The 57,671-nt window shown below is 58.0% G+C and carries 52 protein-coding genes, 1 tRNA gene and 1 pseudogene (1 of these 54 running past the window's edge); 34 read left to right on the top strand and 20 right to left on the bottom strand.

Annotated features, from left to right (window positions below; translation table 11 throughout):
* A protein-coding gene (locus DXY10_RS12600; protein WP_115019795.1) for a methionine gamma-lyase family protein crosses the window boundary here: on the bottom strand, positions 1-493 show its 5' end (the start). It extends 812 nt beyond the left edge of the window; 493 of the gene's 1,305 nt are visible here — the first part of the coding sequence; its start codon is at positions 491-493; the stop codon falls past the left edge of the window.
* A 191-nt stretch (positions 494-684) separates the two neighbouring features.
* Between DXY10_RS12600 and DXY10_RS12595 the strand changes: the two genes are divergently transcribed.
* A complete protein-coding gene (locus tag DXY10_RS12595) occupies positions 685-1,533 on the top strand; it encodes an acyl-CoA desaturase (protein ID WP_371411160.1) in 849 nt (282 codons plus the stop codon).
* Between the two features lie 34 nt (positions 1,534-1,567).
* Here DXY10_RS12595 and DXY10_RS12590 read toward each other — a convergent pair whose 3' ends face one another.
* On the bottom strand, positions 1,568-2,299 hold the full coding sequence (locus DXY10_RS12590) for a hypothetical protein (protein WP_115019794.1): 732 nt from the start codon (positions 2,297-2,299) through the stop codon (positions 1,568-1,570).
* A gap of 81 nt (positions 2,300-2,380) precedes the next feature.
* Between DXY10_RS12590 and DXY10_RS12585 the strand changes: the two genes are divergently transcribed.
* From DXY10_RS12585 to DXY10_RS12540, 11 genes are all read left to right on the top strand, one after another.
* Positions 2,381-3,313 carry a fatty acid desaturase gene (locus DXY10_RS12585; protein WP_115019793.1) on the top strand — a complete coding sequence of 311 codons (933 nt, stop codon included), beginning with the start codon at positions 2,381-2,383 and terminating at the stop codon, positions 3,311-3,313.
* Positions 3,314-3,354: 41 nt separating this feature from the next.
* The gene (gene rplI / locus DXY10_RS12580) at positions 3,355-3,813 is read left to right on the top strand and encodes a 50S ribosomal protein L9 (RefSeq protein WP_115019792.1); all 459 of its coding nucleotides are present in this window, start codon (positions 3,355-3,357) and stop codon (positions 3,811-3,813) included.
* Between the two features lie 101 nt (positions 3,814-3,914).
* Positions 3,915-5,333: a replicative DNA helicase gene (dnaB, locus tag DXY10_RS12575; protein ID WP_115019825.1), complete on the top strand. Its 1,419-nt coding sequence runs from the start codon at positions 3,915-3,917 to the stop codon at positions 5,331-5,333.
* A 15-nt stretch (positions 5,334-5,348) separates the two neighbouring features.
* Positions 5,349-5,573, top strand: coding sequence for a hypothetical protein (locus DXY10_RS12570; protein ID WP_115019791.1), 225 nt, complete (start codon positions 5,349-5,351; stop codon positions 5,571-5,573).
* Positions 5,574-5,653: 80 nt separating this feature from the next.
* Positions 5,654-6,622: a helix-turn-helix transcriptional regulator gene (locus DXY10_RS12565; RefSeq protein WP_115019790.1), complete on the top strand. Its 969-nt coding sequence runs from the start codon at positions 5,654-5,656 to the stop codon at positions 6,620-6,622.
* A gap of 144 nt (positions 6,623-6,766) precedes the next feature.
* On the top strand, positions 6,767-15,364 hold the full coding sequence (locus tag DXY10_RS12560; RefSeq protein WP_136989212.1) for a VCBS domain-containing protein: 8,598 nt from the start codon (positions 6,767-6,769) through the stop codon (positions 15,362-15,364).
* Positions 15,361-15,507: a hypothetical protein gene (locus DXY10_RS14675; RefSeq protein WP_170955842.1), complete on the top strand. Its 147-nt coding sequence runs from the start codon at positions 15,361-15,363 to the stop codon at positions 15,505-15,507. The genes DXY10_RS12560 and DXY10_RS14675 overlap by 4 nt, the downstream gene beginning before the upstream one ends.
* Before the next feature lie 7 nt (positions 15,508-15,514).
* Positions 15,515-17,494 carry a tRNA uridine-5-carboxymethylaminomethyl(34) synthesis enzyme MnmG gene (mnmG, locus tag DXY10_RS12555; RefSeq protein ID WP_115019788.1) on the top strand — a complete coding sequence of 660 codons (1,980 nt, stop codon included), beginning with the start codon at positions 15,515-15,517 and terminating at the stop codon, positions 17,492-17,494.
* A gap of 24 nt (positions 17,495-17,518) precedes the next feature.
* Complete coding sequence (locus tag DXY10_RS12550; RefSeq protein WP_115019787.1) at positions 17,519-18,250, top strand: hypothetical protein; 732 nt, start codon at positions 17,519-17,521, stop codon at positions 18,248-18,250.
* 35 nt (positions 18,251-18,285) lie between these two features.
* A complete protein-coding gene (locus tag DXY10_RS12545; RefSeq protein WP_170955846.1) occupies positions 18,286-18,858 on the top strand; it encodes a chorismate lyase in 573 nt (190 codons plus the stop codon).
* 90 nt (positions 18,859-18,948) lie between these two features.
* Positions 18,949-19,374, top strand: a complete 426-nt coding sequence (locus DXY10_RS12540; protein WP_115019785.1) for a hypothetical protein — start codon at positions 18,949-18,951, stop codon at positions 19,372-19,374.
* Between the two features lie 6 nt (positions 19,375-19,380).
* Here DXY10_RS12540 and DXY10_RS12535 read toward each other — a convergent pair whose 3' ends face one another.
* Together DXY10_RS12535 and DXY10_RS12530 are read right to left on the bottom strand one after the other, a co-directional pair.
* Complete coding sequence (locus tag DXY10_RS12535) at positions 19,381-20,034, bottom strand: RNA helicase (protein WP_115019784.1); 654 nt, start codon at positions 20,032-20,034, stop codon at positions 19,381-19,383.
* 107 nt (positions 20,035-20,141) lie between these two features.
* The gene (locus tag DXY10_RS12530; RefSeq protein ID WP_115019783.1) at positions 20,142-20,705 is read right to left on the bottom strand and encodes a SprT family zinc-dependent metalloprotease; all 564 of its coding nucleotides are present in this window, start codon (positions 20,703-20,705) and stop codon (positions 20,142-20,144) included.
* A 98-nt stretch (positions 20,706-20,803) separates the two neighbouring features.
* Here DXY10_RS12530 and DXY10_RS12525 point away from each other — a divergent pair, with 98 nt between their 5' ends.
* Genes DXY10_RS12525 through DXY10_RS14670 form a run of 4 tightly spaced genes read left to right on the top strand, consistent with a single transcriptional unit; the run spans position 20,804 to position 24,602 of the window.
* Entirely contained in the window at positions 20,804-21,223 is a 420-nt protein-coding gene (locus tag DXY10_RS12525) for a hypothetical protein (protein WP_115019782.1), read from the top strand.
* Positions 21,224-21,245: 22 nt separating this feature from the next.
* Positions 21,246-23,330 carry an NAD-dependent DNA ligase LigA gene (ligA, locus tag DXY10_RS12520; RefSeq protein ID WP_115019781.1) on the top strand — a complete coding sequence of 695 codons (2,085 nt, stop codon included), beginning with the start codon at positions 21,246-21,248 and terminating at the stop codon, positions 23,328-23,330.
* 4 nt (positions 23,331-23,334) lie between these two features.
* Complete coding sequence (locus tag DXY10_RS12515) at positions 23,335-24,450, top strand: TIGR00341 family protein (RefSeq protein WP_115019780.1); 1,116 nt, start codon at positions 23,335-23,337, stop codon at positions 24,448-24,450.
* On the top strand, positions 24,447-24,602 hold the full coding sequence (locus DXY10_RS14670; protein WP_170955841.1) for a hypothetical protein: 156 nt from the start codon (positions 24,447-24,449) through the stop codon (positions 24,600-24,602). Before DXY10_RS12515 ends, DXY10_RS14670 begins: the two co-directional genes overlap by 4 nt.
* Here the strand turns inward: DXY10_RS14670 and DXY10_RS12510 are convergent.
* Positions 24,599-25,201: a TVP38/TMEM64 family protein gene (locus DXY10_RS12510; protein ID WP_115019824.1), complete on the bottom strand. Its 603-nt coding sequence runs from the start codon at positions 25,199-25,201 to the stop codon at positions 24,599-24,601. The genes DXY10_RS14670 and DXY10_RS12510 overlap by 4 nt on opposite strands.
* 158 nt (positions 25,202-25,359) lie before the next feature.
* Here DXY10_RS12510 and DXY10_RS12505 point away from each other — a divergent pair, with 158 nt between their 5' ends.
* The 3 genes from DXY10_RS12505 (at position 25,360) to DXY10_RS12495 (ending at position 29,119) form a co-directional block, all read left to right on the top strand.
* Entirely contained in the window at positions 25,360-26,634 is a 1,275-nt protein-coding gene (locus DXY10_RS12505) for an extracellular solute-binding protein (protein WP_115019779.1), read from the top strand.
* Complete coding sequence (locus tag DXY10_RS12500; protein WP_115019778.1) at positions 26,631-27,968, top strand: mechanosensitive ion channel family protein; 1,338 nt, start codon at positions 26,631-26,633, stop codon at positions 27,966-27,968. Before DXY10_RS12505 ends, DXY10_RS12500 begins: the two co-directional genes overlap by 4 nt.
* Positions 27,969-28,306: 338 nt before the next feature.
* Entirely contained in the window at positions 28,307-29,119 is an 813-nt protein-coding gene (locus tag DXY10_RS12495) for a mechanosensitive ion channel family protein (RefSeq protein ID WP_371411159.1), read from the top strand.
* A gap of 64 nt (positions 29,120-29,183) precedes the next feature.
* Here DXY10_RS12495 and DXY10_RS12490 read toward each other — a convergent pair whose 3' ends face one another.
* From DXY10_RS12490 to DXY10_RS12465, 6 genes are all read right to left on the bottom strand, one after another.
* Positions 29,184-29,972: an ABC transporter permease gene (locus DXY10_RS12490; protein ID WP_115019777.1), complete on the bottom strand. Its 789-nt coding sequence runs from the start codon at positions 29,970-29,972 to the stop codon at positions 29,184-29,186.
* 1 nt (position 29,973) lies between these two features.
* The gene (locus tag DXY10_RS12485; protein WP_115019776.1) at positions 29,974-30,771 is read right to left on the bottom strand and encodes an ABC-2 family transporter protein; all 798 of its coding nucleotides are present in this window, start codon (positions 30,769-30,771) and stop codon (positions 29,974-29,976) included.
* Positions 30,771-31,745, bottom strand: a complete 975-nt coding sequence (locus tag DXY10_RS12480; RefSeq protein WP_115019775.1) for an ATP-binding cassette domain-containing protein — start codon at positions 31,743-31,745, stop codon at positions 30,771-30,773. Before DXY10_RS12480 ends, DXY10_RS12485 begins: the two co-directional genes overlap by 1 nt.
* Positions 31,746-31,809: 64 nt before the next feature.
* Positions 31,810-34,554, bottom strand: a complete 2,745-nt coding sequence (locus DXY10_RS12475; RefSeq protein ID WP_115019774.1) for a valine--tRNA ligase — start codon at positions 34,552-34,554, stop codon at positions 31,810-31,812.
* A 72-nt stretch (positions 34,555-34,626) separates the two neighbouring features.
* Positions 34,627-35,253 (bottom strand): 2OG-Fe(II) oxygenase, encoded by a 627-nt coding sequence (locus DXY10_RS12470; RefSeq protein WP_115019773.1) that lies wholly within the window; start codon positions 35,251-35,253, stop codon positions 34,627-34,629.
* Entirely contained in the window at positions 35,250-35,750 is a 501-nt protein-coding gene (locus DXY10_RS12465) for a protein phosphatase (protein WP_115019822.1), read from the bottom strand. The genes DXY10_RS12470 and DXY10_RS12465 overlap by 4 nt, the downstream gene beginning before the upstream one ends.
* A 96-nt stretch (positions 35,751-35,846) precedes the next feature.
* Here DXY10_RS12465 and DXY10_RS12460 point away from each other — a divergent pair, with 96 nt between their 5' ends.
* Together DXY10_RS12460 and DXY10_RS12455 are read left to right on the top strand one after the other, a co-directional pair.
* Entirely contained in the window at positions 35,847-36,104 is a 258-nt protein-coding gene (locus tag DXY10_RS12460) for a hypothetical protein (protein WP_115019772.1), read from the top strand.
* A gap of 60 nt (positions 36,105-36,164) precedes the next feature.
* Entirely contained in the window at positions 36,165-37,121 is a 957-nt protein-coding gene (locus DXY10_RS12455; protein ID WP_115019771.1) for an oxidoreductase, read from the top strand.
* Here DXY10_RS12455 and DXY10_RS12450 read toward each other — a convergent pair.
* The 3 genes from DXY10_RS12450 to DXY10_RS12440 form a co-directional block, all read right to left on the bottom strand.
* Positions 37,048-37,818 (bottom strand): metal ABC transporter permease, encoded by a 771-nt coding sequence (locus DXY10_RS12450; RefSeq protein WP_115019821.1) that lies wholly within the window; start codon positions 37,816-37,818, stop codon positions 37,048-37,050. The two genes, DXY10_RS12455 and DXY10_RS12450, sit on opposite strands and share 74 nt — an antisense overlap.
* A 4-nt stretch (positions 37,819-37,822) precedes the next feature.
* Complete coding sequence (locus DXY10_RS12445; protein ID WP_244282303.1) at positions 37,823-38,548, bottom strand: metal ABC transporter ATP-binding protein; 726 nt, start codon at positions 38,546-38,548, stop codon at positions 37,823-37,825.
* Positions 38,549-38,602: 54 nt separating this feature from the next.
* Positions 38,603-38,674: transfer RNA gene (locus DXY10_RS12440), tRNA-Val, on the bottom strand.
* Positions 38,675-38,699: 25 nt separating this feature from the next.
* Here DXY10_RS12440 and DXY10_RS12435 point away from each other — a divergent pair.
* Together DXY10_RS12435 and mazG are read left to right on the top strand one after the other, a co-directional pair.
* Positions 38,700-39,212 (top strand): metal-binding protein, encoded by a 513-nt coding sequence (locus DXY10_RS12435; RefSeq protein ID WP_115019769.1) that lies wholly within the window; start codon positions 38,700-38,702, stop codon positions 39,210-39,212.
* A 34-nt stretch (positions 39,213-39,246) separates the two neighbouring features.
* Complete coding sequence (gene mazG / locus DXY10_RS12430) at positions 39,247-40,098, top strand: nucleoside triphosphate pyrophosphohydrolase (RefSeq protein WP_115019768.1); 852 nt, start codon at positions 39,247-39,249, stop codon at positions 40,096-40,098.
* Positions 40,099-40,952: 854 nt separating this feature from the next.
* Here mazG and DXY10_RS12425 read toward each other — a convergent pair.
* From DXY10_RS12425 to DXY10_RS12415, 3 genes are all read right to left on the bottom strand, one after another.
* Entirely contained in the window at positions 40,953-41,216 is a 264-nt protein-coding gene (locus DXY10_RS12425) for a hypothetical protein (protein WP_115019767.1), read from the bottom strand.
* Between the two features lie 469 nt (positions 41,217-41,685).
* Entirely contained in the window at positions 41,686-42,123 is a 438-nt protein-coding gene (gene arfB, locus DXY10_RS12420; RefSeq protein WP_115019766.1) for an alternative ribosome rescue aminoacyl-tRNA hydrolase ArfB, read from the bottom strand.
* A 336-nt stretch (positions 42,124-42,459) separates the two neighbouring features.
* On the bottom strand, positions 42,460-43,215 hold the full coding sequence (locus DXY10_RS12415; RefSeq protein ID WP_115019765.1) for a hypothetical protein: 756 nt from the start codon (positions 43,213-43,215) through the stop codon (positions 42,460-42,462).
* Positions 43,216-43,875: 660 nt separating this feature from the next.
* On the opposite strand from DXY10_RS12415, the gene DXY10_RS15035 reads away from it, so the two are divergent.
* Positions 43,876-44,004 carry a hypothetical protein gene (locus DXY10_RS15035; protein ID WP_256359484.1) on the top strand — a complete coding sequence of 43 codons (129 nt, stop codon included), beginning with the start codon at positions 43,876-43,878 and terminating at the stop codon, positions 44,002-44,004.
* Between the two features lie 23 nt (positions 44,005-44,027).
* On the opposite strand, the gene DXY10_RS12410 is transcribed toward DXY10_RS15035, so the two are convergent.
* A complete protein-coding gene (locus DXY10_RS12410; RefSeq protein ID WP_244282301.1) occupies positions 44,028-44,852 on the bottom strand; it encodes a hypothetical protein in 825 nt (274 codons plus the stop codon).
* Between the two features lie 13 nt (positions 44,853-44,865).
* On the opposite strand from DXY10_RS12410, the gene speE reads away from it, so the two are divergent.
* Positions 44,866-45,729 carry a polyamine aminopropyltransferase gene (gene speE / locus DXY10_RS12405; protein WP_115019764.1) on the top strand — a complete coding sequence of 288 codons (864 nt, stop codon included), beginning with the start codon at positions 44,866-44,868 and terminating at the stop codon, positions 45,727-45,729.
* Positions 45,726-46,637 (top strand): agmatinase, encoded by a 912-nt coding sequence (speB, locus tag DXY10_RS12400; protein WP_244282300.1) that lies wholly within the window; start codon positions 45,726-45,728, stop codon positions 46,635-46,637. Before speE ends, speB begins: the two co-directional genes overlap by 4 nt.
* A gap of 12 nt (positions 46,638-46,649) precedes the next feature.
* Here speB and DXY10_RS12395 read toward each other — a convergent pair whose 3' ends face one another.
* A complete protein-coding gene (locus DXY10_RS12395) occupies positions 46,650-47,015 on the bottom strand; it encodes a cyclic nucleotide-binding domain-containing protein (protein WP_244282299.1) in 366 nt (121 codons plus the stop codon).
* 164 nt (positions 47,016-47,179) lie between these two features.
* Positions 47,180-47,428, bottom strand: coding sequence for a hypothetical protein (locus DXY10_RS12390; protein ID WP_115019763.1), 249 nt, complete (start codon positions 47,426-47,428; stop codon positions 47,180-47,182).
* Between the two features lie 144 nt (positions 47,429-47,572).
* On the opposite strand from DXY10_RS12390, the gene gcvT reads away from it, so the two are divergent.
* The 8 genes and pseudogenes from gcvT to DXY10_RS12345 all read left to right on the top strand — a co-directional run.
* Entirely contained in the window at positions 47,573-48,667 is a 1,095-nt protein-coding gene (gene gcvT, locus DXY10_RS12385) for a glycine cleavage system aminomethyltransferase GcvT (protein ID WP_115019762.1), read from the top strand.
* Between the two features lie 60 nt (positions 48,668-48,727).
* Entirely contained in the window at positions 48,728-50,563 is a 1,836-nt protein-coding gene (gene aspS, locus DXY10_RS12380) for an aspartate--tRNA ligase (protein ID WP_115019761.1), read from the top strand.
* Between the two features lie 79 nt (positions 50,564-50,642).
* Positions 50,643-51,785 carry an RNA polymerase sigma factor, RpoD/SigA family gene (locus DXY10_RS12375; protein WP_371411158.1) on the top strand — a complete coding sequence of 381 codons (1,143 nt, stop codon included), beginning with the start codon at positions 50,643-50,645 and terminating at the stop codon, positions 51,783-51,785.
* Positions 51,786-51,857: 72 nt separating this feature from the next.
* Complete coding sequence (locus tag DXY10_RS12370; protein ID WP_115019759.1) at positions 51,858-52,340, top strand: Dps family protein; 483 nt, start codon at positions 51,858-51,860, stop codon at positions 52,338-52,340.
* 125 nt (positions 52,341-52,465) lie between these two features.
* Entirely contained in the window at positions 52,466-54,130 is a 1,665-nt protein-coding gene (locus tag DXY10_RS12365; RefSeq protein WP_115019758.1) for a CTP synthase, read from the top strand.
* Entirely contained in the window at positions 54,127-54,735 is a 609-nt protein-coding gene (locus tag DXY10_RS12360) for a 7-carboxy-7-deazaguanine synthase QueE (protein WP_115019757.1), read from the top strand. Before DXY10_RS12365 ends, DXY10_RS12360 begins: the two co-directional genes overlap by 4 nt.
* A gap of 29 nt (positions 54,736-54,764) precedes the next feature.
* Entirely contained in the window at positions 54,765-55,097 is a 333-nt protein-coding gene (locus DXY10_RS14325; protein WP_136989206.1) for a hypothetical protein, read from the top strand.
* 727 nt (positions 55,098-55,824) lie between these two features.
* Positions 55,825-57,671: pseudogene (locus tag DXY10_RS12345) on the top strand (calcium-binding protein); the annotation flags it as partial.

The following is a 57,671-nucleotide window of genomic DNA, read 5'->3' as shown; positions in this document are numbered from 1 at the left end:
CCTGTTCATCCACCTCTCCTGCGGCCTCTCCTTCAGAGATGAGCTCAAGCTGGTCATACACCACCCCAAATTCCGCCAGTGAGCCCTGGCCGGATCCACGCAGGCCAATCACCTCTTCCAACGTGTCGTAAGGCCGACCGGTGATCGCCAGCATCCGGTCACCGGGGCGAAGCACACCGAACAGAGCAGCGGCGATGGCATGGGTGCCGCTCACAAACTGCAGTCGCACAGCCGCGGTCTCTGCACCAAGCACCCGGGCGAACACCCGATCCAGCACCTGCCGGCCCTGATCACCATGGCCATAGCCCGTGAGCGAAGCGAAATGCTGGGTGCCGACGCGTTCGGCAGCAAAGGCCGCAAGCACCCGCTCCAAACGGGGCAGCACCGCGGCTGTGCGCTGTGCCGACTGGGCCGCCAAGCGCTCCCTTGCCGCTGCCACCAGAGCCCTGGCCCGTTGCTGCCCCGCCTGGGGATCGAGCTGCTGAGAAACCATGAACAGCGCCTGGGATCCGTGCTGGTCGTTACATCATGCAGCGCTCTCCTACATTCATTTCTCCTACCGACCGCCCTGGAGCTCCGGTTCACCGCAGCAACAGACGGATTCGGTTCGTGGAGATCTCCTTGGTCACAACCTCTCCGGCGTCTACCCCCTCCGAACGTGAGCTGCGCATTCGCGCGGCACTGATGGCCCCCCGAGAACCGCTGCCGCGCAAGCAGCGCAAGCTCAAGAGCGGCACCACCTCCTTCATGCTGGTGATGCACGTGCTGGCCACAGTGGCACTGTTGCCATGGTTCTGGAGCTGGCAAGCCGTGGTGGCCTTTGCAGTTCTGTACTGGACCACGGTGTTAGGGGTGACCTTGGGCCTGCACCGCTTGGTGGCGCATCGCAGCTTCGAGGTGCCGCGTTGGCTCGAACGCGTGCTTGTGCTGATGGGCACCTTGGCCTGCCAGAGCGGCCCGATCGAATGGGTGGCCTTGCACCGCCACCACCATAAATTTTCCGATCAGCCCAACGACCATCACGACGCCGGTCGGGGGCTTTGGTGGAGCCACAGCGAGTGGATGCTGCATGAGATTCCTGCCCTGGAACACAAGGAACGCTTTGCCGGCGATCTGCTCAGCGATCCCTTCTACTTCTGGCTCGATCGCTGGTTCCTTCTGCCCCAGATACCGCTGGGCCTGGCCCTTTATTGGTACGGAGAAGCAGCCCAGGTGCATGGCGGTGGCCTTGGCCTGGTGCTGTGGGCGATTCCCCTGCGCCTTGTGGTCGTCTACCACGTCACCTGGTTGGTGAATTCGGCCACCCACGCCTTCGGTTACCGCAATTTCGACTGCCCCGATCTGTCACGCAACTGCTGGTGGGTGGCAATTCTCTCCTTCGGCGAGGGATGGCATAACAACCATCACGCACACCCGGCGAGCGCGCGCCATGGCCTGCGCTGGTTCGAATTTGACATCACCTGGATGCACATTCGCCTGCTGCGCCGCCTCGGCCTCACCCGCCGGGTGCGCCAGGCCCGCTACGCCCCCTGAGGGAGAACTGGAGGAAGTCTGCTGAAGCGCAACTTCAATCCTTCGAAACAGCAGCCTGACTTCCTGGTTCAAGCTGCTTGGCGCGCGAACGCAGCTGGGCCAGAAACCCCTGCGCGCCGTGACGACCAGATCCGCCAAGCTCCTGATAGGTGGCATAGAGATCCAGTAATTCACCATCGAGCTCATCGGAGCTGTAATCCCGCATACCAGCCATCACTGCCGCAAAGCGTTCCCGTCGCTGGCTCTTACTCACCGGGTAAGCGGCCATCACTTGATCGCGGCAGAAACGCCAGCTTCGAGCAGCGCAGAGCTGGTCAGCCAGAGCTGCGCTGAGAGCCGAGGCCTCCTCAGCGTCAATCCGCCAATCAAAACCAGGCGGCAATGGCGCCAGCCCTACAAAAATCTCGAACAAAGCACCGGCACCGAGAGGCTGACCAGTCCCGTTCACCAACGGAGCATGACCATCAGCCAGCACTTGCAACAACTCGGGATGCACCTCCTGAAGGTGCTCACGAATCGGATCGAGCCCCGCCAAGAGCACGGCATTGGCCTGACCAAGAGCCAAAAACACCTCAGGCCCTGGCGCTGCCAACTTGCCGTTGCGCAGATTTGAGATCTGGGAGTTGTGCACCCGGCCCAGATCAAGAGCCTCAGCCAACGCAGGCAGCACCTTGTGGGACCAGCCGTTGCGCTCATGCCAGACGTGCACAAGGTGGGCCATGGCTCGGCGACCTTCTTCCAGTCGCTCCCGGTAACCCTTGGTCACACAATCAGACCCAGAACTGGAAGCAGTCACTTGATACGGATCCTTATCGCCTATAGTTTGGAGAGAGCAATCGGATCAGCAATGACATCCTGTGTGATCACGACGCCATCTCCTCCGAGCAGGCCTACAGCTTCGCACGAAGCTTTGAAGCTTGCAGAGCGTCTACACCAACCCCGCAAGGGGCACAAAGCCGTTGAGCCTGATCAGGCAAAGCGCTGGGGAACGATCGGATTCATGATCGCGATCCATGCCCTGTCGATCGTGGCCTTGTTGCCCCGCTTCTGGAGCTGGCAAGCCGTCACCTGCTTGGCGATTCTCTACTGGATCACCGCCTGCCTGGGCGTGACGATCGGCTATCACCGTCTGCTGTCACATCGATCCTTCCGGGTCCCAACCTGGCTAGAGCGCTTCTTCGCCACCTGCGGAGCCCTCAGCTGTCAGCACGGCCCCATCGACTGGGTTGGCCTGCATCGCCACCACCACAAGTTTTCCGATACGGATGCTGATCACCACAACAGTCACCGCGGCTTCTGGTGGAGTCACATGGGATGGATGTTCCAGCCCATTGCCGCCATGCAAGCGGTGCCGCGCCTGAGCGGCGACCTCAGTAGCGATCCCTATTACCGCTGGCTCAACACCAATTTCCTGCTGCTGCAACTGCCCCTGGCGATGCTGCTGTTCTGGATTGGCAGCATCAGTGGCGTCGGCGGCTGGGCCCTGGTGCTCTGGGGAGTTCCCCTGCGCCTGGTGCTCGTGTATCACGTCACCTGGCTGGTCAATTCCGCCACCCACTGCTGGGGCAGCGTGGCCTATGAGAGCGGTGACGCGTCCCGCAATAACAAATGGGTCGCCGCCTTGACCTTCGGCGAGGGCTGGCACAACAACCATCATGCCTTTCCCCATTCCGCCCGTCACGGCCTTCAGCCCGGGCAGATTGACCTCACCTGGGAACACATCCGACTGATGCGAACGCTCGGACTGGCCAGCCAAATTCGCCTGCCGGTCGCGTCGTAAAGTTGCCGATCGCTCAATAGACGCTGTAACGGATCGATCCCATGGCCAAGCGCGTACAAGTCGTTCTGAATGAGGACGTTCTCAGCCTCGGCCGGGACGGAGACATGGTGGAAGTAGCTCCCGGCTATGCCCGCAACTTCCTCCTTCCCTTCGGCAAGGCCGTACCCGTGACGCCTGCCGTGATGAAGCAGGTGGAGCACCGTCGCGCCAAGGAGGCCGAGCGTCAGGCTGCCCTCAAGCAAGACGCCGTGGCCTTCCGCACCGCCCTCGACACCATCGGCCGCTTCACCGTTAAGAAGCAGACCGGTGATGATGATGTGCTGTTCGGAACGGTCACCAATGGTGACGTGGCCGAAGCGATTGAAACCGCCACCAAGAAGGAAGTGGATCGTCGCGACATCACCGTGCCCGACATTCATCGCACCGGTAACTACAAAGTGCAGGTGAAGCTGCACAGCGAAGTGAGCGCTGAGATCAACCTAGAAGTGGTCAGCTACTGAGCCTCACCGAGGTCTGAATCACATCAGGCCGTCACATCCCACTCTGTTGCATGCTCTCAAGTGCGCCAGAGTGGGTTTTCGCTTTTGATTGGCCAACCGCGATGGTGACCGCCCCCTTGTCTGAACCCGGCGGCGAGTCCACCGAAGGCGGTCGCCGTGGCTTCGGCAAATCACGCCAGCGGGATGAGCCCAATTTCGAGGCCCTGCCCGACTCCGTACCACCTCAAAACGTTGAGGCAGAGGAAGCAGTCTTGGGTGGCATCCTGCTTGACCCGGAAGCCATCGGCCGCGTGGCCGATGTGTTGCAACCTGAGGCCTTTTATCTCAATGCCCACCGGGAGATCTTCCGCACGGCAGTGATGCTCCACAGCCAGGGCAAACCCACCGACCTCACGGCCATGACGGCATGGCTGGCCGACACGGGGGCACTCGACAAGGTGGGGGGCAGCGCCCGCTTGGTTGAGCTGGTGGAGCGGGTGGCCTCCACCGCCTCGATCGAGCAGGTGGCACGCCTTGTGATGGATAAGTTCCTGCGCCGCCAACTAATCCGCTCCGGCAATGAGGTGATTCAGCTGGGCTTCGACCAGAGCCTGCCGATGGAACAGGTGCTCGACAAGGCAGAACAAACGATCTTCGCCATTAGCCAGGAGAAGCCCTCCAAGGGCCTCACCCCAACGGCTGAGATCCTCACCAGCACCTTCAACGAAATCGAGAGCCGTTCCCTCGGCACCTCCGTGGCAGGGATCCCGGTCAACTTTTACGACCTGGATGCCATGACCCAGGGCCTGCAGCGCAGCGATCTGATCATCGTGGCCGGCCGCCCTGCCATGGGCAAAACATCCATCGTGCTCAACCTGGCCAAAAACGTGGCCCAGCTCCACGACCTGCCGGTCTGCGTGTTCAGCCTGGAGATGAGTAAGGAGCAGCTCACCTACAGGCTGTTGTCGATGGAGGTAGGGATTGAAGCAGGCCGATTACGCACCGGCCGCCTGCAGCAAGAGGAATGGCCGCTGCTCGGCCAAGGCATCAACACCCTTGGCCAGCTGCCGATCTTCATCGACGACAAACCCAACTCCGGCGTTCTGGAAATGCGCTCGCTCTGCCGGCGACTGATGGCGGAACAAGGCAAAGAGCTGGGCCTGGTGGTGATCGACTACCTCCAGTTGATGGAGGGCTCCAGCCCAGACAACCGCGTGCAGGAAATCTCGAGAATCACAAGGGCCCTCAAAGGCATGGCCCGCGAACTGAACGTGCCAGTGATCGCCCTCTCCCAGCTCAGCCGGGGCGTGGAATCACGCACGAACAAGCGCCCGATGCTCAGTGATCTGCGCGAATCAGGCTCGATTGAGCAAGACGCCGACCTGGTGCTGATGATCTATCGCGACGAGTACTACAACCCGGAAACTCCAGACCGAGGCATCACTGAGGTGATCGTGACCAAACACCGCAACGGACCCGTTGGCACGGTGAAGCTGCTGTTCGAACCCCAGTTCACCCGCTTCCGCAACCTGGCGGCTTAAGCCTGAGGTTGGAGCATGTGGATTGGCCGCATCCTGCTGTTGGACGTTGGCTCGTCATACCTGGCCCGTTGGTTCCTCAGCCCTCAAGCCCATCGCAATTACGTGGCCAGTTGGCTCAAGCTTCTGCATAAAACAACCCGCATCCTGCCGAGGGGGCAACATCGGCTCCGCCAGGTTGCCATTCGAATCTTCGAAGCCACACTGAGCCCCAGCAACCGCCGCAAAGCTATCAAGCGCTGACGCGTGAACAAAAACACATCGCCCAAGTGACGCAAGGGCCATAAAAGTACCTTGAAGTTCTGATTCCTTGATGGCTCACGGTGAAGGTTTTGGAGACCCCTTTCCTGAGCTGCGCTGAGCTGAAGGAGCTGTTTCAGCCCCTTTCACCCAACCTCGCCGCCCTGCAATTAAGCAAGGGCCGGCTACTAGGGAAACTGCAGAGTTTCAGCTTCGGCGCTTTTCGCTGCACCCTGCTCGAAACCAACCAAAGCTTGTTTCTCAACGGCCAACGCAATCCACAAACCTGGACCCTGGCCATACCGCTGAACAACCCACTCCCGCACGATGCCTATCGCGCTCAAGGCGTGGTGATGCCTTGGCCGGGGCTGCTGGGCTACAACATCCAGCTCACCGATTTCGATCTACGCCTGCCGGCAGGCAGCCGGCTATGCACGTTGGTCATCGTCAAAGACGAGCTCCTAAAGCGTCATCCACAACAAAGGGGCTCACTCACTCTGCAACGGTGGCAAAACACCAATCAGCTCGAATTGCGGGCAGATCATGCGAACCAACTTCGCGATCAAATCGAGACCTTGATCAAGGAAGAGGGAAAAACAACCGACCCAAGCACAGCCGAGCGATTACTCAGTGCAGTGATCAACTGCTTTGACAACGAAGAGGCTGAGACGAGAGCCATCGAAAAGCGCCAAGCCCGCCACACAGCAGCCATCGAACTGCTGCATTGGTGCCATACCAACCCTTGTCAGAGCGTCACGGTGGAGGTCTTAAGTGAGGTGCTGTACCAATCGCGAACGTCCCTGTTCAAGGGATGCAAGGAGCATTTCAATCGCACACCGCTGCAAGTGCAGCGCGCCGTCCGCCTCGACGGCGTGCGCGAGCTGCTCTTGACGCCAAACAAACGCGGTCAACTCGGCCTCAAGGGAATCAAACAGGTGGCGCAGCACTATGGCTTTGCGAGCCAAAGCCATTTCACAAGGCGGTACAGCGAGGCCTTTGGTCAGCTGCCTCAACAAACGATCGAGGGCAATGACCCTGCAGAAGTGGCATAAGCCGCTTCAGAGCCAAATCGCGCACGATTGGGCTCTCCCATCGGTGCAATCAGCCGCAAAGCCTTCAAAATAAATCTGAGACTCTCCTGAGAGTTGCCTGAATACCGCACCAAAGCAACTCCATCCAACAGAGCCGCTGAGGTCATGCCCTCAGCGGCGAAAGCTCAGTGCGAGCACGAACAACCGCACAACCCGACAACCATTGTTGTCGCCCCTGGCCTTGCGCTTCCAGCACTTCGGCCTGAAGCAGCAACGGTCACGATTCAGCTTGAGGCGACAGCCAACCCTCTACGCACGATCACTGAGGCGCTCGAAGAACGACGCCAACAAGGCACACCAGCCAAAGAACTCCACCTCCTGGCACATGCCAACAGCCAAGGGATTCAGCTGGCTGACCAGTGGATCGATCAAGCCACCTTGTTGCGCCATGCCAGCGAACTAGCCCATTGGCAGATCAGCACCGTAGTGCTGTGGTGCTGCCAGATCGGCCGCAATCAAGACTTCATTGACCTATTCAAAGAGGTCACAGGAGCCGAGGTCTTCGCAAGCCAAAACAGCATCAACAAAGAAGCAATTAAGACGACCAATCAAGATGGAGGCACTCGCCAGCTTTCTGAACTAATTGAAAATAGTCAACTCCATACCTGGCAAGGTGATTTGGCATGGATTCAAATTGACGACGAAATCGAAGGCAGAATCAGCGGTGCCAGATGCGGTGATTCAGTTAGCCTCTCAGCCGACGGAAGCGTTCTAGCTGTTGGAAGCTGGGGAGATCGCACTCGGAGCAAAAACCAAGGAAGTGTTGCAACTTATACGTTAGACAATAACAATGAGTGGGAAGAAATTGAAATCATCGATGGGGGCAGGAAGCAAGATTTTTTTGGTGCCGAGGTAAGCCTCTCAGACGACGGAACAAGACTTGCCATTGGTGCGCCTAGAGATGACGACGGAGGCAACCTCTCCGGCACAGCCTCGATTTACGAGCTAACTGGAGGCAGCTGGGTCAGGCTAGGCGATCCAATTCCTGGCGTAACCGGCGTGCGCCTAGGAGCACAATTAGCACTATCGGGCGACGGAAGTACAGTCATTGTTGGGGCAATAAAACACAACTCTGGAAGAGGTTACGCAGGCATCTATACATGGAATGGGACAAGTTGGGCGCGAATCGGCAACAACATTAAAGGCACTCAGCGAAAAGAGTATTGCGGCTCATCTGTCGCAATATCACAAGATGGAACCCGAATCGCAATCGGATCGCCTGGATACGACTCCAGTAAGAACGACATGGGTCGCATCAGGGTTTACGACAAAACTGGCAGCAACTGGTCGCTTAAATTCACCATCGTTGGGGCTGTAAAGGGAGATAAAGCCGGAAGCTCAATCTCTCTATCAGACGACGGAAATATCATTGCAATTGGAGCACCTAAGCATAGCAAAAGTAAAGGCCATGTTCGTGTCTATGACATTAGCGGGTCTAGCAAAGTGCGGCTGGGGGCAGATATTGACGGCAATGCCGCTGGCCAACAGTTTGGTGGATCCGTCAGCCTCTCTGCAAACGGACAACGGGTAGCGATAGGTGCTCAGTGGGCCGATGGTGTAGTTGGCGACAACGCTGGTCGGATCAGAATCTATGACTATCAGAGCAGCAGCAACACCTGGTCAAAAGTTGGTTCAAACCTTGAGGGAGAATCAGCAGGCGATCGCGCGAGTGGTGCAGTTGGTGGAAGTGGAATAAGCCTCAGTGGCGACGGGCAAAGTGTTGCTATTGGGTCACAGTTTCATGATGGCAGTGCAGGTAAAGATTCTGGATACGCGAAAGTTTTTGCAGCCAGTGGTCTCACCATTACCCAGACCGGCACCACCGACGGCTCCGGCAATCTCCTCACCACAGAAACTGGCAATACATCCACATTCACCGTTGTTCTTGATGCCCAGCCCACAGCCAATGTTACCGTCGCCCTCACCGGCGATGATGACAGCGAGCATGCACTCAGCGCCTCATCGCTGACATTCACCGCAGACAACTGGGATACAGCTCAGACCGTCACCGTTACTGGCGCTGACGACAGCCTGGTGGATGGAGATATCACCACAACACTCACCGCCACCGCTTCCAATGCAGGTGGTTATGCCGGCACTGAAACAGCCACTACCACGGTCATCACAACCGACGATGACACCGCTGGGATCACCATTACCCAAACCGGCAGCACCGACGGCTCCGGCAATCTGCTCACCACAGAAGACGGAGACTCCTCAACCTTCACCGTTGAACTTGATTCCGAACCAACGGCGGATGTCAGCGTCTCCCTGACTGGCACTGATAGCAGCGAGCACTTACTCAGCCACTCATCGCTGACATTCACCGCAGACAACTGGGATACAGCTCAAACCATCACCGTCACTGGAATCGATGACACAACCCTGGATGGAGACATCACCACCACACTTACAGCCACCGCTTCCAACACCGGTGGATACGACGGCAACGAAGAGGCCACTACCACTGTCATTACAACCGACAACGAGACGGCTGGTATCACCATTACCCAGACCGGCATCACGGATGGCTCCGGCAACTTGCTCACCACAGAAGACAGTGGCTCCTCCACCTTCACTGTTGTTCTTGATGCCAAACCAACAGCCAATGTCACCGTCTCCCTCAGCGGCGATGACGACAGCGAGCATACGCTCAGCCACTCATCGCTGACGTTTACCGCAGACAACTGGGATACACCTCAAACCATCACCGTCACCGGAGTTGATGACGATGTTGATGATGGCGACATCACCACCACACTCACCGCCACTGCCTCCAACACCGGTGGATACGACGGCAGCGAAGAGGCCAGCACCACTGTCATCACAACCGACGACGACAGCGCCGGGATCACCATTACCCAGACCGGCAGCACCGACGGCTCAGGCAATCTGCTCACCGCAGAAGACGGTGACTCCTCCACCTTCACCGTTGTTCTCGATGCCAAACCAACAGCCAATGTCACCGTCTCCCTCAGCGGCGATGACGACAGCGAGCATACGCTCAGCCACTCATCGCTGACGTTCACCGCAGACAACTGGGATACGCCTCAAACCATCACCGTCACCGGAGTTGATGACGACGTTGTCGATGGTGACAGCATCACCACACTCACCGCCACTGCATCAGACACAGGTGGGTATGACGGCAGCGAAGAGGCCAGCACCACCGTCATTACAACCGACAACGAAACTGCTGGGATCACCATTGGGGGGAACGGCAGTAAAGATGACTCCGGCAATCTGCTCACCTCAGAAGGAGGGGGCTCATCCATATTCACTGTTGAACTTGATGCTCAACCCACGGCCAATGTCACGGTCACCCTCTCCGGAGATGACGACAGCGAGCATTGGCTCAGTCACTCAGAGCTGACGTTCACTGCAGATAACTGGGATACATATCAAACCGTCACCGTTACCGGAATTGATGATGATCTCGACGATGGCGACATCATTACCACACTCACCGCAACTGCATCCAACACAGGTGGATACGTAGGCGAAACAGCCACCACCACCGTCATTACAACCGACGATGACAGTTCCGGCATCGTCATTGTTCAAACCGGCAGTACTGATGGCTCCGGCAATCTGCTCACCACAGAAGCCGGTGACTCCTCAACCTTCAGCGTTGTTCTTGAGATCCAACCTTCAGAAAATGTCACCGTCTCGATCAGCGGCGATGACGGCAGCGAGCATACGCTCAGCCACACATCGCTGACGTTCACCGCAGACAACTGGGAGACGCCTCAAACCGTCACCGTCACTGGGGTTAATGACGATGTTGATGATGGCGACATCATCACCACACTCACCGCCACTGCATCCAACACAGGTGGATTCGACGGCAGCGAAGAGGCCAGCACCACTGTCATCACAACTGACGACGACAGCGCCGGGATCACCATTACCCAAACCGGCAGCACCGACGGCTCAGGCAACCTGCTCACCACAGAAGACGGTGACTCCTCGACCTTCACCGTTGAACTTAATTCCGAACCAACGGCGGATGTCAGCGTCTCCCTGACGGGCACTGACAGCAGCGAATATTCACTCAGCACCCCATCGCTGACATTCACCGCAGACAACTGGGATACGCCTCAAACCATCACCGTCACCGGAGTTGATGACGACGTTGTGGATGGCGACAGCATCACCACACTCACCGCCACTGCCTCCAACACCGGTGGATACGACGGCAGCGAAGAGGCCAGCACCACTGTCATCACAACCGACGATGACAACACCGGGATCACCATTACCCAAACCGGCAGCACCGACGGCTCAGGCAACCTGCTCACCACAGAAGACGGTGACTCCTCGACCTTCACCGTTGAACTTAATTCCGAACCAACGGCGGATGTCAGCGTCTCCCTGACGGGCACTGACAGCAGCGAATATTCACTCAGCACCCCATCGCTGACATTCACCGCAGACAACTGGGATACGCCTCAAACCATCACCGTCACTGGAGTTGATGACACCACCCTGGATGGAGACATCACCACCACACTCACCGCCACTGCCTCCAACACCGGTGGATACGACGGCAACGAAGAGGCCAGCACTGCTGTCATCACAACCGACAACGAAACTGCCGGAATCACCATTACCCAGACCGGCATCACTGATAGCTCAGGCAATCTGCTCACCACAGAAGACGGTGATTCCTCGACTTTCACCGTTGTTCTCGATGCCAAACCAACAGCCAATGTCACCGTCTCCATCACAGGCGATGACGACACGGAATACTCACTCAGCGACTCATCGCTGACGTTCAGCACCAGCAACTGGGATACACCTCAAACCGTCACCGTCACCGGAGTCGATGACACCACCATTGATGGAGACATCACCACCACACTCACCGCTTCTGCCTCCGCAACAGGTGGATTCGATGGCAGCGAAGAGGCCAGCACCACAGTCATCACAACCGATGACGACACCGCCGGGATCACCATTACCCAGACCGGTACCACGGACGGCTCCGGCAATCTGCTCACCACAGAAGCGGGTGACTCCTCCACGTTCACCGTTGTTCTTGATGTTCAACCCACGGCCAATGTCACTGTCAGCCTCAGCGGTGCTGATAGCACTGAGCATTCCCTCAGCCCTTCATCGCTGACATTCACCGCAGACAACTGGAATACAGCTCAAACCGTCAGCATCACTGGAGTTAATGACAGTCTTCAGGATGGTGACATCACCACCACACTCACCGCCACCGCTTCCAACACAGGTGGCTATGCAGGCACTGAAACAGCGACAACCACGGTCACAAACACTGACAATGACAATCCACCTTCAATTTCCGATCAAAGTGAAGATGTTCTAGAGAATATAAGCAGCGGCAGCGAGCTACTTGATCTGGATGACAATAATTCCGGCAATGATACAGATCAAGATGGTGATTCAATCACCTACTCAATCACAGATGGCAATGACCAAGACCTCTTTGAGATTGAATCCAATACGGGAAAAATATTACTAGCAGCGGGCAAATCTCTCGACCACGACAAGAGCGACTTACATACCTTAGAAATATCTGCAACGGATGGGACCCTGGCGACAACAGCAGAGATCAGTATTCATGTGATCGATGTCAATAATGCACCCGTAGCCGAAGCAGATAGTGAGTCCGTCAATGAAAATGAGACACTCAACATCACGGCAGCTTCCGGACTGATAATCAGCAACGACACTGATGAAGACGGGGACAGCTTGGTGATCAATAATTTCCATGCAGGTGTACTCAATACAACCTCACCACGCATCGGTCAATTCAACACAGCGCTCGATGGCGACTTTGGACAACTGACACTACAAACGGATGGATCATTCAGCTATACCGCCAACAAATCGACAGCAGATGCACTTGCCGGCGGAGAAACAGAAAGCGACATCTTTTCATACAGAGTTAGTGATGGAAAATTAACCGATTCAACCGAGCTCACGATCACCATTGCAGGCATCAATGACGCGCCATTTATGGTCGATGCCACGCGAACAAGAAGCTACGAAGAGGGAGTTGGTCTCGTTCGCGTGATTGATGGCAGCCTCGACATTCGCGATGTTGACGACATCAATATTGAGAGTGCCACAGTGACCATTGCCGAATTTTACGAGGAATCAGAAGACGAATTAGTTTTCGACAATACCGCTGATATCACAGGGTCTTGGGATTCCTCGACAGGCATCCTATCGCTAACAGGATCAACAACAACGTCGAACTACATCACTGCTCTTGAATCAGTCAAATACACTAACACGAACAACGATAATCCTACGACAGGCCCACGCACGATTGAATGGGTTGTGAACGACGGCGACGACAATTCAACTGTAGTCAGCACTAGCCTAATTGTTGGCGGAACCAATGATGCACCGACAGCCAGCAATGAAACAGCCAGTGTTGATGCCGACGACACAGTTTCAACATCAACGGAAGATAACGATAACCTTCTCATTAATGATACTGACCCAGATGATGGACAAACTCTAACAATCACCTCTTTTCGCCAAGGCAGCGAGCAAGAGTCGAACACGGGGTTTGCACCAGGCTCCACGCTGACCGGATCCTATGGCCAGATGACGATTGAAGCGGATGGATCCTACAGCTACACCGCCCAAGAAACAGCAGCCTATAAATTATTAGACGGAGAAATAGCCACAGAAACATTCACTTACACAATTACCGATGGACAAAGCGAAGATGAAGGCATCGATACCGGCGAAATTACGATCACAATTACGGGCACTAATGATGCGCCAACGGCATTAGATGATGCAGCCAATGTTGACGAAGACAGCTCCAAGCTATTCGCCGACTTCGCCGGCATCCTGAAAAATGACACCGACATTGATGGAGATCAACTTTACATCAAAAGCGTACATATTGGGGCTGAAATCAATAGAAACGACTTCCATCTCAATAGCCTTAGCACAGAGCTAGAAGGCAACTTTGGAACATTACTTGTGAACCCAGATGGCTCCTACCGTTACTCAGCCATACTCGCCGATGCACTAGATGAAGGCGACAAAGAAACTGACAGCTTCACATACACCCTCACCGATCTCACACATGATGACAGTGCAGAGATTGTCATTCAAATCACTGGTGTGAATGACGCACCCTCTCTTGACACGATTGAAACAGGCATAATACTTGATCTTGAGTATTCCAGTGCAATAACAAGCAACAACCTTTCCGGGCAACTCACCGCGTCTGACCCTGATGAATCGGCAGTACTGACCTATGGAATCAACTCAGTTAGCACAGTCACAACAAACCGAAATATTGCCAATAGCTTTTCGACAAATTTGATCAACGGGACCTATGGCCAACTTGAAGTCAACGCCACCACAGGTGAATACACTTACACTCCGAACAGTACAGCAGTAAACAACCTTACAGCGGGCCAATCGGCCACTGAAACATTTTCACTCTTTGTCAGCGACGGGAGCCTCACATCAACACAAACTTTTGATATTGAGCTCACAGGTTCTGCTGATGGAGGGCCCTCATCAGATGACGACTCTGATAGCAGTTCTTCTGATAGCAATTCGTCTGATACCAGCAAAGCAAGCAGCAGCTTGACTGACAGCAGCTCATTCGATCGCAACGTATCGAGCAGCAAGACGTCATTGGTCAATAGCAACGAAAGCATCATCGATGGATTTGATGCCTTAATTGGCCCTTTCTCTAGTGAGCAGAGCACTGGGTCAGTTGCATTTTCAAACTTTTGGGACAGGGCGGATGCATTCCAAGGAGCCTCCAATGAAATCGGCACGATCAACACACTTCCGATCAAGAGCACAAATCAAGGGGATAATGCCTTTTTGAAGGCTTTCGCGAGTGGGGAGGGCGGCATCACACAACGGTTCGCCACAGGCCACTTCAATTCAATCGAACAAAGCAACGGCATCCGATTGATGATGCCTAACTTCAGCAACCCCACTTGGCAACAGGATATTCCTGCAAGCAAAGAAGGGCAGATCCCCATGTTCGTGACCCTATTAGAGCAACCTAAACAAGCAACAATAGTGCAGCTAGGAGTCAATCATTCGTCGATCAACTTATCAACAAATACGCTTGCATTCACACCTCAAAACTGGAACAAAGCCCAGTCTGTCTGGATCGACATGAATGACCTTAACCCAGAAGAAGCCAACACTACAATTCAACTAGATACAACGTTAAAAACAGGAGACAGCCTGAATAAGGCTCAGACAGAAAGCCTGATCCTGACGCTGCCAAACCCCAAAGCTTGTCAAATTGAAGGCTGTGCAACTTCTGAGAATCAAACCCAACAAGCCTTAGACAGCGAGCAAAGCCTTGATCTAGAACTTGAAACGGTCAGAGAAGAAAATTCGCCTATCTTCCTGCTCATAAAAACCACACTATCACCCTTGATTCTTCTCACCAATATGGCCATGCACAGCATCAATCAGGCAAGAAGAATCCAGACAGAAACCGGCAGGACAAGATCACAAACTGAAGAAAAGGTCCAACACCCAGCCAAGCCAAGCATCAGTTCGAATCAGCACCTCGGAGAAGCAAGCAACACGTATGAAGCGATTGAGCTCACCAGCCAACACAACAGCAGCCACACGTTGCCAGACACCACACGCCTCCCATCGCTCACGCCAGCCTCAGCCACCCTTGCATCAACTGAACAGGACGGCATCGGTGTGATCTGGTGACGGCTGTTCAAGGCAACGGTGCCTGCCCCTCACCACGTCTGAACGAAAACCGCATCGCAGCCGCCAAGCCAGCAACCAGTTCCCAAGCACTCGGCTCTCAGAGCAGTCAGAACAACACTGCAGCGGCGGCCCACTTCCGATAATGGGGACATGACCCACAGTCCAGCCGCCACTGAAGTCTTCGACGTGATCGTCGTGGGAGGTGGGCATGCTGGCTGTGAAGCGGCGCTCACTGCAGCACGGCTGGGCCTGAACACGGCACTGTTCACCCTCAATCTCGACCGCATCGCCTGGCAACCCTGCAATCCAGCCGTGGGCGGACCGGCCAAAAGCCAGCTGGTGCATGAAGTGGATGCCCTCGGAGGGGTGATCGGCCGCCTCGCCGATGCCACAGCCATCCAGAAGCGAATCCTCAACGCCAGCCGCGGCCCTGCCGTGTGGGCCCTGCGCGCTCAAACCGACAAGCGGCAGTACTCACGCCAGATGCTGCAGCTGCTGCAACACACCCCCAACCTGGCCCTGCGCGAGGCGATGATCACCGGTCTGAACATTGAGGGCGACCCCACCGGTGGCGGTGAAAGCTGGGATCCCAGCCAGGGGCCAGTCGCCCAGATCACAGGGGTTTGCACCTATTTCGGCAGCGTTTACAACGCCAAGGCCGTCGTGCTCACGGCTGGCACCTTTTTGGGTGGCCGCATCTGGGTCGGCCATCAGTCCATGGCTGCCGGCCGGGCCGGGGAACAGGCTGCCGAAGGCCTCACTGAAGCTCTGCAGCAGCTTGGCTTTCACACCGACCGACTCAAGACCGGCACCCCTGCCCGTGTGGATCGGCGCAGCATCGCTCTCGATCAACTGGAAGAGCAACCCAGTGACGCTGCCGACCGCTTTTTCTCCTTTGATCCCGCTGCCTGGGCCAGCGGTGAGCAGATGAGCTGTCATCTCACCCGCACCACGGCGACCACCCACCAACTGATCAGAGACAACCTTCATCTCACGGCGATCTACGGCGGCGTGATCAACAGCAAAGGACCCCGGTACTGCCCCTCGATCGAAGACAAGATCGTGCGCTTCGCCGACAAAGACAGCCACCAGATCTTTCTGGAACCGGAAGGACGCGACACCCCCGAGATCTATGTGCAGGGCTTCTCCACCGGCCTGCCTGAACCGATCCAGCTGCAGCTGCTGCGCAGCCTGCCCGGGCTTGAGCAGTGCGTGATGCTGCGCCCTGCCTACTCGGTGGATTACGACTACCTGCCCGCCACCCAGCTGCTGCCGTCGCTGGAGACCAAACGGGTGGGGGGGTTATTCAGCGCCGGCCAGCTCAACGGCACCACCGGTTATGAGGAAGCTGCCGCCCAGGGCCTGGTGGCAGGACTGAATGCCGCCCGCCGTATCCGTGGCCAGGAGGCGGTGCACTTCCCCCGCGAAGGCAGTTACATCGGCACGATGATTGACGACCTGGTGAGCAAAGATCTACGCGAGCCCTACCGGGTGCTGACCAGCCGCAGTGAGTACCGGCTGGTGCTTCGAGGCGATAACGCCGATCGGCGCCTTACGCCCCTGGGTCGAGAACTGGGGCTGATCGACGACCGCCGCTGGCAACTGTTTGAAGAGAAGCTCAAGGCGATGGAGGCTGAAAAGCAACGTCTAGAGACCCAACGCCTCAAGGTGAGCGATCCGGTCGCCCCTGCGGTAGAGGCGGAAACCGGCGCCCCAATCAAAGGATCCATCACCTTGGCGGATCTCCTGCGCCGACCGGGGATGCATGCCGCTGATCTGGTACGTCATGGCCTGGCCGACCTTGCTCTGCCCTTGCCGGTGCGGGAAGGGGCCGAGATCGACATCAAATACAGCGGTTATCTCCAACGCCAGCAGCAGCAGATCGATCAGGTGAAACGCCAACGCCAACGCAAATTGCCAGACGCGATCGATTACGCCGCCATCGGCACTCTCTCCCGGGAAGCCCGGGAAAAGCTTGCGGCCGTCCGCCCCCTCACCCTCGGCCAGGCCAGTCAAATCCCTGGGGTGAGTCAGGCCGACCTCACTGCCCTGCTCGTATGGCTGGAGCTGCAGCAACGACGCAACCAATCAACCGATCCGCAACTCGCCCCAAGCGCAAACTCTCGATAGCGTTGAAGCCCGGGTCGATCCGCCATGGCCTCTTGCATCACCCGATCCAGGGCTTTCTGGAACCTGCGCGCTGAACAGGTGATGGACCAAGTGTTCATGAAATCGGACAGCACCCTCCATGCCGTGCGAGTGGCGGTCGATCCCGACCAGCCACCACGACGCAGCGAGAGCGGAGCAACACGCCAGCAGCAGCAGCAGCGCAATGGACTGCTGATCAGCGCAACCGTGATGGCAGGGCTTGGGCTGAGTAGCAGCCTCTGGCTGGCCCACAACTGGCAGCGATCCCTACAGGCGCTCAACCGTGAACGCGACCTGCAGATGATCGAGCGACTGCGCCACTTGCCTGTCAACACGCCAGCGAATCAGGCATCAAAGGCTGACACCACCCCAACAGCCGCGCCTGTATCCATCGCTGATGCAGCCAACGCTGATGCTGTGCCAACCATCGCAAGCGCCGAACTCCAACCCCTCACCATTCCTCTGGCGGGCACACTTCCCATCCCCGACGCCCTACCCAGTTCCGAGGAGGAAGCAGCGCTGCTGATGGCACCCGCCGAACCACTCCTGGTGGGCGTCGTGCATGCGGGCGGAGGCCAGGGCTCAGCAATCTTCCAACTCGATCAACTCTCACTATCGGCATCACCGGGAGAGGCGATCGGCAACAGCGGCTGGCAGCTGCGGTCGGTCCAAACCAATGGAGCCGTGATTGAACGCGATGGTGACGTTCGCAACCTGAGCGTGGGAGGAGCGTTCTGAACCAACCCAGCACCCTTCTTCCCTCGCCAACACCCCTGTGGGAAGCAGCAACTGCCGCAGTGCTGCGTGGCGAGGGGCCAAGCCCTCTATCAGGACCTTGGCGCTTAATGCTGCTGGGAGATGGCAGCCCTACACGCCATCTGCGACTGCTGACCGGCCACCCGGTGGCTGTGCGACTGGTGGCGATGGAACCGGAACCGGAATCGCCCGGCAGCCAACCATCCCAGCTGCCGCGCGAGGTCAGAGAGCTGGAGCCACCCCTGCTGCGTCGTCAGGTCTGGCTTGACTGCGGCGGCCAGACCCTGGCCTGGGCAGAAAGCTGGTGGAACCAAACCGAAGCCGAACAACATCTACGCGACCGCAACCTGCCGATCTGGCTCAGCCTCACCCAAGGGCGTTCGGAACTGTTCCGAGAGGTCGATGGCTTGGCTCTGGTGCAGAGCCCATGGCTGGAGGAGGGCTTCGCGCAGCAAGGACCCTTCTGGAGTCGGCACTACCGCTTCTTCCGCCAAGGCCGGGAACTGACCGTGATTCGCGAGGTGTTCAGCCCACGGCTTGAACAATGGCTCGGCCCTGCACCTCGCCAACCCCTTCACCTCATTTCATAAACAAATCGGGAGGTTTGTCCCGATTCGCCCTTGACAAGTTGCGCCTCAATGTGCATTCCGGATCATGGGTGCAGTCATTCGGCGTTTCCTATGGCAACCCCCACCTGGCTGAGCCTCACCGAATTGGGGCAGTTGTTCGGCATCTCCTCAACCCACTGCGGACGGGCCCTGGATCGCCTCGGCTGGCGCGATCGCCACGGCCGACCGACAACGACCGCAGTGGAGGCCGGCGCCGCAACAGCCACAGGATCCAGCCTGCAACCACGCAATGCCGTTTGGAACACAAAAATCTGCTCCACCCTGCTGCAGAGCCAGGGTTACAAACGCATCAGCCGCTCCCAACACGTGAAGCAATGGGTGGCTCTGCTGGAGGCACTGAGCGAAGGGTCGGCCTCGATCACCACGACCCCTGAACAGATGGCGCAAGATCTTCCCGCTGAACTCGTCAATGATGTCAACACCCAGCTCAGCCGCCGAGGCTGCCGCTTTCAGGCTGCGCTGAACACCAGCGTCTGAGCTGATTCAGGATCGCCGGCGACTGGAGCGGGGCAAGGCACGACGGCCAGCCACCGGTCGCTGGGGTGATGACGGCGAAGCCACAGCATCCGACGCAGCCGGGGAAGGCTGAGACTGGGCTCTTGCCTGGGAACGCTGCCAGCGCTCCACTCGGAAACTGTCATCATCCGGCCAGGCATCGTCCCTGTTCTGAACAGGCCGGCCAGAGGAAACGGATGAGGTCGCACCCGGCGGCGTCACAACCGCAGGCTCATTCGCAGCAGCGATGAGAGGGGGCTGACGCCTGGAAATCGCCTGCAACCGCCGTTTGCCGCCAGTGCTGACGGCACGGCTGTCCCCAGCAATGGCATCAAAACGAGCGGAGGAACGGTCGCGAACGGTTCGAGCCGCCGACTCTGGCTCCCAGGGCTCACGCCAGTCATCCTCTTCATCAAGCAGCCAATCAATCTTGTCTCCCACCCAGCGACCGACAGCATCGAGGCTGGCCCCAGACGAGCGACCGGCACGCCCAGACACCCCACTGCGACGACCTGGCCGGGTGCCTGCCACACCATCCACGAGTTGCCGACCGGTCTCGAGCCACTGATCCAGCCGGCGATCGAGCTGATCATCACGGCGCGGCCTTGACTGGCGCGGAGAGGGCTGACGTCTGGACTCCATACCGATGACGTTAACGACGACGGCGAGCTAGCCAACGCTCACGCCTGCAACCAATCAACGCGATCGACATCCCACACACCTGCAGGACCAAAAGGAACTGATTCATTTCAGCCATCAACGTCGGAGACAGACGGGACGATCGGCTCGAAGCGCAGCAGGCAGCTGGCATGCCAGACCCCGCCATGATGCCGTTCACAGCAAGGGCGACAGGCCGCATTACGGACTTTGCGACGGTAAGGGACCGCACGGCCACAACAAGGGCAGACCGCCATCCAGCGAGCCGGCTTGACCGGTACCGGAAAGCGGTGCCGCACACTCACCTCAAAGCGACTCTGAGTGCGGTTGATCTGGGCCATGCGCGCACGAAAGTTGGGGCCATGGCTTTCCTCAACCCTGAGCACCAGATCCACCCAGGCGTGAATCATCTCGTGACAGAGCGTGCTTTCGGTGGCGGAGCGGGGCAGAGGATCCAGCAGCGGTCGCGACAACACAATCTCCCGTCCCAGCGGTGGGGCCACACCTGGCCCACGCCGATACATCCCTGCCGTGCGCCGCATCCGACCATCACTCCAACGCACCGACAGCACTGGCTGCACACCATGGACCAGCGCACCATCGAAGTGCTCCCGGTTGAGCCGATGAAACAGGGGCAACAACGGCTCCAGAGGCATGGCAGAAGCGAAGCAGCGCAGCGATCAAACGCGAGCAGTCTGACCGTCATGGGCAACCGTCAGTCAGACTTATTGGCAATCTCAAGCGTGCAGCGTCAATGGATGTGGCTCTGGTTCGGGACATCGGAAGCAAGGCCTTGCTGGCCGGAGCCGGAGCCCTGCTTCTGTACTGGACAATCACCGCTGTGAAGCTGGTGCTCAGCGCCCGCGGCATCAATCCGTTGATCAAGCAGTTCTTCACCCAAGTGGCGGCAGGACGAATTGATGCTGCCTATCTGCTCACCACCAAGAGCTATCGCCAACATGTCAATCGTCAGCAGTTCATCCGCTTCCTGGCGGGGTTAAAACTGAACCGCTTCCGCAACCTCAAGTCAGGCCGTCCACGCATGCAGGAAGGCGACATCATCCTCACCGTGAAGCTGAAGTCAGACAACGACGAAGAGCTGCCACTGGACTTCACCTTCACAAAGATGGATGACGCCTGGCGCATCGCCAGGATTAATCAGGTGAACAGCTGAACATCGACCACTTCACTGAACGATGACGGCAGCATCCGCGGAACGAGCCAGGGAACTGCGCAACCTGCTCAACACCGCCGCTCACGCCTATTACGTTCTGGATGCACCCGTGATGGAGGATCCGGTCTACGACCGGCTCTACAGGGAGTTGCTGGATCTGGAGGCCACGAATCCGAGCCTGGTCACAGCCGACAGCCCCAGCCAACGGGTGGGTGGCACTCCAGCCGAGGGATTCAGCAGTGTGCGGCATCGCATCGGCCTGCTCAGCCTTGATAACGCTTTCAACAACGAAGAGCTGAGGGCCTGGTACAACCGCCTGCTGCGGGTGCTCGACCGCGAGCCCCCGCCGGATCAGCCGCCACCAGCTCTTGCAATGGTGGGAGAACTGAAAATCGATGGCAACGCGCTCGCCCTTAGTTATGAGAACGGCGTGCTGGTGCAAGCAGCAACCCGCGGCGATGGCGAGCAAGGAGAGGAGATCACCGCCAACGTGCGCACGATCGGATCGGTGCCACTCCGGCTGCAGCTGGAGACTCCCCCGGCCTGGCTAGAGGTGCGTGGCGAAGCCTTCATTCCCGATGGCACCTTTGCCGCGATCAACGCCGAACGCCAACAACGCGGCGAAGCCCTGTTTGCCAACCCCCGCAACGCCTGCGCCGGCACCCTGCGCCAGTTGGATCCGAAGGTGGTCTCAGCCCGCCGACTCGATTTCTTCGCTTACACCCTTCACCTCCCAGACGACTGGAAGGGTCCACGACCCATCAGTCAGTGGGATTCACTCCACTGGCTGAGGGATGCAGGCTTCAAGGTGAATCCCAATGCAGAGCTCCTTCCCGACCTTGCAGCCGTGGAAGCATTTTTCACCAGCTGGGACAGCGGCCGCCGCCAGTTGGACTACGCCACCGATGGGGTGGTGGTCAAGCTCAATGCTCTCCGGCTCCAGGATGCGGCCGGCTTCACCCAGAAAGCCCCCCGCTGGGCCATCGCCCTCAAATACCCGGCCGAAGAAGCCCCCAGCCGCTTGCTCCGCCTGGCCTGTCAGGTGGGTCGCACCGGTGTCATCACTCCCGTTGCTGAATTCGAACCAGTGCCGCTGGCCGGCACCAGCGTCAGCCGTGCCACGTTGCACAACGCCGACCGGCTGGAAGAGCTGGATCTCCATAGCGGAGACACGATTGTGGTGCGTAAGGCCGGCGAGATCATTCCCGAAGTGGTGCGGGTGCTGCCGGAACTCCGACCGCAGAATGCCCACCGCCTGGAACTCCCCCACACCTGCCCTGAATGCGGGTCCGAATTGGTGCGTGAGCAAGGCGAAGCCGCCACCCGCTGCGTCAACAGCAGTTGTCCAGCCATCCTGCGCGGTGCCCTGCGCCACTGGGTCAGCAAAGGTGCGCTGGATGTGGACGGCCTCGGCAGCAAATTGATTGAACAACTGGTGGATAGAGGTTTGGTGCAATCGATCGCCGACCTCTATCGCCTGGATGCAGCCTTACTGGGAAGCCTGGAACGCATGGGCCAGAAAAGTGCTGAGAATCTGATCCATGCGCTTGAACGCTCCCACAACCAAGGGTGGGCACGTCAGCTGTATGGGCTTGGCATCCACCATGTGGGTGAAGTGAACGCCAAAGCGCTCTGCGCCAGCTTCCCGAACGCTGCCGCCCTGCAGACTGCCGCGTGCTCCGCACCCGAGAGCATCACGGCGGTGTTCGGCATCGGTGCTGAAATTGCCCAGAGCCTGCAGCAATGGTTTTCCAATCCTGCCAACCTGGAGTTGTTGGATGCCCTGCGCACGCTGGGTTTCAGCCTGGCCCTCAATGATGAGGAGCGGGCCCGGTCTGAAGCCTCCAACGCCAACCGCCATCTCGCTGGCAGCAGCTTCGTGCTGACGGGAACCCTGCCCACCCTGACGCGATCACAGGCGAAGGAGCTGATCGAAGCCGCCGGTGGCAAAGTGAGCGGATCTGTCAGCAAAAAGACCAGTTACGTGGTGGCAGGCGACGAGGCCGGAAGCAAATTGGAAAAAGCCAAGACGCTTGGGCTCTCGATTCTTGATGAATCAGCACTGCAGACTCTGCTGAAGCCGACTCAATCCAACCCAATCTCTTGACCCGATGGGCATCCTGCTCCGACGTGCACTGCAGAACATCTCCGGGGAATGGCAACTAAACCTGGAGAACCGAGTCCCCCGCGAGGAGCTTTACCAGGCCCGCATTGCCTCCTCCAAACCGTCCCTGGGCTTTTTCGTACTGCTCATCTGCTCAGCCGTCATTGCCACCCTCGGACTGATCGCCAACAGCACCGCAGTGGTGATCGGCGCGATGATCGTGGCGCCATTGATGGAACCGATCCTCAGCCTGGCTTTCGGGCTCACGGTCTCCAACAACATGCTGGCAAAACGCTCAGCAATCACGGTGCTGATTGGCGTGATCACAGTGGTGTTCACATCCTGGTTGTTGTCTTCTCTGTTTGGAGCCAGCGAGATCAACCGGGAGATCACGAGTCGCACAGCGCCCAACCTGATCGATTTAGTGATTGCCGTTGCAGCCGCGGTAGCCGGTGCCTTCACAATCACCCGAGATCGCTTATCCAATTCGATCGCTGGCGTTGCCATCGCGGTGGCACTCGTCCCACCCCTCTGCGTGTGTGGAATCGGCCTGAGCCTCGGGGCTGAAGTGGTTGCTGTCTTTGGTCGCGGCACCGTGACAGGGTTGAGCAATCAAGTATCCGAGGGCTCGTTCCTGCTCTTTCTCGCCAACCTGATTGGCATCACCGTGGCCAGCATTGTGGTCTTCATGGTGCAGCGCTACGGAAGCCCGAGACGAGCATGGCGACAACTCCTGGTGTCTCTGGGCTTGCTTGGCCTGCTCTGCATCCCTCTCTCATCATCACTGCATGACTTCAGCGTGCGCCAGCTAATCAACAATCGATTCACCAATTTCAAGGCCGGCATTATTCAAAATGGATCCACTGTGAGCGAAAACCCTTCGCTATGGAAGCGCGTCAAACTGCTTTACAGCAATGTGCGCGTCAGCAAAAACGATGCAACCGTTGACCTGGTTCTCCACGTTCCCGGCAAATTAATTGACGAGGTGACATCGGAACAGATCGACAAAGATATCGCAAATCGCATCAAAAATGATTACAAAGTTGATGAGGTTAATGTCAACATAAGCCTAATTCCAACCCAAATTATTCACTACAACCTCGAGAATAAACTAGCTCGATGACATCACCCCTCTTGCATCGCTGGATCAAAACCGAATGCGGTAGGGCTAAATACACCGAATTAGCGGCCCGGCCGGGGGCTCTGGCCAAGCTGAGACTGGGATGGTTTGTTCTGGTCGCCGCACTGCGCGACTGGCGTCTGCCAACGGCTTAAGACTGGGTGCCCTCAGCCTTCAAGGCCCGTTGAGCGGCACGACCCACCAGCCAAACTGCAGCGATCGTGGCCACCACTCCCACCACCCGAAGCGCCCAGGCACCGGGAGAGGCCTCACCCGCCAGCACATCACCAAAGCGGGCCACATCACCGGCAAGCGCACCCAGGGCACAGAACAGCACGGTGCCGGGAAGGATGCCAAGCAAACCCAAGCTGTAGTCGCGCAGGCTCACATCGCTGAGCCCATAGGCCAAATTCAGCAAAGAGAAGGGAAAGGCAGGCGAGAGCCTGGTGAGCAAAACGAGCTTGAGCCCCTCACGGCTCACACCACGCTCAACAGCCTGCAACGTCGGCACGCTGGCCAACCGCTTCTGGGCCCAGTCGCGCAGCCAATGGCGCCCCAGCAGAAAAGTGGCTTCTGCCCCCAGGCAGGCGCCCACAAACACCAGCACGCTTCCCCACCAGGCGCCGTAAAGCGCACCCGCGAGCATCGAAGCCCAGACGCCTGGCAGCAACAGCGTGACCCACAGGGCATAGAGCGGGATGAAGAGCACGCCGCCGAGGGGAGTGCGCAGAACATCCAGTGCGGGCGTCAGCATTGAAAGGAAATCAGCCAAAAGCCCACAGCGTCATGCCGCGGCCATGCTGACCGATCAGCCGATCAGCGGTGAATGATTCCGAAAAGGCAAGCTTTCTATCCAACCCCGCTCGCTTTGCAGAGAGATGGCAAGACTGCAGGCATCACATCGTTAGCGCGATGGCAGCCCGTCGATGTCACTGGAGCTTGGTTGGCCTGAGCAGCTTGCTAGCGGCTTTGCTCAGTGCCTGCAGCCAGACAGCACCCTCCCTGCCACGGGTGCTGCGAGTCGCGAGGAGCACCTCCGATCCCGGCAACCTGAATGTGGACGAGACGGTGCGCAGTCGCCGGGTGATCAAGCAAGTGCAGGCGCTTGTGCAGGAGTTCGACCCTGGCCTGCATCTGCATCCCAGCAGCTTTTCGGAAGCCAACCTGGAACGGGAGATCGCCCGCCAGACCAACAGTGGACTGGGGCCGGATCTGATCATCACCAACGGCAACACCGCCCTGGCTCTACTACACAACAAACTCACCGATCCGATCCCGCTGTCAGCTGACGAACGGGCCCAGATCTCATCGCTGGCCCTGAATCGAATCACCACAGCTGAAGGGCAGATCGCCGGCTTACCCGTGAGCCAGTACGTGCAGCTGGCCTGTTACGACAAACGCCGACTGCCAGAGCCGCCCGCAAGCCTCGATGCACTGGCCAAAGCCAGTGGCAAGGGCAAGGTGTTTGGGCTGGCCATGCACTTAGAAGATCTCTACTGGACCCTGGGCGGCTTCGAAGCCACAGCAGCTCTGCAGATGATGTTGGATCGTGGCAGTCCCAGCAATGACAACAAACGCCGCTTAAACGCCTGGCTGGGCTGGCTTCAAAACGCCAGCTTTCAGCAAAACGTGCTGTTCCTCAACAACCAGGTGGATCTGAGGGAGCAACTGATCAAGGGGCAACTCGACTGGATCACCTGCTGGAGCTCCCAGTTACCTCAGCTGCGCACGGCCCTGAAAGAGAACCTGGGAGTGACCACCCTGCCCAGCGGCCCGCTCGGCAAAGCAACACCAATCACGCGCATGCAGGTGTGGGCCCTCGGACTCAATTCAAGCTCCCGACAACGCGCCGACAGCATGCGACTGCTGGCCTTCATGGTTGAACCCTGGGCTCAGAAAACATTGGCGCTGAAATACCGCACCTCCTTTCCCATCAATCCCAAAGTGATGCCGATCGTGCAGCGCCAGTTGGCGACAGAACGCCATCTCGACCCGGCTCAATTAGAGCTCGGACTCACCAACAAACCCAGCACCCATCACGCCAATGCATTACTGAGTGCCATCAGTTCCGATCCCCAGAGGATGACGGCGGTGAGCAACGTGCTCAACAACGTGATCTTCGGAACAGTCAATACCAAGGAGGCATCCATGGCGCTGGAGCAAGCCTTAGCAGGAGCAAAGCCATGATCCTGCTGCCTTGGCTTGGCGAGGTCGCACCGGGAGCGGTCGGCGAGGAACTGCTCAGTTGGATGGTGTATCTGCAGCGGGGATCTGTGCTTCTGCAGCTGGCGGTGGTGATCGGTCTGCCGATCACGATGCATCGATTCAGAGATCGACACCTCGAGCCCCTGCGCAACCATCCAAACCTGCAGAGCCTCGTTGGCCCGTTATTGCTGTTGCTGATCAGCGTGGTCTTCTCCCTGCTGCTGCAACCGAGTGGTCTGATTCGCTATTTCGCCCTGCTTTGGCTCGGATGGAATTTGTTCACGCCACTGAAAACACTGCTGCTGCACTTCAACAGCACATTCCCGGTTAACGAGCTGGAGAGCACGTTCCTCAAGCCTGTCTATGTGATTCTCTCCATCCTGTCGTTCATCAGGCTGATGGGCAGCCTCGAGAACCTGTCACGGATTCCCGTGGCCAATCTTTTTGGCGTTGAACTGAGCTTGGGGAAGATCTACACCGCCATTGTTGCCGTGTACATCATCCTCACGGTGGCCTCGAGGCCAGCAGCGTTCTTGGCCTGGATCAGTGGAAAGGTCTTCGGAGTGAAGAGCCAAAACCGCAAAGGCCTAGAGCTCATCTTCCGCTACAGCGTGATCGGCGTCGGCCTTCTGGCCGTGGCTTACTACGTGGGCATCGACGGCAACGCCTTCATCGCTATCGCCGGCGGCTTATCGGTCGGCATCGGTTTCGGCATCAAAGAAATCATCTCTAATTTCATCAGCAGCATCTGGTTGCTGTTTGAAGGCTCGGTCAGGCCCGGAGAGATCCTGATGATTAACGGTGATCCCTGCACCGTGCGCAATCTCGGCCTCCGGGCCACCCAGCTCCGCCGCGGCCGGGATGGGGCGGAGCTGCTCATCCCCAACCAAAACTTCTTCACCGAAGAGGCGATCTCATACACCGCCACGGAGACCTCAAGACGCGACTCCGTCAACGTGGGCGCTGCCTATGACCATGACCCAGAGCAGGTGGTGGAGTTGCTGGAAGCCATCGCCACAAACCACCAGCAAGTGCTCAGCTATCCACCACCTCAGGCCTTCGTCACCGACTTCGCTGATTCCGCCGTGAACTATCGCCTGCTGTTCTGGGTGGCGAATCCACTTCAGTCGTTCAACGTCGGCAGCGAACTGCGTCAGGCGATCTGGAAACGTTTTCAAGAAAAGGAAATCACCATCCCCTTCCCCCAGCGGCAGGTGTACCCAATGGAATGGCCACCAAGCAACCAGACAAGCCTGCGACCACAACTGCAAGCTGAGCCCAATCTTGAGCCAAGAACTGAAGGAGAGATGGACTAAATTCGCGACCGCAACGCTTCGGTCTCATTCCAGATCTCCATTCGGCCAAGAGATTCAACTTGGAATTCCTGCAGACCAACACCGGCCTGTTGGTCGGAAGCTTGGCTCTGGTCGCAGCCTGGCTCTTGCTGCAACTGTTGAGCCGCCATGGCCGCAACATGGGAAGCCACCTGGCGGCAGCACTCAGACGTCCTGTTCTGTTTGGGCTCGGGGTGTCGCTGTATGCAAGCTGGATCATCCATCAGCTCAATGAAGACCTTGGGCTGGGGCTGCTGGTGCAAGCCGAAGTCAACCGGATCTCCACAACCCTTGTCATCGCCAGCATCACCTGGGCCGTGATGAATGTCGGCCAGACCGTACTGCTGTCGGCATCGATGCGGCGCTGGATCCACATCGAAGATCAGCAAGATGAGTCAATGCTGATCAATGTGATGAGCAGGCTTTACACAATTGTGGTGTTGGTGATCGCCACTGCAGCCCTGATGGTGAACTTTGGAGTTCCCTCTGGCGCAATTGCCACGATGCTCGGCGGCGCTGGCATCGGCTTCTCCTTTGCCACCCAGCAGATCAGCCAGAACTTCCTCTCTGGCTTCATGCTGTTTTTCAATCGGCCCTTCAGGGAAGGCGACTGGATCAACGCTAATAACCTGGAAGGAACAGTTGAAAAGATTGGCTGGTACTACACACGAATTCGCACATTTGATCGCCGACCTCTTTACATTCCGAATTCTCTATTTGCAACCAATCCAATTCAAAATCCTGGCGAAATGTACAACCGCAGGATTCTTGCAAATATCAGCCTTCGCTATGAAGATCTAGGGACAATCAATGGCATCACCCAAGAAGTTCGCAGCCTCTTGCAACAGCATCCAGATATCGACCAAAGCCAGTCCATCCTCGTCAACTTCAACGAGTGGGATGCCTCATCGATCAACATGATGGTTTACTGCTTCACAAAAACAACGATATGGAAAGATTGGCTTGATATTCAGCAATCGATCTTTCTGGATATCGCTGCCGTCGTTCAGCGCAGCGGTGCCGATTTTGCCTTTAATTGCACAACACTCTATCCAGCGCCTGGCTCCGATTCAAATGCAATCAATCAGTCACTGAATCGAAGCGATCAGACGGCATCAAGCCAAACAGCCTGAATCCAGAATCCATCAGCCCGCCAACCAACCCTCTCTCAAGAGAATGCAACCAGCTCCATCGCGGCTAACTCGATGCTGAGGTGTAGTGACGCAAGGCAAACATCCAGAAAGCACGTGCCGCGGTGAAGAAGCCAGTGGCCAAAACCATGCCTAAGGCCAGCAACGGCAATGACACCCGGCCCAACAACACCTCGGCAGGGACCGTGGTGAGAAACGCCACCGGCAGCACCAAGGTGAACAGAAGCCGTAGCGGTGCGGGGTAGGCCTCGATCGGATAACGGCCCGAGGCCAACAGAGCGCGCAGCACTTCAGTGGCATTCCAGGTCTTCACGAACCAGATGCTTGTGGCAGCGATCAGAAACCAGAGGGAATAGAGAATCACTCCCCCAACCATCAACATCACCAGCACAGTGATCAGCACAGCTGGCGTGAACACAACACCGGATTGGTGTGCTCCCCAGCCAGCCAGGCCCAGCCCGAGAGCCACTTCCGACAAGCCCGCTGGAGTAAACGTCCGCAGCGACACCCAAAACTGACTGTCGATCGGCTTGAGCAGCACGAAATCCAGAGTGCCCTCACGCACATGGGTCACGATCGAGCCGAGATTGGGCCGCAGCCAGGTGCTGCTCATGCCATCAAACACGGTGTAAAACCCTTGCACCATCAGGGCCTGGTTCCAGCTCCATCCGCCAAGCTCACGGCCTGGGCCAAAAAACAGGGACAACAGCAGCAGGCTGCCGCCCAGGCTGAAGGACACCGCCAGCAGTTCGATCAGCGCATTCGCCTGATACTCCAGCTGGGTCGCCAAAGCCGTTCCCCAGAACCGTCGCAAGGTTCGCCAGTAACGCCCCATCTCAAGCCCCCATGGCGCTATAGCGCCGCACGCCGGCCCGCCACAGCAACAACACCAATGGCAACAGCAGCAGCACCCAGCCCAGCTGTGCTGCAAAACCCGCAGCCAAATTGACCGGATCCCCCGAGAGCACCCGAGCAGGAAAATCAATCAGATAGGGGAAGGGGGTCCACTGCACCCAGGCCCGCACAGCTGGAGGAAATGCCGTTAGCGGGGCGAGCAGCCCTGAAAAGAACAGGAAGGGAAGAAACAACAAGCGCTCCAGAGCCGTAGCTTTCTCACTCCAGAAACAGAGAGAAGCGATCAGGCTCTGGAGCAAAAAAGCGATCGCAAACGCCATCCAGGTGGCGATCCAGGCCAGGACAAAGCCTCCGAGAGACGGCACCCAGAACGCCTGGGGCTGAATCACAAAGAACAGCGCAGCGATCAACGCCGCAAAGGGCAAGCGCGTGAGCTGTTCGCCAAGATGCCCAGCCACATAGCGCCAGAGAGGATGCAAGGGCTGTATGAGGTAGGGCGACAACCTTCCCAACAGCGCATCCTCCTCAAAGGCGTAAACCACCCACACCACCGAAAACTGGCGCACCAGAAAAGCACTCAGGAAATATCGGTCCAGAGCGACCCCGTCCAACCCCAGCTCGGCCCGCGCCGCACTACCGCTCCAGAGGCTGAGCATGATGAAGGGCAGCACTCCAGAGAGAGCCCAAAGGGCGATCTCAGCTCGGTACTCCAACATGTGGGCGTATTGACTGCTCAACAGCGCCCGGATGATGCGCCAGTTGAGCCCAAAGACCCTCATCAGAGACTCCCCTGACGGAACAACTCACCGATCAGCTGATCGATGGGTGGATCATTCACTTCCAGATCCCGAACTTCAAAACGCTCAAGGATCTGAGCCACCACGCTGGTGAGCGCAGCCGGGTCCACTCTGAGATTGACCTCGCAGTTTTCAAGACGGTCAAGCTGACCCAAACCAGTGAAGGCCTCCGCTGGAGCCGGCTGTTCCAACTCAAGCCGCACATGGCGCTCCGGCGCTAAGCGACTGGCCAGACGATCCAAAGCACCATCGTGGAACAACTGCCCCTGGTGGATGAGCATCACCCGTGGACACAATGCCGTGATGTCGGCCATGTAATGGCTCGTGAGCAAAACAGTGGCTCCAGTGCGGCGGTTGTAGTCCGCCAGAAACTGACGCACCCGCATCTGGGCGTTCACATCCAGCCCCAGCGTCGGTTCATCCAGAAACAACACCTCCGGCTCATGCAGCAGAGCTGCCAGCAACTCCGCCTTCATGCGCTGTCCAAGCGACAATTTGCGCACCGGTCGGGTGAGCTCCTCCCCCAGCTCAAGCAGATCCGACAGCTCGGCGATCCGTCTGCTGGCAACGCGATCCGGAATGCCGTAAACCGCTGCATTAACGCGCAGCGAATCCATTGGCGGCAAATCCCAGATCAGTTGTTGCTTCTGGCCCATCACCAGCGTGATGCGCCGCAGGAAATCGGGATGGCGACGTTGGGGCCGATGACCCGCCACCAGCACCTCGCCGGCGCTGGGATGGATCAAGCCACACAGCATTTTGAGCGTGGTCGTTTTGCCGGCACCATTGGCGCCGAGAAAGCCCACCATTTCACCGGGAGCGATGGCAAACGACACATCCCTCACCGCCGACACCTCACGATGGCGACGGCGCAGAAAGTGCTGCAGGGTGCCAGCGAGACCGGGTTGCTTATCGGCAACCCGATAGGTCTTGCTCAGCCCTTCAACCGAAATCAGCGAGGAATGCAGCGGTCGCCTTCAGCTCTCGCACAAGACTAGAGATCGATTCTGCTGAAGACGATCAGCTGAGATCGGCGAGGCGTTTGCGGGCCAGATCAGCCTGAGCCTGCTTCTCCGCCAGGTTGGCCTGGCATTCCGCCACCACCTCCGCCGGTGCTTTATCGGCGAAGTTGGGATTCCCAAGCCGGCCAGCCAGGCCCTTGATTTCCTTTTCCGCCTTGGAGATGTCCTTCTCCAGGCGAGCCGTCAGCGCTTCCAGGTCCACCAGACCCTCAATCGGCAACAACACCTGCAGCTCACCGCTCACTCCAGCCAGAGCCTTCGCCACCGGTGATGCCTCCGACTCGTCTGGCGTCATCACCTGCACCGATTCCGCCCGGGTGAGGGCGCTGATGTCGGGCGTTCCCCGCTGCAGCATCGCTGCCAGATCGCCGCGGCCGCTGACGAAACGCACCGGAACAGCCTGCGACGGCTTCAGCCCGGCCACCGCCCGCAGGTTGCGCACCACTCGGATCGCCCCAATCAGTTCCGTGAACGAGGCCTCGAGGTCATCATCCAGCGCTGCATCATCCACAGCCGGCCAAGCCTGAAGTGCCAAGAACGTGGTCTGCGATGCCGCGGTGACGCTGTGCCAGAGCTCCTCGGTGAGATGCGGCATCAGCGGGTGCAGCATCAGATGCATCTGGCTGATCACCTTGGCGAGCACCTGCCGAGCCGTGCGCTGGTCGGCAAGCGCTTCGGCGCTGGGATTCTCACCAGGGTTGAGCCGCCGTTTACTCAGCTCCAAGTACCAGTCGCAGACATCGTTCCAAGCAAACTCATAGAGACCCTTGGCCGCTTCTCCGAGGCCATAGCTGCCGTAACGCTCAGCCGTTTCGCGGTTCACCCGCGCCAGCCGGGAAAGAATCCAGCGATCCGCCAGCTGCAGTGCGGCTGGGTCAGGATCCCCCAGTTGGGCCGGCGTCTCACCGCCAAGATTCATCAGCGCAAAACGGGTGGCGTTCCAAAGCTTGTTCGCGAAATTACGGGAGGCCTCCACCGTTGCGGAGGTGTCCTTCTTGCGGTCGTAGTCGACGCGAATGTCCTGGCCGGCGCCCGCCACCTCGCGAACGAGCGCAAAGCGCAGGGCATCGGTGCCATACCGCTCGATCAGCAGCAACGGATCGATACCGTTGCCGGCGCTCTTGCTCATTTTGCGGTTCTGCTCGTCCCGTACCAGGCCATGGATGTAGACATCCTTGAAGGGCATCTCACCGGTGAAGGCGCCGGCCATCATCGTCATCCGCGCCACCCAGAAAAAGATGATGTCGAAGCCCGTCACCAGGGTGCTGGTGGGATACCAGCGCTGGAGGTCGGCACTGTCGGCATCCGGCCAGCCCAACGTGGAAAACGGCCAAAGACCGCTGGAAAACCAGGTGTCGAGCACGTCCTCGTCCTGCTCAAGCTCCGCAGCCGCGCCGTACTTCGCTTTGGCCTTCTGCAAAGCCTCCACTTCGTTGCGCGCCACCACATAGGGCGTGCTGTCGGTGTACTTGCCGTTGGTCTCACTGATCACAAACCAAGCGGGAATGCGATGTCCCCACCACAGCTGGCGACTGATGCACCAGTCGCGGATGTCGGTGAGCCAGTCGCGATAGACCTTCTCCCAACGCTCAGGCATAAAACGGGGGTCCTGGTTCTCCAGCGCCTCTCGGCAGCGAGCCGCGAGGGGCTCGGTCTTCACAAACCACTGGGTGGAGAGCAGCGGCTCCACTGGCACCTTGCCGCGGTCTGAGTAGGGAACGCTGTGGCGATAGTCCTCCACCTTCACCAAAAGCCCCAGCTGCTCAAGTCCAGCCACCACAGCCTTGCGAGCCTCGAAACGGTCCAGTCCCTCGAACTGCCCGGCCTGCTGATTCATGGTGCCGTTCTTGCGCATCACCGTGATCTGAGGCAGACGATGGCGCTGACCAATCGCAAAATCGTTGGGGTCATGGGCGGGCGTCACCTTGACGCAGCCGGTTCCGAAGTCCTTCTCAACATGGTCGTCCGCCACGATCGGAATCTCCCGCCCCACGAACGGCAGCGTGAGGGTCTCACCGACCAAATGGGCATAACGATCGTCGGTGGGATTCACCGCCACCGCGGTATCACCAAGCATCGTCTCGGGCCGGGTGGTGGCCACCTCCAAATGGCCTTCACCGCTCGTTAATGGATAGCGGAAATGCCAGAGGTGACCATCCACCTCCTTCATCTCCACCTCAAGGTCACTCACCGCCGAACCAGAGGCGGGGCACCAGTTCACGAGGTATTCACCGCGGTAGATCAGTCCCTGATCATGCAGCCGCACAAAGGCCTCCTTCACGGCCTCGCTCAGCCCCTGATCGAGGGTGAAGCGTTGGCGTTGCCAGTCGACCGAATAACCAAGACGGCGTAACTGGCCCACAATCCGACCGCCGCTCTCAGCCTTCCACTCCCAGGCCCGCTCAAGGAACGCCTCCCGCCCCAAATCGTGACGGGTCTTGCCCTCCTCTTTGAGCTGTTTCTCAAGGATGGTCTGCACCGCAATCGAGGCATGGTCAGTACCCGGCAGACAGAGCACGTTCTTCCCAGCCAAACGCTGGTAACGCACGATCGTGTCGATCAGAGCCGTGTTGAAGGCATGGCCCATATGCAGGCTGCCGGTGACATTCGGCGGCGGAATCACCACCGAGAACGGTTCACCTGGCGCTTTTGGATCGGGGTGAAAAGCTCCCTGCTCCTCCCAGGCCTGCTGCCAGCGGGCCTCGGTGCCCACCGGGTCATAGGTCTTGGCCAGCTCGGACACGAAACGCGTGCATACACAGCCGCCCATGCTCGCAAAGCATCGCTAGGGCGCGAACCGCCACTGGCCAGACACTCAGCCCTTGGCTAGGCGACGGAGATAAGCCTCACGGGAACCGGCATTAATCCAACCGGTCGCGATCGTCTTGCTGAAGCTGGCGTTCACGCGGCCGCGGTGGATGTGGGATGGCCCCGCCGGAAAAATCACCAGCTTCCCCCGCTCCGCAGGCTCGTGATGGTCCTGCCAGTGAAATTCAGTGCCAGCCTCAGCAACCGTGTCGCAGTAGAGGATCCAGGCCAGCACACGATGCACCGGTTCGGTGGCTTCATCACTGATGGTCCAGTCGCAGTGCCACTGCTTGAAACCCTCCCCAGGGGCATAGCGCTGCAGATTGAAGATCGGCATCACGAACAGCTCCTGATCGGGGCAAACCGAACGGAACAACGGCCGCTCCTGCAGGTACCTGTCCAGCCCTGCCGTCACACCCCTGAGAATTACTTCCGAGAGAGCAAAGGCATCTGGATCGCTGCGATCGATCGCCACGAGGCTGATGTCAGTCGACACCTTGGCAGGTTCATCAGCACCGCCAGGGCCAAAGGCCACTCCAGGCCGCTGCAAATCACTGCGACGCTCAAAAAAGGCCATCACCCCATCGGCCACCGCCTCGAAGCCAGCGTTGCTGTAGCGCCCGATCAGCGTCATGCCCGAACCTCCTCAGCGTTGGATCCAGCAGCCAAGTGCTGCCACGGAATCGCCACCACACCGTCCAACTGCTGCCAGCGGCTGCGATCCGGCACCACCCGATCCAGCAGACCCACCCGCTCCAGGGCCCTGGCCACACGCTCAATCTCCAGCAGCGCCGGATCAGCCGCCACCTGGGGCAGCACCAGCACCTGCTGTTCAGCCGGATCCGCTAGCACTTGCAACTCCAGATCACCCAGATCTCGCTCGAAAAACACCCTGCGCAGCCGGCTGGTGAGCGGTGCACCGAGGGCACTGGCGAAATGCTCCAAGCTGTCGCGCTCCCCAGACAAGCCGCAATTCAGGGCCAGCCAGATCAACAACTTGGCCCAGCTGTCCACCGTCCAAAGAGGCGCAAAACTCTCACGGTGCTGGCGGATCAACTCAAGAACCGCGAAATCAAACAGCGTGGCCTGCAGCCGAACCGGTTCAGGCGGCGTGGGAGGAGACGTGCTCATCCCTCCATCCTGACGGAAAGAGCGAGACCAACCTGTGCGGACGAGGCTGCCTGTCGGCAATTCACAAGGCAAACTGTGGAGAGCTGAACGCATCCGATGACCCTGGATCTGAACGATCCCGAACTCGAGTTTTCGGATCTTGTCTACGCCTATCAGAGCTGGGTGATGGCGGTGATCAACGACGAAAAGCTCGACAGCGAGGACATCTTGCTGAGCGATGAGATCACAGAAGACGCACTGAACTCGATGCGCTTCCTGCCCGGTGAAGTCACCAGTGCGATCGAGACCAGCCTGGCCCGGGTCTACGACGTGGATGCCGACGAACTCGCGGCTCTGCTGTTCCCCGAAGACTGACTTCGCCCCGCAGTCGTCGGTCGCAACTGGCCAGACTGATTGGCGCTTGCGATCGACTGCATGGGCTGGGCTGCTGCCGATATCCCTGACCAGCAGGGCCGTATTGCCCTGATCACCGGGGCCAACAGTGGCCTGGGGTTGGAAACTGCACGGGCCTTGCAGCGCAAGGGAGCCACCGTGGTGATGGCCTGCCGCAACCTGCGCAAAGGAGAGGAAGCAAAACAGCAGCTCTTGCTGGACGACGGGGGTGGGGCCCTCGATCTAGTGGCGCTTGACCTGGCCGATCTCACCAGCGTCAGCCGCTGCGTGGAAACGATGCACAACCGCTACGGGCGCCTTGACCTTCTGATCAATAACGCCGGAGTGATGGCACCGCCGCGGATGCTCAGTCGTCAGGGCCTGGAACTGCAACTCGCCACCAACCACCTTGGGCCGATGGCCCTCACGATTGATCTACTGCCGCTGATGGAACAGCAACGGGATCCAAGGGTGGTCACCGTCAGCTCTGGTGCCCAGTATTTCGGCCAAATCGCCTGGGACGATCCAAACGGCGAGCAACGCTATGACCGATGGCAGGCCTACAGCCAGAGCAAACTGGCCAACGTGATGTTTGCCCTGGAGCTCGATCAACGGCTGCGGGCAGGCTCGAGCAACGTCAGTTCCTTGGCGGCGCACCCAGGGCTGGCCCGCACCAATCTCCAACCCACGTCGGTGGCGGCCAATGGCTCCTGGATCGAATCCCTGGCCTATCGATTGATGGATCCGCTCTTCCAGAGCGCAGCCATGGGAGCCCTACCCCAATTGCATGCCGCCACGGCGGCCTCCGCCCAAAGCGGTGAGCATTACGGTCCGGATGGGCTCGGTGGTTTCCGCGGCCATCCCAGCCGCCAGCCTGTGGCTGCGGCCGCCAGGGATACCGACCAGCGCAAACGTTTCTGGGAGCTCAGCGAATCCTTGATCCAGGCAGCAAAAGGCCCAGACAGGCCACACCGATCAACGGACCTGGCGGCAGGTTGAGCAACAGGGCGAGAGCAAAGCCAGCACCGCTGAGGGCCATCCCCACCAGAGAGGAGCGCAACATCGCTGCCCTCAGGCTGGTGACGCGATGCAGGCCAGGCAACACCGGCGCACAGAGCAGGGCAATCACCAAAACCACCCCCACCGCCGCCATGGCGCTGACCACCACCAGGGCAGTCACGAAGGCCAGCGCCAGACGAAGTCCGCGGACAGGCAGGCCCACGGCAGCGGCCCCATCGGGATCAACACCGAGGTAAACCAGGCTGCGGTAGGAGCAGACCACCAACAGCAACAGTGAGGCAGCCGCAATCAGCGTGCGCAACAGATCGCTGCTGCCCACGGCCAGAAGATCACCGAACAAAACAGCCTCGAGATCAAGGCGCAGATTCAGCAGGGGGATCAACAACACCCCCAAGCCGAGGAAACCGGCGAGCACAGTGTTGATGACAGCTTCGTGGCTGCGACCATCGCGCCGCTGCAATCGCTCTGCAACAAGAGCACCGAGCACTCCGCTGAGCACACCCCCGAGGGCCGGATCAAGACCAAGGGCCAAGGCGACCGCCAACCCAGGCAGCACAGCATGGGAAATCAGATTGCTCTGCAGCAATCGGCGCTGAGTCACCAGCAACGTTCCGGTGGCCGGGCAGAGCAGCCCCACCATCAACGCCATCAGCAACGGCAGGAACCACCAAGGCATCGCGTCAACCACAGGCGTGATTCCCCATATCCGTGAGTGCCGTGAGCGCACCCCGCACCTGAGCCGGAGTGCCGTCTGCCAGCAGGCGGCGATCAAGCACAAGCACGCGGTCGTACACATCCAGGGCCTCGCCCCAGTCGTGACTGCTCACGAGCAGGCTGTATCCCGCATCGGCAAGCTGACGCATCAAACGCAGCAACTGCTGACGAGCCGGGGGGTCAATCGCAGCACAGGGTTCATCGAGCAGAAGGACGCGGGCGGGCTGCATCAGGGCACGGGCCAACAGGGTGCGCTGCTGTTGGCCGCCAGACAGGGCATCGAGACGTCGACCTGCCAAGGCCTCCAAGCCAACACGTTGCAGCGCTGCATCAACATCACAGCAAATGCTGCGGGGAGCCTGCACCTGACCCAGTGCCACCATCTCCCACACCGTGATTGGAAAACCCCAGTCGATCCGACCCCGCTGAGGCATGAGAGCCACCCGGGGCCGGCAGCGGAGGATCGGCTGCTCGCCAAGCCAGACGCTGCCAGCCGTGGGCATGAGCTGACCCTGAAGCAAATGCAGCAGAGTCGACTTGCCAGCACCATTGGCACCCACAAGTGCCGTGAGGCTGCCGGGAACCAAGGTGAGGCTCACATGATCGAGCGCCTGTTTGCCTTCATAGGCGAAGCAGAGGTCTTGGGCCCGGAGATGGTCAGCCTCAAGAGCGACAGAACGAGCGGCTGGCAACTGCATCAGAGCAGGCCTCTTTGGCGTGGTCTCGCCCATTCTGACGAGTTGAAGTGGGCGATACTGGGATCGAACCAGTGACAATCTCCTTGTAAGGGAGGTGCTCTACCGCTGAGCTAATCGCCCGTTGTGATCATTTTGCCTGAGCGCCGTGGCCAAAGGCCGTGACCATGACCGTGCCACTGGCCTGGCCTGGATTCCATTCGGGTTGGTGGTCATGCCCGTTCTTGGGATTCCGGCTGGATGCATCGCTGGACTGTGCTTCCTGATCGGAGGCTTGTGGTTATCACCAGACCTGGACACTCGCTCCAAACCCCTGCATCGATGGGGGCCGCTCAGGCTGATCTGGTGGCCCTACCGCCGCCTCATTCCCCATCGGTCCCTGTTCTCCCATGGGCCGTTCATCGGTATGAGCTTGAGATTGCTGTGGCTTGTCGCTGTTGGACTCCTGGCCTGGCTGGTGCTGCGCAGCATCCCTGGGCTGGGGGTCCCAGACCTCAACACCCTCAGCGCAACTGTGCAGCAGCTAGTCCAGCAGCAGCCACGCTCAGTGATTGCAGCCGTCCTGGGGCTGGAAGCCAGTGTCTGGCTCCATCTCCTGCTCGATGGCGACCCCCTGCCGATGGAGTGGCACCGGCATCGCCGCCAGAGCAAGCGGCGATGAGAAGGTGACGGCAAGCGTCCCGTGCTCCACCGTCATGGCCGACAACACCTCAGCCATTCCCAACCAGCCTGATCCGTTGCGGAAACTGGAAGCGGTCGTGGCCCGTTTGCGCGATCCCGATCGCGGCTGCCCCTGGGATCTCGAGCAAACCCACCAGTCACTGGTGCCCTACGTGCTGGAAGAAGCCCATGAAGTGGCTGACGCAATCCGCCACGGCGATGATGCCGATCTCAGGGAGGAACTGGGCGACCTGCTGCTGCAGGTGGTGCTGCATGCCCGCATCGCCGATGAGAACAACCGCTTCAATCTGAATGGGGTGGCCGACGCCATCAGCGACAAACTGATTCGCCGGCACCCCCATGTGTTCGGCAATGCAGAAGCCAGCAACAGCGAAGCGGTGCGGCGCATCTGGGAAACGGTCAAAACGGCAGAACAGGCGGATCGAGCTGATCTGCAGGAGTCATCACCAAGTCCGTTAAGCGATCTACTGGCGCGCAAGGTGCGGGGACAACCGGCTCTGGGCGCAGCCATGACCATCTCCAAAAAAGCCGCCAAAGCCGGCTTCGAATGGGACGACATGGCCGGAGTCTGGGAGAAAGTGCAGGAAGAGCTCGATGAACTGAAGGAAGCAGTCGCCTCGGGCAACAACAACCATGCCCAAGACGAACTGGGAGATGTGCTCTTCACCCTGGTAAATGTGGCGCGCTGGTGCGGCCTTGATCCCGAAACAGGCCTGGCTGGCACCAACCACAGATTCCTTGACCGTTTCTCTCGGGTGGAAGCGGCCCTAGGAGGCAACCTGCAGGGCCAAAGCATCAAGCAATTGGAGGAACTCTGGCAACAAGCCAAAGCCGACATCAAAGCTGAGACAACAATCTCGAATTGAAGCAACAGTGGCCTAGCGCAGCACCACTCTCAGAACCTCGATCCACCGCTCGGCCGCGAGCCTGCGCTGAACGCTGCGTCCTGCTCAGATATGACCATCCATGGAGCCCTCTGTGGTGCCCCAAAGCTCACGTTTCGTGGCATCAGCCTTACGAATGCACTCTTGAGCCTCGGAGCGGGAGCGACAGTTGCGCGCTCTCTCTTCGAGAGACATCAGGCCAACCAGACGTCCAAGCGTGTGCCGTGGCATTGCTGTCGTGGAGTCCATCAGAGCCTCCTCATCTCTTGTCTTGATTCAACGTTAACTCTGGCTTAACCAAGTGGCCATAGGCAGTCAAAACATGAGACTGCAAGTGGATCAACAGACCGCGGCGGTAGTTCGGTTTAAAGCTTGAAAACTCGCAAATCAATCAGTTTTTGAGCTAAAATGGATCACAAAGCAGATATTAGGGTCATAAACTCACATCATGCTCGATGCTGAGGGAATCCCAAGAACGAAATACAAGGGATTGCAGAATATGCCACACTAACCCAGCAAAGAGGAGCACATCTGATTATTGACGAGCCCATTGGTTCGTCAATACAACACGATCGCAATGCTCGTTGACACCAGCAAGCAACGGCCTGACAGCAACGACTGAGCGAGCCGATGGTCTTCAGCATCAATGAATAAACCAACCATTTCCATGAATAGATCGATGGATCAACGCTTGAAAGGCATGACAACAAAGCACTATGCCAAGCAGATTTGACCCAGCCATCAAGCAAAAACGACAGCTTGATCAAAACGTCAGAAATCAATAGTAATGACGCATTTGATGGAAGATGTGCAATCTTCCAGAAACAAAAAATCTTTTAGCTGCCAAAGCCCTTGGTCGAGGGAGAACTTTTTTTCTTGCTTGTCTTCGGGGCAGTTGTTTTTCTATCTGATACAGAAGATTGATCTTTGAAGAACTGCCCATCAAGCCATACGGTGACAATATAAACAACAATGAGAACCGGAATAAGAACCAGCCATTGATTTTCAAATTGATAAGGCAGATGTTGGATTCCAAAGATGGCCAGGTATCCAGTGATCAGGGTGAAGACAAAACGACGGATAGTTGCTGGATTCAACATGAGATCGCATGTGACCTTATTTTATCGATTCGGCAACCTTTTTGAGCTAATAAGAAGAGGATATCAATCATTATTCATCAGCCCCAGGAAGATACCTCCAAAGGGCCAATCCTTCTCAAAGCACCAGCTTTCTGAACTCAAAAGAGCTGCAAAAGCTTCGTCACATGCTGAAAACCTGAGCATATTCAAAAGCATTGAGGGCTGGTTCAATCTGTGCGTTCCATTCGATCAAGACACAAGAAGAGCCGAAATAATCCTCAATATTCACAATAAAGAGACACCTTCAACCTTCCCCCTCCACGAGGTCCAAGGTTGAAGGATCAGACAAAGATTGACTGTTTTCAGAAAACTCCAGGGCTAGACAGATCTGATTCAAGCAATCAACAAGGCGATCAAAGCTGACATCAAGAAGATATAGATCGTTGCTCTATACAACTCTGTTTTGCTGATCGAAGACCTGCTTGTGTATTCAGTCATCAAAAGAGTAGCGAGACTGTCTGCCTTTCTTGATTTCACCACGTTTTTTCTTGGCGTCAACCCTTTTGCGCTTAGAACTACGAGTTGGACGTGTTTCTTTACGCTGAGGTGGTGGTGGCTTGATCGCCTCCCTAATCAAATCTGCCAAACGCTTCAAGGCAATCTGACGGTTCTGAAATTGAGATCTCTCTTCAGAGACACAGATTCGCAAGTAACCATCAACAATCCTTGAACAATGGAATTTCAACAATCTCTGCTTTCGGTATGGTCCTAATGCCTCTGATTCAGAGACATTCCAAGACAATTCAACCGCAGTTTCAACTTTATTCACATTTTGCCCTCCTGCACCAGACGAACGGAAGAATTTCCAAGACATCTCAGACCGCGGAATGCTGAGCCTTGGATTAACAACCAGATCCGAATTAAGCATTCAATACTATTTGTGGGCTTTTGCCTTACTTACAGGCTTAGGGATCAATGCATTGATAATTTCGGCATAAACAAAGACAAAATTTCTTATCGCCGAGAGAAGCAGATAAAAAAGCTTTCCGATGACCTTAAAAGTGGCAAGCATGGTCTCCATCAAGAGTTTCATTTCTCAAGCCACCCGCCTAACTGACTCAACACCGAAAAGCTGGATTTGCCTCTTGATCGTGGCCAGACGAAACGAGTAGACATTTTGTTTCGTGCACAAATCACACTGACATGCAAACGGCAGGGAGAGCTCTCTATCCGGCTCGCCATTAAAAGGAAGCGCAACCATGGTTCAGACCTTCTCCATGAGCTGACTTTTCAGAGCTTTGACTTGTTGGTCTAATTCAAGATTTGTTTTTTTGAGCTGAAGGCAGCGACTCCTGAGCTGACTGATCGACTGTTTAGAAATCACCTGCTCAAACTGAGAAAGCAGGTCATCAATCCCAATCACAGATGGCTTGGAAAGCTTTGCCTTCCATCCGGTCAACTGCTTGACATCAGCCTCTGTTACCCGTTCACCAGCGAGCAACTTGCCTTCGACAACCTTCTTGGTCTTGTCATCTGCATTCGCCACACGCGAAAGCGTTCTGATGCCAATTAAGTTGAAAGCATCTGCATCTAAATCAGTTGTACTGAGCCACTTTTCCCATGAGTTTGCCAGGTCCTGAATCTCCTTAGCGCTGAAAGGGACTAGGCCCGATTTCTTGAATTGCGTCCATTCACGCGGATTTGACTTTGACTTGCCGCGCAGAGTCTCCTTTAACTCAAAGAGATACTTACCGCAAACCGCCAGATAGGCGCCAGTTGCCTGACGCAACTCAAAAACAGTCTCCTTCATCGTCTCCATCTGAAAATCAGAGAGACGCGATGTTTCAACACCAGACTTAGCAAAGTCGACCGAAATGTCGGTGACCTGCTCAAGTCGCTGGACAAGGGGCATGGGCGACTGCGCCAGATAGAGGCCTTCTAGCGCAGTCATTAGCCTGCAGCCAGTAGAGGACTGGACGAATCGTCCAATAGAGCCAAGGGCTTTGTCCTGCAGATCCATGCAATATCAGCCTATTCAGCTCCTCCTTCTGAATCAGAGCGCAATCAGGCTCGGTATACAGCTCTTTCCGATGAGCAGGCCTGGACTTGCCTAGAAGGGATTTGAAATTCGCCTCAACCAAATCAAGACGCGAAACGACCAAGGGGTCTCTACCTGCCACGCAAGCTTTGATGCTCCAGCCTTCTAGAAGAAGAGGCCTTCCTCAATGGAGTGGCCACCAAAGGATCCATCCCCAAAAGCATGCACACTAAGGCGGTAAAGAGGCAAAGATTGAAACAAACAGCCTGAATAAGTTGAATTTTTGATTGTTCTTGAGGATCCAGTTTGATCTGATTCATCGGCTTGAGCGCTAACGTTTCAGCCACTAATCGCGCAAAAACAACCCTTTAAGCCTTTAATCAGGCCTCAACTCTCTTTATATCGCCACAATCGTTGTGATGCATGACGTCAACGTATGCAAGTGTTGTCCCAGCTGCAGCCCACAAGGGGAGGCCTGATCCCTCATCAGCCTGTTGTGTCCGCAACGGAGCAACCGTATCGACAGGCAAGGAGGGGGAGACAGCAGCATGTAGGAGCCAACACCACCAACTCGCATCAATCGACACAGTCAAAGGGAGCCACTACCGGTAGTGTGGGGGTATTCCAAGCAGGCTACAGCTGGTGCTCAAGATCCTTGTTCTGGTGGTCGTCAGCCTGCAGACCTGGGCCATCTATGAGGCCAAGCAGGCGGCAGCCGAAATCGAGATGACCCATGAAGGCGTGAAACGCCAGATCACCCCGGGATGGTGATACCTCGAGGACTCCGATGGTCCTCATGATCGAAGCAAATTCGTTCTCAAAGCCCCAAACTTGCCGTCCCCACCGGATAAACCATCAGGGATTCGGAAATCAATCACATCCCAGACAGGCCGATTGAGATAAGTGCCAAGCAGCTGAGCATCCTCTCGAATCGCCGCCAGCGATCCGTGGTCTGTCACGTTCAAGCGGCTGCCATCGCGACAAACCAAGTTGAGTTCGTAGCTGTAATAGGAATTCTTATTGCCCCGCACATATTCACGAATCAACTGAATCGCATGAACGTCCTTGAGGTTGTGAACGGTTGTTCCCTGGATGAACTGACTTGAGAACTGGTCAAAACAACATTCCTTGCTGCGCATCCTCCAGATCAGAAACGCCCCGATCGCCATGAACAAGAGCGGGAACAGCAAAGACATCAAGAACGCGCCACCGTCCACACCACCGGTAGCAACTTGGCCAATCGCAGAGATCAACCAGACTGGGCCAACTGCAAGGAACGCTGCAGAAAAGAGGTAAGCGCTGAACGTGGTCTTGAAGCTGAGACTGGAACTCGTGAGGCTTTTCGTTCGCCTGGCCCGATGCGTGCAGAAATTCGTTCCTCCACCCACAAGCGGAGTCCACGCCACCGTCCAGGCCACGTCATCGTTGAAATCGCTGAGATCCAGCATCTCCCGCTTGTCCTGAAACACCGACAGCAGGCTCTGAATCCATCCCATCAGCCAACCTCTGCAACATCCACCGCCATGCTGCACCAGCCCAACAGGAATCAGGCGGCATTGGCAGGCGGCATTGTGGCGGCAGGAGCCGACGCTGCTCTTAGCTAAAGACAGCAATCGCAAGACTCAACCAGTCATGACCACTGCATCCCAGTTCGAAGGGGGCTGGATCGATGAACACCACGATGGGGTGCGCTACGGCCTCAAAGCGAAGCGACTGGTGGAGGAGACCAGCCCTTTCCAGCGGATCACGCTGATCGAGAGCGAGCGCTACGGCAAGGGGCTACTTCTGGACGGCTGCTGGATGACAGCCGAACGTCAGGAACGGCACTACCACGAATCACTGGTGCATCCGGCCTTGTGCTCGGCTGCCTCAATCGAACGGGTGCTGGTGATCGGCGGTGGTGATGGTGGCACCGCTCGGGAATGTCTGCGTCATCCCAATGTGAAGCACCTCGACATGGTGGAAATCGACGGCCGGGTGGTGGAACTGAGCCAACAACACCTGCCAAGCATCGGCGGAGGCTGCTGGACGGATCCGCGCTTCCATCTGCATGTGGGCGACGGCATCGCCTGGGCCGCTGAGGCCGCTGCCGCGTCCTATGACGTGGTGCTGGTGGATGGCTCCGACCCCGTGGGACCAGCTGAGGGCCTGTTCAACCGCGCCTTCTTCAGCCACTGCAAACGGATTCTGAAGACGGGTGGTGTGTTCGCCACTCAGAGTGAATCGCCAGAGGCCTTCCGCCGCGTGCACATCGACACGGTGAAACTGATCCGAGACCTGTTCGGCCACGCCGATCCGCTCTACGGCTGGGTGCCCATGTATCCCAGCGGATGGTGGAGCTGGACCTTTGCAGCCACCGATGGCCCGCGCTACCGCCACCCACTACCGGAACGGGCCGCTGCCGTGGCTGGTGGTTGTGAAATCTGGAGTCCACGCTGGCAGAACGGCGGTTTCGACGCCGTACCCGCCTTCGTGGAAAGGGAGCTCCAATCATGAGCGACAAGCTTCAATCGATGGATCTCAACCAGCTGTTTGACCGCGATGGCGCCATCTATATGGGCGCGCGTCGCGATCCGCAGGGCTGCCGCATCGGCCTGTTCGGTGTGCCGTACGACGGCACCACCTCATTCAGGCCCGGCACCCGCTTCGGCCCAGCAGCAGTGAGGGAGGTGAGCAATGGCCTCGAGACCTACTGCCCGCAACTGCAGACAGACCTGGAGGATCTGGCCTATGTCGACCTCGGCGCCGTCGACATTCCCTTCGGCGCCCCGGAACCGGTGGTGAAGGCCGTGCAAAAGGCAACAAGCACAGTGCTCGATCTAGGCCTCAAGCCACTGATGCTGGGTGGCGAACACTCCATCAGCAGCGGCGCCGTGGCCGCCGTCGCCCAGCGCCATCCGCAACTCGTGCTGCTGCAACTGGATGCCCATGCCGATCTGCGCGACAGCTGGCTGGGGGCACGCCACAGCCATGCCTGTGCGATGCGGCGCTGTCTGGACGTGCTCCCCAGTGGCCAGCTGCTGCAACTCGCCATCCGCAGCGGCACCCGCGAGGAATTCCAAGAGCTGGAACAGAGCCAACGCCGCATCAATCACCAACCCGACCAATCCGGCAGCCTGCTGGCGGCCACGATGCGTTCAGCCCTAGAGCCCCATCGCGGCAAGCCGCTCTATCTCACGATGGATCTCGACTGGTTTGATCCCGCGATCATGCCCGGCACTGGCACCCCCGAACCCGGTGGCTTCCATTGGCACCACTTCGCCGCGCTGATTGACGTGCTCCGAGAGCATCAGCTGGCGGGCGCGGATGTGGTGGAGTTGGCTCCCCAGCTGGACCCCTCAGGCATCAGTAGCGTGCTGGCCAGCAAGGTCACCCGCAGCCTGCTGATGCTGCTCAACAACTGATCAATTCAGTGATCAGTAGTAGTGACGAGCCTGGAGGCGCTGCTCCCGCAACCGGCTGTGCTGACGCTCCAGCAAGGCCAACACGATGGTGGGGTGCCGCAGAATTAGCTCGATAAACCGAGCCCTGGGCAAGCGCACGACGGCCAAAGGCGTCAGTGCCAATGCATCGCAGCGATGGGTCAAACGCGCGCCTGAAAGATCCTCGTAGCTGAAAATTTCACCAGGCCCATAGCGCATCTTGCCGGGTTCACCGGCAGCACTGAGCTCCACCATGCCGCGCTGCACCGCATAGATCGAATCTGAGGGTTCGCCCGCACAAAACACCCGCGCTCCGGTGGGGTAGGTGAGCTGATCGGCTTCCTGCTGATCAGCGAACAACTCAACCGGCGTTGGCAGTGAACTGGTAGAGAGCAAAAAAGACGGCGACTTTCACTAGACCGAATAATTCTTACGCAACCAAACAAAAAAACCACGTGTCGGACACAACACGTCCGCAACGCTTGAGGAGTTTTTAATCCACAACAACCTGGCGGCTGGTGGGCTCAAGCGAGCGGCATGGAGCGCTCCTCAAGCTCCAACTGCAGACCTGTAGGAGGCAACACCTGCTCATGCTCTTGCAACTGCGGCAACGAAGGAGGCCGAGCCGTCCAGTGATGACACCAGGCCACACGCGCTAGTTCGGCATGCACCGGCAGCCGTCTCAGCCGGCACCATCCCACGACGGGCCCACTGGCGCCACTGGTCGACGCCGTGCAGTGATGGCAGCTGTGACAGCAGGCCTCGGACAACACCGCAAGGGGAGAGGGACGCTCACAGTAAGGACGCTTTCAAAAGCGAACCACGCTTCAGCTCGAATCTGCGGCTTTGCTTCCATTTCCCTGCCCCGAACCTTCCAGCCAGAGTCCATAGGATTCGGCCCATCTCTGCAGCGCCCCGTGACCGACCTCCAGCGCACCCCTCTTCACGACCTCTGCCGCGAAGCAGGAGGTCGCATGGTGCCCTTCGCGGGATGGGACATGGCCGTGCAGTTCTCTGGGCTGATCAGCGAACACGCGGCCGTGCGCCACAACGTGGGGATGTTCGACATCTCGCATATGGGCGTGGTGCGGCTTGAAGGTGCCAACCCCAAAGATGCTCTGCAAAAACTGGTGCCTACCGATCTGCATCGCATCGGACCCGGCCAGGCTTGCTACACGGTTCTGCTCAATCAGACCGGGGGCATCCTCGATGATCTGATCATCTATGACATGGGTGACAGCACCCTGCTGGCCGTGATCAATGCTGCCTGCGCCGAGAGCGATCGGGCCTGGCTGGAACAGCAGCTGAGCGTAAGCGGCATCACCATCACCGATGCCAAAGGCGATGGCGTGCTGTTGGCCCTGCAAGGCCCAAGCGCCCAGTCCGTGCTCGAACAACTCAGCGGCTCCAGCCTGGCGGAGTTGCCCCGATTCGGACAGCGGATGCTGACCCTGCCCGATCTACAGACCGATGTGCTGGTAGCCCGCACCGGCTACACCGGCGAAGACGGCTTCGAACTGCTGCTGCCTTGTGAGGCAGGGCGTCAGCTCTGGAACCGACTGCTAAAGGAAGGCGTCACACCCTGCGGCCTCGGCGCCCGAGACAGCCTGCGGCTGGAAGCAGCCATGCACCTTTACGGTCAAGACATGGACACCACCACCAGCCCCCTGGAGGCGGGGCTGGGATGGCTGGTGCACCTAGAAAATCCGGTGGACTTCATCGGCCGTGAGGCCCTCGAGCGAGAGGTTGAGCAAGGCAGCACCCGCCGGCTGGTGGGCCTGCGCCTGGAGGGCCGGGCCATTCCCCGCCACGACTACCCGATTTTCGATGGCGAGCAACGTGTGGGCCAGGTGAGTAGCGGAGGCTGGTCGCCCACCCTGGAGGCCGGAATCGGCCTCGGCTACGTGCCACGGGCTCTCGCCAAACCGGGCACAGAGCTAGCCGTGGAGATCCGCGGCAAACGCCATCCCGCCACGGTGGTCAAACGGCCGTTTTATCGACGCCCGGCCTGAAAGGAATTGCCAGGCAGGTCCTGTGGGAAACTCGCTTCTCATTCCCTCCCGACAGCTTCCATGCGCAGCAACGGATGCGGCGACCTGCGCAAGCAGCAAATCGATGAGCAGGTGCAGCTCTGCGGCTGGGTGGATCGGCGACGTGACCACGGTGGAGTGATCTTCATCGACCTGCGCGATCGCAGCGGCACTGTGCAGATCACCGTGGACCCCGACTTGGGTGCTGACGCCTTTGCCGTGGCGGAGCACCTGCGCAGCGAGACCGTGCTGCAGGTGAAGGGCAAGGTGCGGGCCCGACCAGACGAATCTCTGAACGAACGACTCGCCACTGGAGCGGTGGAAGTGCTGGCCAGCAGCATCACTGTGCTCAACGGCGTGAAGGGCAATCTGCCATTTCCCATCTCGATCCACGACGAGGAGAACACGCGCGAGGAGCTGAGGCTGCGCCACCGCTATTTGGATCTGCGCCGCAAGCGCATGAACGACAATCTGCGCCTGCGCGCCCAAACGATCCAGACCGCGCGCCGCTTCCTGGAGGACGAGGGCTTCATCGAGGTGGAGACTCCCGTGCTCACCCGGTCCACCCCTGAAGGCGCCCGCGATTACATCCTCCCCAGCCGCGTCTGCGGTGGTGAATGGTTCGCGTTGCCCCAGTCTCCCCAGCTGTTCAAACAGCTGCTGATGGTGGGAGGCATCGAGAAGTACTACCAGGTGGCACGCTGCTTCCGCGACGAAGACCTGCGTGCAGACCGCCAGCCGGAATTCACCCAGCTGGACATGGAGATGAGCTTCATGGATCAAGAGCAGATCCTGGATCTCAATGAGCGACTGATCTGCACCATCTGGAAGACCGCGAAGGGGGTCGATTTGCCACGCCCCTTCCCCCGCATGACCTGGCACGACGCCATGGAGCGCTACGGCACCGACCGTCCCGACACGCGTTATGGCATGGAGCTCACCAACGTGAGCGACATCGTCAAGGAGATGGGCTTCAAAGTGTTCAGCGGTGCCGTTAAGGCCGGTGGATCGGTGAAATGCATCGCCGTGCCGGGAGGCAATGACGCCGTTTCAAATGTGCGCATCAAGCCCGGAGGGGATGTGTTCAGCGAGGCCCAGCAGGCGGGTGCCGGTGGCCTGGCCTTCATCCGCGTCCGCGACGGTGGCGAGATCGACACCATCGGCGCCATCAAAGACAACCTCAGCGAGGAACAGACCCGGGAGCTGCTCGGCCGCACCGGCGCCGAACCCGGCACCCTGCTGCTCTTCGGTGCTGGCGACACCGCCACCGTGAACAAAGCCCTCGATCGGGTGCGCCAATACCTCGCCCGAGAGCTGGGAATGGTCAAGGCCGACCAAGAGAACGACCAATGGAATTTCCTCTGGGTGGTCGATTTCCCGATGTTCGAGTTCAACAGCGACGAAAACCGCTACGAAGCGCTGCACCATCCTTTCTGTGCCCCCAACATCGCCGATCTGGGCACCGATGAGGCGCTGTGGGCCGACACCCTGCCAAAGGCAAGGGCCCAGGCTTACGACCTGGTACTGAATGGCCTTGAGCTCGGGGGCGGCTCCCTGCGTATTCACGACTCCTCCCTGCAACGCCAGGTCCTGCAAACCGTGGGCCTACCCCTGGAGGAAGCCGAAGAACAATTCGGCTTCCTAATCGAAGCGCTCGACATGGGGGCCCCGCCGCATGGCGGCCTGGCCTTCGGGCTCGACCGCATGGTGATGCTTCTGGCCGGGGAGGAATCGATCCGCGACACGATCGCCTTCCCCAAAACCCAGCAGGCACGCTGTCTGATGACTGCCGCTCCCGCCAAAGTGGCGGACCAACAGCTGGCGGACCTGCATGTGGCCAGCACCTGGGTTGCTCCCAACGCGGACGATGACGCCTAAGAGGACGGTCAGCGAACCGGAATAGATTCCGTTCATTCCGAACCGCTGCAGCCGGATCGCTGAACCCTGAGGGCAGTTCATGGGGTGCCCTTTGGCCACCGGTTCGCGATCGACGGGTCCATCCCGCGTCCGCACTGGCAGCGGCAACGACCTCCTGCGCCTGTATCTGCAGGACATCGGAAGGGTTGACCTGCTTACCAATGAGGAAGAGGTGCTCCTGGCGCGTCAGGTGCGACACCGAGAAACCCTGCTGAAGGAAGAACGAGCTCTTGCTAGTGAGTACCCCCCGGTACAACGGCTGCTTGAGCTGGAAGAACTGCAGCAACGGGAAGCCAATCACGTCTGCCACTGGCCAACCAAACAGGAATGGGCCAAAGCCGCAGGCCTCACGCCGGAAGAACTGACCACAGTGCTGCGAGAGGGCTATGGCATCTGGTCAGACCACAGCGAACTCGAAAGCCGCGAGCTGCAGAAGCGCCTGCGTGAAGGACGCCGGGCTCGCGACCGGATGATCCAGGCCAACCTGCGCCTGGTGGTGACGGTGGCCAAGAAGTATCAGCAGCGAGGCCTGGAACTGCTGGACCTGGTGCAGGAAGGCACGCTGGGGCTTGAACGAGCGGTGGAGAAATTCGACCCCACCCGCGGCTTCCGCTTCAGCACCTACGCCTACTGGTGGATTCGCCAGGGCATCACACGCGCCATCGCCACCCAGAGCCGAACGATCCGACTGCCGGTGCACGTCACCGAGAAGCTCAACCGCATCAAGAAGGTGCAGCAGGAAATCGCCGCCAATGAAGGACGGATCGCCTCGATGAGCGACCTGGCCCGCGAACTGGGCCTCAGTGAAGAAACCGTGCGCCTAACACTGATGCGGGTGCCGCGTTCGGTGTCGCTAGAGACCCGAGTGGGCAAGGACCAAGACACCCAGCTGGGGGATCTGCTGGAAGACGGCCATGCCACCCCCGAGCAGCAACTGACGCGGGACTCCCTGCACAACGACCTTGAGGAACTGTTGGAAGAACTGACCGCCCGGGAGGCGGAGGTGATCCGGCGCCGCTTCGGGCTGGAAGACGACACTCCTCGCACCCTGGCGGAGATCGGCGAAGGCATGGCCCTCTCGCGCGAACGGGTGCGCCAGATCGAAACCCGGGCGCTACTCAAGCTGCGCCAGCCTCAGCGCCGCATCAAGGTGCGTGAATACATCCTTGGCCTGGAGTCCTGAGCGGAACCTGAGCCAACACCCGGACGCTGAGCGCCGTGGCTAGACCGTGGTCATGTGCCCTGAGCTGCAGCAATGACCACGTCCCCTGGGATCGACATCGGTATTCCCACAGCACAGCGCGAAGAGATTGCCGACGGACTGGCGCGGCTTCTGGCTGACACCTACGTGCTCTACGGCAAGACCCATGGTTTCCACTGGAACGTGACCGGACCGATGTTCAACACGCTCCATCTGATGTTCATGGAGCAATACACCGAACTGTGGAACGCCCTGGATGTGATCGCCGAACGGATCCGTGCTCTCGGCGTGGTAGCCCCCCACGGCGGCAGCACATTGGCCAAACTGGCCTCGATTGAAGAAGCCCAGCAGCAGCCTGCAGCCCTGGCCATGGTGCAGGAATTAATGAGCGGCCATGAAGCGGTCGCACGAACGGCACGGAGCCTCTTTCCTCTCGTCGATGCCGCCGGCGACGAACCGAGTGCTGATCTGCTCACCCAACGGCTCCAGATCCACGAGAAAACCGCCTGGATGCTGCGCAGCCTGCTGGAGAGCTAATCCGAGCGTCGCAGTGACTGCGGATCAAACCGACTGCGAATCAAACCGGCTGAAATCTCAGCAGACAAGTAAGGCCCTCGCTCATTGGAAGGCACTCGGTACATTGAAGAAACGCCCAGGGAGTTATGGCCAAATTCGTCTTCGTCACCGGTGGAGTGGTTTCCAGCATCGGGAAGGGGATTGTGGCCGCCAGCCTCGGCCGGCTGCTCAAGGCCCGGGGGTACAGCGTCTCGATCCTGAAGCTCGATCCCTATCTGAATGTGGATCCGGGCACGATGAGCCCCTTCCAACACGGTGAAGTGTTCGTCACCGAAGACGGCGCCGAAACCGACCTCGACCTAGGCCATTACGAACGCTTCACCGACACGGCCATGTCACGCCTCAACAGCGTGACCACGGGATCGATCTATCAGTCGGTGATCAACAAAGAGCGCCGTGGTGATTACAACGGCGGCACGGTGCAGGTGATCCCCCACATCACCGGAGAAATCCGGGATCGTATCCACCGAGTGGCCGCGAACAGCAACGCCGATGTGGTGATCACCGAGATCGGCGGCACCGTGGGTGACATCGAGTCGCTTCCCTTCCTGGAGGCCATCCGTGAATTCCGCGGTGATGTAGGCCGCCACGACCTGGCCTACATCCACGTCACCCTGCTGCCATACATCGGCACCTCCGGAGAGCTCAAAACCAAGCCGACCCAGCACTCGGTCAAGGAGCTGCGCTCCATCGGCATCCAACCAGACCTGCTGGTGTGCCGCAGCGACCGAGACATCAATGACGATCTCAAGCGCAAAATCGGAGGCTTCTGTGGCGTCACGCAACGGGCGGTGATTCCGTCTCTGGATGCCGACAGCATCTATGCCGTTCCGCTCACCCTCGAAGCAGAAGGCCTCTGCCGTGAAGTGCTGGATGTGCTGCAGCTCCAGGATCATGAGAGCGACATGACCGGCTGGGCCCAGCTGGTGCACAAACTGCGTAATCCCGGTCCCACCGTGAAGGTGGCCCTGGTGGGCAAATACGTGCAGCTCAACGATGCCTACCTCTCGGTGGTGGAGGCGCTGCGGCACGCCTGCCTGGCACAAGATGCCTCGCTTGATTTGCACTGGGTGTGTGCGGAGCAAATCGAAACCGATGGCGCCGATTCACTGCTTAAGGGCATGGATGCGGTGGTGGTGCCAGGAGGCTTCGGCAACCGCGGCGTCGATGGCAAGGTGGCCGCGATCCGCTGGGCGCGCGAGCAGCGGGTGCCCTTCCTGGGCCTTTGCTTGGGCATGCAAACAGCTGTAATCGAGTGGGCTCGCAACCAGGCCGGCCTCAGCGGTGCCTCCAGCGCTGAGCTCGATGCGGACAGCCCACATCCAGTCATCCACCTTCTACCCGAACAGCAAGACGTGGTGGACCTCGGTGGCACCATGCGCCTGGGGGTCTACCCCTGCCGGATCGCCGAGGGATCGATGGCGGAACGGCTCTACGCCGATGAAGTGGTGTATGAACGCCACCGCCATCGCTACGAGTTCAACAACGCCTACCGCAACCTCTTCCTTGAATCCGGATACCGCATTAGCGGCACATCACCGGACGGTCGCCTGGTGGAGCTGATCGAACTACCAGGCCATCCCTTCTTCACGGCCTGCCAGTACCACCCGGAATTCCTCTCCAGACCAGGCAGGCCCCATCCCCTGTTCCGCGGCCTGATCGAAGCGGCGCAACAACGGTTGCCCAGCAGCCCTAGCGAAGCGATACGTCAGCAGCAGAAAAACCAAGCGCAACGCAACGTCGGCCCATGAGCCACCACCTGCCGGTGGTGGAAACCTTCCACTCGCTCCAAGGGGAGGGGTTGCATGCCGGTAGGAGCGCCTTCTTTATCCGCCTCGCCGGCTGCTCGGTGGGCTGCAGCTGGTGCGATACCAAACACTCCTGGCCGATGGAGTCGCACCCCCAACAGAGCGTGGCAACGCTAGCGGCGGCTGCCGCCGCGGCTGAACAAGCCGGAGCAGCCTTCGTGGTGATCACCGGCGGCGAGCCCCTGCACCACAACCTCGATTCCCTCACCCAAGCGATCCGAGCCGCCTGCACCCTGCCAGTACACATCGAAACCAGCGGCGTGGATCCGATCAGCGGCTCACCCGACTGGATCACCCTCTCGCCCAAACGGCATCAACCACCTCGTGCCGATCTGCTCGCCGCTTGCGATGAACTGAAGGTGGTGGTGCATGAATCCAACGATCTACTCTTTGCCGATGTGGCCGCCGCCCAGGCCCCCCAGGCCAGCTGGTTGGTGCAGCCGGGCTGGCAGAGCCAGGAAGGACAGCAATTGGCGATCCGCTATGCCCAGAGCCATGCGCACTGGCGCCTCAGCCTTCAGAGCCACAAGTGGCTGAAAGTGCGCTGAAAGCTTGCCTTGTGGCATCTGCATGAGATGTGGAAGCTCCCAACAGCCAGGCCAATCAAAGCCAGCTCTGCAAACTCAGCAAAGACTCAGAGTCATCTCCCCCGAATGGGGGATGCCACTACAAGGCAGGAAGGAAGACAGTAAATGCAAGCAAAGCATTCAAGATGACCAAAAACTACGGAAAATCCAAACAAGCAAGCAGAAACGGAAAATCAGCAATCTGCATCTTTGTCAAACCAGAAGCCAAACAGAGCATTATTGCTGCCTTGGCGGAGGGTGGCTATGGCATCAGCTTCCAAGAAGGCATAACGAACTTGATCAATGAATTGCTTTCTAGGCATCACAAATCTCCAATTACTTAGAGAACAGGGAGAAAACATCATTCCATGCATGCTCAGCATGCTTAGCCATCAAAGCCAAAATAGCTGAAAATATGTATAAATAAGCTCACTTAAGGCATAGGGTCTTTTCAGGCAAATCTCACCCAGGCGCTCTGCCCTGACTAAAGATGTCTAAAAAGACAATTTCTGGCAACACGACGACAATATCTGACTATAAAAGTCGCAACAGCGGAGGGACTTATTATTTGAAAGCACAGCGGTAAATAGTTCCATCAGGATTGAGACAGAAAGACTGATTATTAATTCAACTGCAGACGCAAATGAGGGCAGTAGTAAGATTTATACGGCTGATGCGAATGGGGTCAAATCCGGTGAACTTACGTTTAGAGGAAGCGATCTTGAGCTAAATGTTTCAGCAATCGGCGAAATAGCATATGCCTATGGCCTAAGCAATTCTAAACTTTGACTAACATCCGATCGAGGCTCTCAGTCTCACATAAACGTAGACACCAATGTCAGAGGATATGATCCTTCCTGGGGGCTATATTACTCAGAACTGATCTCAGGCAATGGTAGCGATCTGATTCATCTTGAAGTAATAGCTCAAACCGCTCAAGGTGGTTCTTACAGAAATAATATTCATGGGCTTCTTCAGGCTACTGGGCTCGAAGGCAGCTCTGTTGATTCCGGAAATGGCGACGATATAATTAAAATTATATCGTCAACCAATGAAATCCGTGGATGGAATATGGTAGAGAATGCGCTGGGTCTGGTTTCCTCATCTGTAGACACTGGAGCAGGCAATGACCAGATTTCGATTTCTGTCAGCGGGAGTACTCAGAGCCTTGCATTAAGCAACAGCACTGTTTCCCTAGGAGAAGGCGATGATCAGATATCAATGAATGGTAGCTTCGCTGGTAGCACAATTAATGGTGGCGAAGGTCATGACGCTCTAAGCATCATTAGTGCCTATCAAGGTACGTATACTTTTGAGGAAAGAAGCAATAGTGATATTTATATGTCGGGCGCAGGCAACGACCTTCTGCTTCGCAATGTGGAGGAAATTCACTTTAGAGATGGCACATATTTACTCAACATCGAACCTGGCATATCAGTAGAAGGTCATGACTTTGAGATCGGTGAAGACGGCGATAAAGCGACCTTCACTTATAGGCTCGACAGTCAACCCGTTGATCCTGTATCCATCGAGTTTGTTATCTCTGATGATTCAGAGGCTTCACTGAGTCACTCCTCATTCACCTTTACTTCAGACAACTGGAATCAAGCGCAAACATTAACGGTTACGGGCCTCAGTGATCGAGAAGTCGATGGCGATCAGCCAGTTGTCCTCACCCACAAAGTTGTCAGTGATGACCTTGATTATGGTCCTAGGTCCGATGGCACAGGTGGAGTCACGATTGCAAATCAAGTGCTCACCAATCTTGATGCTGATGAGCATGTCACCCTCTACGGAGATAGCAGAGGACCAAAAAATGATCGCCTAACAGCTGGCGATGGAAATGACCGTATTTACGGACTTCATGGTCGTGACATCTTGACCGCTGGATATGGCAGCGACAGGCTTTATGGCGGTTACGACGATGATCAGCTGTACGGCGGTGCGGGCAATGATCGCCTCTATGGAGAAGCCGATGATGACCGCCTGTATGGCGGTGATGGTGATGACATTCTCAACGGAGGAACTGGCGCTGATTACATGAGTGGTGGCGCTGGCAACGACACTTATTACATTGATGATTCAGGTGATGTCATTGATGATCGAGGTCTATCAACAGACATCGATACTGTCGTTCTCGTTGGCGCAAATATCTACACCCTGGGCTCAGCGGTTGAGTCGGCAACGGGTAATGATTCCAATAACACTCTTACCGGCAATGACAATGCCAACACTCTTGATGGTGGAAATGGCAATGACAATCTCACTGGTGGCGGTGGTGATGATGTCCTGATCGGTGGCAGCGGTAATGACACTCTCTATTCAGAAGATGGCGATGACAGAGTTGATGGTGGTGCAGGCAATGACTTGATCATTGGCGGCAGTGGTCTTGGTGATGACATCTATAACGGTGGCTCCGGCACCGACACTCTCAAGTACACCTCAGCCACAGCAGGCATCACCGTTGATCTGCTTAAAGGAAGAGCCACTTCAACATCGAGAGGTGATAAAGCCAAGATCGGTACTGACAAGATCAGCAGTGTTGAAAACCTGATCGCTGGCTACCACTCAGATCGCCTTACCGGCACCAACGGCAGCAACAGCATTCAGGCTCTTTCGGGTAATGACTGGATCTATGGCGCTGCTGGCAATGACACCATCAACGGCGGTTCAGGTCGTGACACCGCTCAGTTCTCATCACGCTCCAACCGCATCAATCTGGGCACCACACGCTGGCAAAACACTCGCGACGGCAGAGATCGACTGATCTCCATCGAAAACGTCAATGCAGGCTCCGGCAATGACATCGTCACCGGCAACAAAGGAGCCAACACCCTTAATGGTCAAAACGGCAATGACCGGCTCTACGGCTATCTCGGCAATGACACCATCAATGGTGGTTCAGGACGCGATACCGC

This window comes from Synechococcus sp. UW140 (assembly GCF_900474295.1).
Lineage (GTDB): Bacteria > Cyanobacteriota > Cyanobacteriia > PCC-6307 > Cyanobiaceae > Synechococcus_C.
Note: the sequence above shows the minus strand (reverse complement) of the source record. Positions and strands in the feature narration are given on the sequence as shown.

Coding starts and splice junctions, on each gene's coding strand:
- DXY10_RS12370 (WP_115019759.1), top strand. CDS start 51,858: ATGACCACGTCCCCTGGGATCGACATCGGTATTCCCACAGCACAGCGC.
- speE (WP_115019764.1), top strand. CDS start 44,866: ATGACCACTGCATCCCAGTTCGAAGGGGGCTGGATCGATGAACACCAC.
- speB (WP_244282300.1), top strand. CDS start 45,726: ATGAGCGACAAGCTTCAATCGATGGATCTCAACCAGCTGTTTGACCGC.
- DXY10_RS12540 (WP_115019785.1), top strand. CDS start 18,949: ATGGCAACCCCCACCTGGCTGAGCCTCACCGAATTGGGGCAGTTGTTC.
- DXY10_RS12500 (WP_115019778.1), top strand. CDS start 26,631: ATGATCCTGCTGCCTTGGCTTGGCGAGGTCGCACCGGGAGCGGTCGGC.
- DXY10_RS12455 (WP_115019771.1), top strand. CDS start 36,165: ATGGGCTGGGCTGCTGCCGATATCCCTGACCAGCAGGGCCGTATTGCC.
- DXY10_RS12505 (WP_115019779.1), top strand. CDS start 25,360: ATGGCAGCCCGTCGATGTCACTGGAGCTTGGTTGGCCTGAGCAGCTTG.
- DXY10_RS12535 (WP_115019784.1), bottom strand. CDS start 20,034: ATGGAGTCCAGACGTCAGCCCTCTCCGCGCCAGTCAAGGCCGCGCCGT.
- DXY10_RS12570 (WP_115019791.1), top strand. CDS start 5,349: ATGTGGATTGGCCGCATCCTGCTGTTGGACGTTGGCTCGTCATACCTG.
- mazG (WP_115019768.1), top strand. CDS start 39,247: ATGGCCGACAACACCTCAGCCATTCCCAACCAGCCTGATCCGTTGCGG.
- DXY10_RS12415 (WP_115019765.1), bottom strand. CDS start 43,215: ATGGATCTGCAGGACAAAGCCCTTGGCTCTATTGGACGATTCGTCCAG.
- DXY10_RS12360 (WP_115019757.1), top strand. CDS start 54,127: ATGAGCCACCACCTGCCGGTGGTGGAAACCTTCCACTCGCTCCAAGGG.
- DXY10_RS12530 (WP_115019783.1), bottom strand. CDS start 20,705: ATGCCTCTGGAGCCGTTGTTGCCCCTGTTTCATCGGCTCAACCGGGAG.
- DXY10_RS14670 (WP_170955841.1), top strand. CDS start 24,447: ATGACATCACCCCTCTTGCATCGCTGGATCAAAACCGAATGCGGTAGG.
- DXY10_RS12595 (WP_371411160.1), top strand. CDS start 685: ATGGCCCCCCGAGAACCGCTGCCGCGCAAGCAGCGCAAGCTCAAGAGC.
- dnaB (WP_115019825.1), top strand. CDS start 3,915: ATGGTGACCGCCCCCTTGTCTGAACCCGGCGGCGAGTCCACCGAAGGC.
- DXY10_RS12465 (WP_115019822.1), bottom strand. CDS start 35,750: ATGAGCACGTCTCCTCCCACGCCGCCTGAACCGGTTCGGCTGCAGGCC.
- DXY10_RS12515 (WP_115019780.1), top strand. CDS start 23,335: ATGGGCATCCTGCTCCGACGTGCACTGCAGAACATCTCCGGGGAATGG.
- DXY10_RS12450 (WP_115019821.1), bottom strand. CDS start 37,818: ATGCCTTGGTGGTTCCTGCCGTTGCTGATGGCGTTGATGGTGGGGCTG.
- DXY10_RS12585 (WP_115019793.1), top strand. CDS start 2,381: ATGACATCCTGTGTGATCACGACGCCATCTCCTCCGAGCAGGCCTACA.
- DXY10_RS12470 (WP_115019773.1), bottom strand. CDS start 35,253: ATGACGCTGATCGGGCGCTACAGCAACGCTGGCTTCGAGGCGGTGGCC.
- DXY10_RS12365 (WP_115019758.1), top strand. CDS start 52,466: ATGGCCAAATTCGTCTTCGTCACCGGTGGAGTGGTTTCCAGCATCGGG.
- ligA (WP_115019781.1), top strand. CDS start 21,246: ATGACGGCAGCATCCGCGGAACGAGCCAGGGAACTGCGCAACCTGCTC.
- DXY10_RS12425 (WP_115019767.1), bottom strand. CDS start 41,216: ATGTTGAATCCAGCAACTATCCGTCGTTTTGTCTTCACCCTGATCACT.
- DXY10_RS12460 (WP_115019772.1), top strand. CDS start 35,847: ATGACCCTGGATCTGAACGATCCCGAACTCGAGTTTTCGGATCTTGTC.
- DXY10_RS12550 (WP_115019787.1), top strand. CDS start 17,519: ATGGCCTCTTGCATCACCCGATCCAGGGCTTTCTGGAACCTGCGCGCT.
- DXY10_RS12485 (WP_115019776.1), bottom strand. CDS start 30,771: ATGAGGGTCTTTGGGCTCAACTGGCGCATCATCCGGGCGCTGTTGAGC.
- DXY10_RS12495 (WP_371411159.1), top strand. CDS start 28,307: ATGAATGTCGGCCAGACCGTACTGCTGTCGGCATCGATGCGGCGCTGG.
- DXY10_RS12490 (WP_115019777.1), bottom strand. CDS start 29,972: ATGGGGCGTTACTGGCGAACCTTGCGACGGTTCTGGGGAACGGCTTTG.
- arfB (WP_115019766.1), bottom strand. CDS start 42,123: ATGCTTAATTCGGATCTGGTTGTTAATCCAAGGCTCAGCATTCCGCGG.
- DXY10_RS12560 (WP_136989212.1), top strand. CDS start 6,767: ATGCCCTCAGCGGCGAAAGCTCAGTGCGAGCACGAACAACCGCACAAC.
- DXY10_RS12375 (WP_371411158.1), top strand. CDS start 50,643: ATGGGGTGCCCTTTGGCCACCGGTTCGCGATCGACGGGTCCATCCCGC.
- aspS (WP_115019761.1), top strand. CDS start 48,728: ATGCGCAGCAACGGATGCGGCGACCTGCGCAAGCAGCAAATCGATGAG.
- rplI (WP_115019792.1), top strand. CDS start 3,355: ATGGCCAAGCGCGTACAAGTCGTTCTGAATGAGGACGTTCTCAGCCTC.
- mnmG (WP_115019788.1), top strand. CDS start 15,515: ATGACCCACAGTCCAGCCGCCACTGAAGTCTTCGACGTGATCGTCGTG.
- DXY10_RS12510 (WP_115019824.1), bottom strand. CDS start 25,201: ATGCTGACGCCCGCACTGGATGTTCTGCGCACTCCCCTCGGCGGCGTG.
- DXY10_RS12525 (WP_115019782.1), top strand. CDS start 20,804: ATGGATGTGGCTCTGGTTCGGGACATCGGAAGCAAGGCCTTGCTGGCC.